We start from the raw sequence: 54,029 nt of genomic DNA, 5'->3' as shown, positions 1-54,029 counted from the left end.
GAGGCACGAGCACGCTGTTCGTCGGCGCGCCGGGCACGGGGAAATCGACGGTGGCGGTGCAGTTCGCGCTGGCTGCTGCGCAGCGCGGCGAATGCGCGGCCCTCTTCATCTTCGACGAGAGCATCCACACGCTGCGCACGCGCTGCGAAAGCATGGGCATGGACCTGGGGCCATACATCGAATCCGGCCGCATCAAGGTGCGGCAGGTCGACCCCGCCGAGTTGTCGCCGGGCGAGTTCGTGCACCTGATCCGGTTGGCGGTGGTGGAGGGCGGTGCGGCGGTGGTGGTGATCGACAGCCTCAACGGCTACCTCAACGCCATGCCCGACGAGCGCTTCCTGATCGTGCAGCTGCACGAGCTGCTTTCCTATCTGGGGCAAGCCGGCGTCGCCACGCTGCTGGTGGGCGCGCAGCATGGCCTCATCGGCATGCAGATGAAGACGCCCGTGGATGCGAGCTACCTGGCGGATGCGGTGGTGCTGCTTCGCTACTTCGAGCTCGCGGGCGAAGTGCGCCAGGCGATCTCGGTGCTGAAGAAGCGCGGCGGCGCGCACGAGCGCAGCATCCGCGATTTCTCGATGACCGCCACAGGCCTCAAGGTCGGTGAGCCGCTGCGTCATTTCAGGGGCATCCTGACGGGCGTCCCCATTCCCACCGACGGCGTGCAGCACGCATCGTGAGCCCACCCGTCGCATCCGTCGAGCAGCGCATCCTGTTGCGGACCGCAACCTCCAGAGACGCCCTCATGGCGAGCGCCGTACTGGCCCGCGCACAGATTGCGGCCCGCACCTGCGACAGCCTGTGCGAGCTCGTGCGGGGGCTCGAGGAAGGTGCCGGCGCCATCGTGCTGGCGGAAGAAGTGCTGGCCGATCCGGCCGCAGGCACGCTGGCCGAAGCGCTGGGCTCGCAGCCTCCGTGGTCCGATCTGCCGGTGCTCGTTCTTGCCCGCCAGGGCGCGGACTCGCCCGTCATCGCCAAGGCCATGGACCGGTTCGCGAACGTCACGGTGATCGAGCGGCCGATGCGCGTGGCCTCGCTGATCAGCACGGTCCGCGCGGCCCTCAGGGCGCGCAACCGGCAGTACCAGCTGCGCGAGCTGCTCGACGGTCTGCGCGAATCGGACCAGCGCAAGACCGAGTTCCTTGCAACGCTGGCGCACGAGCTGCGCAACCCGCTCGCGCCGATGAGCACCGCGCTCACGCTCCTGATGCGAAAGCCGCACGAGCCCGCGGAGGCCCGGCGCTACTACGAGCTCATGGGGCGGCAGATCGACCACATGGTGCGGCTCGTGAACGACCTGATGGAGGTCTCGCGCATCACGCGCGGCAAGATCGAGCTGCGCATGGAGGCGATGGCACTCGAAGCGGTGATCGAGGACGCCATCGAACTGAGCCGGCCGCTGCTCGAAGGCGCCGGGCACGCGCTGAGCACACAGCTGTGCAGCGAGCCGGTCGTTGTGCGGGGCGACGGCGTTCGCCTGACCCAGGTGTTCTCCAACCTGCTCAACAACGCCGCGAAGTACACCGCGCCCGGCGGGAAGATCCGCATCGTGCTGCGCCAGGAAGGGCGCGACGCCGTGGTCGAGGTCTGGGACAACGGCACCGGCATTGCGCCGGACATGCTGAAGTCGATCTTCGAGATGTTCGTGCAGGTGAGCGGTACCTCCAAGGCGGCGCAGGGCGGCCTGGGCATCGGCCTCACGCTGGTGAAGAGCCTGGTCGAGCTCCATGGCGGCAGCGTCGAGGCGGCCAGTGCGGGCCTCGGCCAGGGCGCGATGTTCTGCGTGCGCCTGCCGCTCGCCCGCGTCGAGACCGGCGTGCCCGCGTCGCCGGCACCGGCCGTTCGCGGCTGGCCGGCCTCGTTGCCGGGCACGGTGCTGATCGTCGACGACAACAGGGATGCGGCCGATGCGCTGGGCGAGCTGCTGCGCTCGATGGGCGCCGTGACGCGCGTGGCCTACAGCGCAGATGCCGCGCTGCGCATGGTGGCCGAGGGTCCGCCGCCCGGGCTCGCGATCCTCGACATCGGCATGCCGGGCATGGACGGCTGCGAGCTCGCAACGAGGCTGCGCGCCGATCCCGCGCTGGCCGGATTGATCCTGGTCGCACTGACCGGCTGGGGCCAGCACGGCGACAAGGAGCGCATTGCGATGGCCGGGTTCGACCACCATCTGCTCAAGCCGCTCGACCTGCCGGCGCTGATTTCCACCCTGGTGCCGCCATGAACCACGACGCGACCACGCTTTCGGCGGCGGACCCGCCGGCCGGCAGGCCGTCGCTCTGGCGCCGCTGCCGCCGATGGCTGCTGCCGCTGCTGGGGCTTGCGGTGCTGGGCCTGTTGCTGTCGCATGCGCACAAGGTCGACTGGGCGGGTGCATGGGAGGCGCTGCAGCGCTATCCGGCGATGCTGCTGCTGGGGGTCTGGGCCATCGCAACCGCGAGCCATGCGCTCTACGGATGCTTCGACCTCGTCGGCCGGCGGCACACGCGCCACCGGGTGCCGCGCTGGCGCACCTGGGCCATTGCGGTGACGAGCTACGCCTTCAATCTCAACCTGGGTTCGCTGGTCGGCGGGATTGCGATGCGTGCCCGGCTCTATGCGCGCGCCGGCCTCGACGAAGCCGTGGTGGCGCAGATCGTCGGCGTGAGCCTGGCCACCAACTGGCTCGGCTACGGGCTGCTGGCCGGCGGCCTGTTCGCGGCTGGCGTCATCACGCCGCCGCGCCAGGCGAGCATCGGGGCGGACGCGTTGCGCGCGCTGGGCGTGCTGATGATTCTTCTCGCGGCGGCGTACGTGTTGGCCTGTGCCTTTTCGCGCGGGCGGCAGTGGCAGGTGAGGGGGCGGCGGGTGAGGCTCCCCTCGGCGCAGCTTGCGGTCGTCCAGCTCACGCTCTCCACTGCCAACTGGGCATTGATGGGCTGCGCGATGTACCTGCTGCTGGGCGGCCAGGTGCCGTATGCCACCACGCTGAGCGTGCTGCTGGCCGCCTCCATCGTCGGCGTGATCACGCCGATTCCGGCCGGGCTCGGCGTGCTCGAGGCCGTCTACCTGGCGCTGCTCTCGGGCACCGTGCGCCAGGGCGCGCTGATGGGGGCCGTGCTGGCCTATCGCGCGCTCTACTACCTGCTGCCGCTGATCGGCGGCCTGGTGCTTTACCTGCTGCTCGAACGCTACGCGGCAAGCCATCCGCTGGACCCGGAGCCCGACACACCATGGCGCGCGCAAACCCCCTGAAGCGCTACAAGGAAAAGCGCAACTTCGGCGTCACGCCCGAGCCCGAGGAAGGCGGCGCATCGGCGCCCGGCGTGCTGCAGTTCGTGGTGCAGAAGCACTGGGCCACGCGGCTGCACTACGACTTCCGCATCGAACTCGACGGCGCGATGAAGAGCTGGGCGGTGCCCAAGGGCCCGAGCTACGACACGCACGACAAGCGCATGGCCGTGCATGTGGAGGACCACCCGATCTCCTACAACCAGTTCGAGGGCGAGATACCGCCCCGGCAGTACGGCGCGGGCAAGGTGATCATCTGGGACAAGGGCAGCTGGACGCCCATCGGCGATCCGCTCAAGGGCTACAGGGCGGGGCGCCTGAAGTTCGAGCTGCATGGCTACAAGCTGCGCGGAAAGTGGACCCTGGTGCGCATGCACGGCAAGGCCGATGACAAGCAGGACGCGTGGCTGCTGATCAAGGAGCATGACGGGTACGCCCGCCCGGCCGCGGAATTCAGCGTGGTCGACCAGTTCCCGGACAGCGTGGCGCAGATGCCGATGCCCGCCGCGGCGGTTTCGGCGCCCGCCGGGGTGCCGGCCGCGCCGGCAAGAAAGCGCGGCAAGGCATCGGCCAGCGGCATGCCCGCCGATGCGGTGAAAGCCGCCACGCCCGCCAAGCTCTCGCCGCTGCTCGCCACGCTGGTCGACGGCCCGCCGCCGGATCCCGAAAACTGGCTGTACGAGATCAAGTTCGACGGCTACCGCCTGCTCGCGCGCATCGATGCGAAAGGCGGCGTGCAGCTCTTCACGCGCAACGGCCATGACTGGAGCGGCCGCATGCCGCACCTGGTGCGCGCGATCGAGCGCATGAAGCTCGCGCCCGGCTGGCTCGATGGCGAGATCGTGGTGCTCAACGAGTCCGGCGGCACGGACTTCCAGGCCTTGCAGAACGCCTTCGACAGCGACAACACGCGCGACATCGTCTACTTCCTGTTCGACCTGCCGTACTACGGCGGCTTCGATCTCACCGGCGTGCCGCTGATGGAGCGCCGCGGCCTGCTGCAGGCGCTGCTTGCCAAGGCGCCGCCCGGAATCCGCTTCAGCGAGATCTTCGATGCGCCGCCGGAGGACATCGTGGCCTCGGCCTGCAAGATCGGGCTCGAAGGCGTGATCGGAAAGCGCAAGAACAGCACCTATGCCTCGCGCCGCTCGCCCGACTGGATCAAGCTCAAGTGCTCGCAGCGGCAGGAGTTCGTCATCGGCGGCTATACCGATCCCAAGGGCTCGCGGGTGGGCATCGGCGCGCTGCTGATCGGCGTGCACGACGACAAGGGCGACCTGGTGTACGCCGGCGCGGTGGGCGCGGGCTTCAATGGCCGGACGCTCGCCCACATGCTCGAGAGGCTGAAGCCGCTCGGCATCGACAGGCGGCCGTTCAAGAACCCGACCGAAAACGACCGCCGCGCGCACTGGGTCAAGCCGGTGCTGCTGGCCGAAGTCACGTTTTCCGAATGGACCAAGGACGGCCATGTGCGGCATCCGGTGTTCCACAGCGTGCGCTCAGACAAGCCCGCCCGGGCCATCCTCCGCGAGAAGCCGGTGCACCAGGCGGGCGCCGGCCGCACGCCTGAGCCCGAACCCGCCGCCACCATGCCCGCCAACTTCAAGGTTTCGCATGCCGACCGCGTGGTCGATCCGTCCACGGGCATCACCAAGGTGGAGGTGGTGCGCTTCTACGGCCTGGTCGCGCCGCTGATGATGCCGCACCTCAAGGGCCGGCCCGTGTCGTTCGTGCGCGCGCCGCAGGGCATCAAGGGGCAGCTCTTCTTCCAGAAGCATCTCGAGCTGGGGCAGATGGCCGGCGTGCGGCAGCTCGATGCGGCGCTGTGGCCGGAGCACCCCGAGCTGATCGAGGTGGCGGGCCCGCTCGGGCTGCTGAGCGCGGCGCAGATGAACGTCATCGAGTTCCATGCCTGGAACGGCGTGAAGACGCTCATCGGCAAGCCCGACCGCATGACCTTCGACCTCGACCCGGGCGAAGGCGTCGGCTGGCCCGTGGTGCTGCAGGCAGCGGAGCTGATGCGCGTGGTGCTCGACGAACTGGGCCTGGCGCCGTTCTGCAAGACCAGCGGCGGCAAGGGGCTGCACGTGGTGGTGCCGCTCAGGCGGCAGTACGACTGGGACACCATCAAGGATTTCTCGCAGGCCATCGTGCGGCACATGGCGCGCATCCTGCCGCAGATGTTCGTCGCCAAGAGCGGGCCGGGCAACCGCGTCGGCCGCATCTTCATTGACTACCTGCGCAACGGCTTCGGCGCGACCACCATCTGCGCTTGGTCGGTGCGGGCGCGCCCCGGAATGGGCGTGTCGGTGCCGGTGGAATGGCAGGAGGTTCCCACGCTCACGAGCGGCGCGCAGTGGACCCTGCGGAACATCCATGCGCGGCTCGACCGCGGCAACGATCCGTGGGCCGCATACGCAAAGGCTGCAAAGAGTCCGGGGGCCGCAATGAAGCTGCTGGGCTTCGAGGCCGGCGTGCGAAAGCGCTAGCCGCACCCCGCGCGGAACGCGGGGCTCGGGGGCGCTGCGACGGAATTCAGAGTTCGATGAAGGCCGAGGTGGCCTTGTTCAGCGCCAGCTTGCCCTTGGCGGTGATCGATTCCACCTGGGCGAGATGATGTATCGCCCGATCGTCCGGCGCGTGGCTGGACGGCGGAATGAAAGCGGTCACCAGCTCGGCCGCACGCAGCACGCGCAGCCTGTCGATGTCGGCTGGCGTGTGGACGACGTATGGCAATTTCTGCTCGGCGATGACTCGAAGAAACTCCATGGACATGGGCCGTCTCCTTGTCTGGGATGGTGGAGCAAACATTCTGCGGAAAAAATCACAGTCTTGCCTAATCCCTGCGATGCGCACGACTTTCCTGTGTGTACCTAAGTGTTCTTTTGTCGCCGGCGCTGGAAACGAAGGTGCCGATAGTGTTTCGGTGGCGGGCGCTCACCTTGCCAACTGGCTCGGTGCCGGGGCCTGTTCGGGGGAAAGAATTTGCCAGAGGCCGGGCGCCACGCCTTCGAAGGCGGCCGCATAGCGCTCGGCGCGGCTGTCCTCGCCGGTCACGTCGCGTATCGCGATGCTGTCGATGCGGCCGGGATGGGCGCGCGCGGCCTGCCCGTAGATCTCGGGATCGCTCTCGCCCGAATCGCCCACCAGCATGAACCGGCGATGTGGAAAGTCGGCCAGCAGGCGCTCGATCACGCCGAGCTTGTGCGTGCGCGAATCCTGCTCGCCGGGAATGAGCGTGCGCCAGGTCGTGCTTTCGCGCAGGTGCACGCTGCCCAAGGGAAAGTCTGCATCGCGAAGGAAATCGGCGAGCGCGGGGTACAGCTGCATCGGGCTGGCCGAAAGATAGTGGAAGCGCGCGTCCGGCGCCTTGGCCAGCGCGCGGTAGTACGCCGCCATGCCGGGTGCCGCCTCGAAGCGCCGCGCAAACGTGTTCAGCAGCATCTCGCGCCGGTCGCGCACCTGCGTGCGCTTGATGGTGTCGTCGATGTCCGAAATGATCGACAGGCCCTGGGCGGGGACGATCAGCGCCTCGCCCCTGAAGCGATGCAGCAGTTCGCCGGGCCCGGTCACGGCATGGAACTTCAGCCACTCGCTCGAAGACGGCATGCGGGGCGGCTCGATGGCGATGCGCATGTTCATGCGGCCGTCCGCGCCCGAAGGCGGCGTGGCCACGCGCGCGGCGCTGCCGTCGAAGTCGAGTTCGAACACCTTGCCTTCTTCCGACTCGGCGTGGAACAGCGCGGTGCGCTGGTTGAAGCGCAGCCGCGCCGCCGGCGAGAGCTTCTTCAGGTTCAGGCCCAGGTAGCGCGCGAACGCGGCATTCAGGCCCCAGCGGCGCTCGGGTTCGTAGACCCAGGCGTGGATGTCGACTTCGAGCCGGCCATCGGCGGTGGGGCGCGCGGTGCCGGGAATGAAGAGCGCTTCCTCGTCGGGATCGAGCCGCTCGGCCGCCCGCAGCGCGTGCATGGGCGCCAGGCCGCAAAGCAGCGCGGCGCCAGCCACCAGGAAGCGGCGCCGCAGCGGCGGGGCAATGGCGCGCGGCTCGTCTGCGTTCATGCCTTCGATGGCGCGATGCGTTCGTAGGTCACGAAGCTGTAGTTGAGGCCCTCCTTCGCCGAGACATGCGATTCGCGCTTGGTTTCGCGCCAGGCGGAGGGGGAGAGTTCCGGCGCATGCGCATCGCCTTCGTAGTCGTGCGCGAGTTCGGTCACGACCACCTGCTGCGCGAGCGGCTCGGCTTCGGCATAGATCTGCGCGCCGCCGATGACCCACACGTCGGGCACCTGCGATTCCTCGCACAGCGACAGCGCCTCCTGCAGGCTGCCCACGCGCCATGCGCCTTCGGCCTTCCAGTCGTCCTGCCGCGTCACGACGATGTTCCGCCGGCCCGGCAGCGGGCGGAAACGCGGTGGCAGCGAATCCCAGGTCTTGCGGCCCATGACGACGGGGGCACCGGCCGTCTGCTGCTTGAAGTGCACCATGTCTTCGGGCAGGTGCCAGGGAATGGTGCCCTTGGCGCCGATCACGCCGTTGGCGGCGCGCGCGAAGATCAGGTGGATGCGCGGTTTCGTGGCGAGCTCGGACATGGGCCTACACCGCCACGGGTGCCTTGATGGGATCGTGGTGCCGGTAGTCGAGCACCTCGAAGTCTTCGTACTGGTAGTCGAAGATCGAGGCCGGCTTGCGCTTGATGTGGAGCGTGGGGTATGGGTAGGGCGTGCGGCTGAGCTGCAGCGCCACCTGCTCGGCGTGGTTGCTGTAGATGTGGCAGTCGCCGCCGGTCCAGATGAAGTCGCCCACGTCGAGCTCGCACTGCTGCGCCACCATGTGCGTGAGCAGTGCGTAGCTCGCGATGTTGAAGGGCACGCCCAGGAAGATGTCGGCGCTGCGCTGGTAGAGCTGGCAGCTCAGCCTGCCGCGCTCGCCCGGTGTCTGCGGCGGCGCCACGTAGAACTGGAAGAAGGCGTGGCAGGGCATGAGCGCCATCTTCGAGAGCTCGGCCACGTTCCATGCGCTCACGATGATGCGGCGCGAATCGGGGTTGGTCTTCAGGGTCTTGATGACTTCGGAGATCTGGTCGATGTGGCCGCCGTCCGGCGTGGGCCAGCTGCGCCACTGCACGCCGTAGACCGGGCCCAGGTCGCCGTCTTCGCGCGCCCACTCGTCCCAGATGGTGACGCCGCGCTCCTTGAGCCAGTTGTTGTTGCTGGAGCCGGTCAGGAACCACAGCAGTTCCTGGATGATGGACTTGAGGTGCACCTTCTTGGTGGTCACCAGCGGAAAGCCTTCGTTCAGGTCGAAGCGCATCTGGTGGCCGAACACGCTCTTGGTGCCCGTGCCGGTGCGGTCGCTCTTGTGGACGCCATGGGTGTCCACATGGCGCATGAAATCTTCGTACTGGGAGCGGACGGGGCGGGCGGGCGAGGTCATGTTGGGAATTTTACGGGGCGGCGCTAGCATTGGCCGATGACCGGCCATGACCACTCCCACGAACACAGCGAACTCGGCGAGATGGACCTGCGCGTGCGGGCGCTCGAGAGCGTGCTCACCCAGAAGGGCTACATCGATCCGGCCGCACTCGACGTGCTGATCGACACCTACCAGACCCGCATCGGCCCGCGCAACGGCGCGCGCGTGGTGGCCCGGGCCTGGGTCGACCGGGCGTTCCGCGACTGGCTGCTGAAGGATGCCACGGCCGCCATCGCCTCGCTGGGCTACACCGGCCGCCAAGGCGAGCACATGGTGGCGGTGGAGAACACGGCCGAGCAGCACCACATGGTCGTCTGCACCCTGTGCAGCTGCTACCCCTGGCCGGTGCTCGGCCTGCCGCCCACCTGGTACAAGAGCGCGCCGTACCGCTCGCGGGCCGTGAAAGACCCGCGCGGCGTGCTGGCCGATTTCGGCACGGTGCTGCCCGAGTCGACGCGCATCCGCGTCTGGGATTCGACTGCCGAGGTGCGCTACCTCGTCATACCGCAGCGCCCGGAAGGCACCGAAGGCATGAGCGAAGAAGAGCTTGCCGCGCTGGTCACGCGCGATTCGATGATCGGCACGCGGCGGGTGGAAGCACCGGCAACGCCAGGGAGTGCCGCATGAGCCGCCGGGCCGCTCCCAAGGCGAATACCGCAGTGCAAAGCACGGAGGTCACGCTATGAGCTATGTCACCCATGCCGACCTTGGCGGCCAGCCCGGTTTCGGCCCGGTCACGCCCGAGCCCGAGGGCGAGCTGTTCCATGCCGCGTGGGAGCCGCGCGCGCTGGCGCTCACGCTTGCCATGGGCGCAACCGGCTCCTGGAACATCGATGCGAGCCGCGCCGTGCGCGAGACGCTGCCCGGCTACGGAAACCTGAGCTACTACCAGATCTGGCTTGGCGCACTGGAGCAGCTGATGCTGCAGCGCGGCCAGGTCTTTGCGGACGAGCTCGCATCCGGCGAGATGCGCCATCCCGCGGCACCGGTCGCCCGTGTGCTGCAGGCGGCCAATGTTTCCGCCGTGCTGGCCAAGGGCTCGCCCGTCCAGCGCGCCGAGCCAGGCCCGGCGCGCTTTGCCGTCGGCCAGCCGGTGCGCATGCGCACCGGCAACGTCGACCACCACACGCGGCTGCCGGGCTACGTGCAGGGCAAGCACGGCGTGATCGAGCATGTGCATGGCGCGCATGTGTTCGCCGATGCCCATGCGCAGGGCCTGGGCGAGCAGCCGCAGTGGCTCTACACCGTGGTCTTCGACGAGGCCGAGCTCTGGGGCGAAGGCGCGCCGCGCCAGAACCTCGCGGTGTCGGTCGACGCCTGGGAAAGCTACCTGGAGCCCGCCGCATGAAGAGCGGCATGGCACCGCCACTCGCGCTCGCCCCCGGCATGCCGCGCGATGCCGGCGGGCCGGTGTTCAATGCACCCTGGGAGGCGCAGGCCTTTGCGATGACGCTGGCGCTGCACGAGCGCGGCCTGTTCACCTGGGTTGAATGGGCCGAAGTGCTTGCGGCACAGATCGCGGCCGCACAGGCCGCCGGCGACCCCGACACCGGCGGCACCTACTACCGCCACTGGCTCGCCGCGCTCGAAAGCCTGGTCGCGCGCAAGGGCGCCAGCTCCGAAGACGAACTCGCGCGCTACCGCCGCGCCTGGGACCGCGCCGCGGACCGCACGCCGCACGGCCAGCCGATCGAGCTGCGCGGCGAGGACTTTCCCGGTTAGAGGCTAGACCCGGATCACGCGGCCCGGGTTGAGGATGTTCTTCGGATCGAGCCCGCGCTTGATCGCCCGCATCATCTCCAGCGCCACCGGCGACTTGTGCTTCTCGAGCTTGTCGACCTTGAGCGAACCCACGCCATGCTCGGCCGAGAACGAGCCGCCGAACTTCTCGACCGCGTCGTACACCAGCGTGTTGATGCGCTCTTCCTCGTCCTTCAGGAAGGCCTTGGTGTCGATGTTCTCGGGCGCCTGCACGTTGTAGTGCAGGTTGCCGTCGCCCAGGTGGCCGAAGTTCACCAGCCGCACGCCGGCAATCTCGCGCGCCAGCAGCGCGTCGGTGTCCGCCACGAAGGCCGGAATGCGCGACACCGGAATCGAGATGTCGTGCTTGATGTTCAGGCCCTCTTCGGCCTGCGCGAGCGGAATGCTTTCGCGGATGTGCCAGAGCTGGTGCGCCTGCGCGAGGTTCTCGGCCACCACCGCATCGGTCACGCAGCCGTCTTCGAAAGCCGTTTCGAGCAGCGCCTCGAAGCGTGCGCGCGCATGGTCTTCGGATTCGCTGTCGGAGTTCTCGAGCAGCACACAGTACGGCACGGCTTCGTCGCCGATGAAGGGCACGCGCAGCTGCGGCATGTGCTTGTCGACCAGGCTCAATGCAAACCGGCCCATCACCTCGAAGCCCGTGAGGCCCGAGCCCAGCTGCCTGTGCGCAAGGCCCAGCAGCGTGACCGCGTGGTCGAGCGAGGGCACCGCGGCCCAGGCCGTGAGCTGCGCGGCGGGCAGCGGGTAGAGCTTCATGGTGGCCGCGGTGATGATGCCGAGCGTGCCTTCGCTGCCGATCATCAGGTCGCGCAGGTCGTAGCCGGTGTTGTCCTTGCGCAGGCCGCTGGTGCCTTCCCAGATCTCGCCCTGCGGCGTGACCACTTCGAGGCCCAGGCACAGTTCGCGCGTGTTGCCGTAGCGGACCACCTGGGTGCCGCCGGCATTGGTCGCAAGGTTGCCGCCGATGGTGCAGCTGCCCTCGGCCGCAAGGCTCAGCGGGAACAGGAAGCCCTGCTTCTGCGCCGCCTCCTGCAGCGTCTGCAGGATGCAGCCGGCCTCCACCGTCATGGTGAGGTTGGCGGCGTCGATGGTGCGGATGGCGTTCAGCCGCTGCAGGCTCAGCACCACCTGCGTGCCGCTGTCGTCGGGAATGGAGCCCACGGCCAGGCCGGTGTTGCCGCCCTGCGGCACGATGGCCGTGCCGGCCGCGGCGCAGGCCTTGACCACGTCGGCCACCTGCTGCGCATTGGCGGGCCGCACCACGGCCAGCGACTTGCCGCGTGCGCGCTTGCGCCAGTCCTGTTCGTAGGCCGTGAGGTCGCCCTCGTTCAGCACGTGCTGCGCGCCGACGATGGCACGCAGTTGATCGATCAGGGGAGCGGAAGAAGAAGTCGTCATTGGCGTCATTGGGTGGAAGCCTCCAGTTGGCGGGCCGCCTTGGCGTTGCGCAGCCGCAGCCGCACATGCCAGGCGCAGGCCGCGAAGAGCATGAGGCACAGCAGCACCTCGATGAGCGCGAGCACCTGGCCCACGCCGTTGGTGTCGCTCCAGGCGCGCACCACGCCCTCGGTGAAATAGAGCCAGACCATCAGGCTGACCCAGCGGTAGGTGTACATGCGGTTCTTGTAGAGCCCCGCGAGCGGAATGACCAGCGGCAGCACCTTGAGCGCCAGCAGCGAGCCGCCCGGCCGCAGCGGCGCGAGCCACAGTTCCCAGGCCAGGCCCAGCACGATCAGGCCGACGAGGCTGCCCACGGCAAGCCAGCGTGTGGCGCGAACGGAAGAGGAAGCTGGCGGTGTGATGGTTTTCATGGGCGGAACACCGCGGAACCTGCGACACGAAGTGCGCGAAGACTGGGAAAGGGTTCGGGTTCTTATGATACCGGCCATGAATCGTCGTCAGCTCTGGAGGGATCTTTCGCGCTTTCCGTGGGGCAACACCGCGGCGGTGCTGGGCGAGCGTTTCCGCGAAGACCGGCTCGGCCTGACGGCCAGCAGCCTCACCTTCACCACCACCATTGCGATGGTGCCGTTCTTCACGGTGGCGCTGGCGCTCTTCACCGTGTTCCCGATGTTCGCCAAGCTGCAGGGGCGGCTGCAGCGCTGGCTCATCGAGAGCCTGATTCCCGACGATATCGCGCGCCAGGTGCTGGGCTACCTGAACCAGTTCTCGAGCAAGGCCGGCGGCCTCGGCATCGCGGGCCTGGTGGTGCTGCTGATCACCGCCATCGCGCTGATCCTCACCATCGACAAGACGCTCAACAACATCTGGCGCGTACGCTCGCCCCGGCCCTTTGCGCAGCGCGTGCTGATCTACTGGGCCGCGATCACGCTCGGGCCGCTGATCCTGGCGGTGAGCCTCTCGACCACCTCGTACGTGTTTGCCGCGTCGCGCGACGTGGTGGGCGGAAGCATCCTCAAGCTGTTCTTCGACACCTTCGAATTCGTGCTGCTCGCAGCGGGCATGGCGTCGCTCTACCACTACGTGCCCAACACCAACGTGCGCTGGTCGCATGCCTGGGCCGGCGGCGTCTTCGTGGCGGCCGCCATCGAGATCGCCAAGCGCGTGCTGGGCTACTACCTGAGCCTGGTGCCGACCTATTCGGTGCTCTACGGCGCCTTTGCCACCGTGCCGATCCTGCTGGTGTGGATCTACGTGGCCTGGGTGATCGTGCTGTTGGGCGCGGTCATCGCGGCCTACCTGCCAAGCCTGCTGACCGGTGTAGCGCGCCGGGGCGGGCGGGCCGGGTGGCCGCTGCAGTTGGCCATGGAGGTGCTGCAGCACCTGGCGCGGGCGCGCGCCACGCCGGCCAAGGGCATGGGCGCCACCGAACTCGTCACGCGCATGCGGGTCGATGCGCTGCAGGTGGTGCCGGTGCTCGAAACGCTGGTGGCGCTGGACTGGATTGCGCCGCTCGCCGAGGAGACCGCGAACGAAGATCCGCGCTACGTGCTGCTGGCCGATCCATCCACGCCGATCGAGCCGCTGCTCAGGGAGTTGTTGATGCCGCGCGCGGAGCCGCTCGAGGACCTGTGGCGCAAAGGCCCGCTGCACTCGCTGCGTCTGGGCGACGTGCTCCTGATTTGATAGTCGTCAAATCTTGACCTTGCCCAGCCAGATGTCGCGGTACATCGCCCAGTCGCCCATGAAGCTGTAGAGCGGGCGCTTGAACGAAGCCGGCTTGTTCTTCTCGAAGCCGAAATGCCCGACCCAGGCAAAGCCGTAGCCCGCGACCAGCCCGGCCAGCAGCCAGAGCGGGTTGAGCGTGACGACCAGCGCCACCAGGCACAGCAGCGAAATCGTCGAGCCCGCGAAGTGCAGGCGCCGGCAGGTGCGGTTGGCGTGCTCGCTCAGGTAGAAGGGGTAGAACTCCGCGAAACTCTTGAAACGTCGCGGATCGACAGCAGATTCCGGGGCAGTCGTGGTGTTCATCGTGCGGGTCTCCTGAACGCCGGAGGCGCTTTGTCCATAATAGCCACGACCTTCCGGCCGCACCACCCCGGCTTCGTATTCACACCTGCACCGCATCAACCTTGAGCGCTCTTCCTGCCGCCCCCGTTTCCGCCGAGCCGGCCAGCGATGCGCCGTGGGTCGTATGCCTGTGCGCCGAATGGTGCGGCACCTGCCGCGACTACCGGCCGCTGCTCGAACAGGTGGCGCGGGCGCATCCGCAGTTCCGCTTCGCCTGGGTCGACATCGAGGACCACGCCGAGATTGCCGACGCCTTCGACGTCGAGACCTTTCCCACGCTGCTGATCGCCGGTGCCGACGGCACCCGTTTCCTGGGCCCGCTGCTGCCGCATGCCGAGACGCTCTCGCGCATGCTCGGCGCGCTGCAGGCGCCGCAGCCTTCCAGCCTCGATGTCGACCTGCTGCTGGCGGTGCTCGAAAAGCGTCCCGGCGAGTTCGCGGTCTGACCGGGCCCCTCGCCATGAACATCCTGATCTTCGGCGCCACCGGCATGGTGGGGCAGGGCGTGCTGCGCGAATGCCTGCTTGCGCCCGACGTGGCGCGCGTGGTCGCGGTCGGCCGCAATGCCACCGGGGTTCAGCACCCGAAGCTGCAGGACGTGGTCATCAAGAACATGACCGACTACAGCGGCTTCGAGCCGCAATTGCAGGCCTTCGATGCCTGCTTCTTCTGCCTCGGCGTGTCGTCGGTGGGCATGCAAGAGGCCGACTACAGGCGCATCACCTACGACCTCACGATGGCCGCCGCCATCGTGCTCGCGCGGCTCAACCCGGGTATGACCTTCACCTACGTGACGGGTGCGGGCACCGACAGCAGCGAGCGCGGCAGCCGCATGTGGGCGCGCGTGAAGGGTGCGACCGAAAACGCGTTGCTCAGGCTGCCGTTCAAGGCCGCCTACATGTTCCGCCCCGGCATGATCCAACCGCTGCATGGCGTGCGTTCGAAGACGCCGCTCTACCAGGCCGCGATCATGGTGCTCAAGCCCGTGCTCGGGCTGGCCCACCGGCTCTGGCCCGACAAGGTGACGACCACCGAGAAAGTGGGCCGCGCCATGCTGGCCGTGGCGCGGCACGGCGCGCCGAAGGTGCTGCTCGATCCGGCCGACATCAACGCGCTGGGCCGCTGAGGCTCAGGCGCTCGAACGCGCACGGCCCAGCTTGCGCCGCCCTGCGCTGGCAATGGCATGCACCAGGTGTTGCACGAACGCCTGCGCCAGCGGCGTGAGCGTGCGGCCTTCGAGCGCCAGCACCTGAAGCTGCCGCTGCTGCAGCGGCGCCTCGGCGAACGGGCGCGCCACCACCGTGCCTGCATCGATGAGATGCGTGACCGTGAGGTGTCCCGACAGCATCACGTCCGGCGTGCGCAACAGCGGCAGCAGCACCGACGAAAAATTGCTGACGAAGATCGCGCGGTACTGCAGCCCCTGCAGGCTGCACGCCTGGTCGAACAGCTGCCGCGCGGTCACGCCCTTGTCGCCCACGGCCAGCGGATAGCGCACCGCGTCCGCCACGGAAACCACGCGCTGCCGCGCCAGCGGATGGTCGGGGCGCAGCACCGCGAACACCGGCGCATTGGCCGAGTGCTCGATCTTCAGGCCGGGCTCCGGCGCCACCACGTACTTGAGCGCGATGTCGGCTTCGCCGCGCGCGAGCAGCGCGCTCACGCCATCGGGCGAGCCCACGTGGAGCTCGAGCTGCGTGCCCGGATGCGCCGACTCGAAGCTGCGCATGACCTGCGGCATGAAGTGCGCCGCGAACCCCTCGGTGCAAGCCATGCGGATGCGGTGCGCGCTGCGGCCGCCGAGGTCGCGCACCTGCTCGATGACCTGCTCGATGTCGAGCTGCGCATTGCGCAGGTGCGCCGCGAGCCGCTCGCCCGCCGCGGTGAGCGCCATGCCCCTGGCGTGGCGCTCGAACAGCGGCGTGCCCAGGCTGTCCTCGAGCTTGGCGATCTGGCGGCTGACCGCCGACGAGGCCACGAACAGCCGCGCCGCGGCCTGGCTGACCGAGCCGCTGCGCGCCACTTCGAGGAAATGGCGCATCGGAATGCTGAGGAGCGGTGGTGCCATGGCGATTGAAGCGTTGCCTTCAAGGCAATGGTAGCTTGCGAAATCGGTGCTGGAAGCATTGCCCTGCAGGCCTTGTACTTGCTGCATCCCACGCAAACAGGAAATCCCCTCATGCAACGTACCGACAGCCTCGCCGCGGCCGCCGCCTATTTCGACGACGGCGGCTTCTTTGCCGACCTGCAGCGGCGCGTCGCCTTTCGCACCGAGAGCGACACCGGCGCCGCCACGCCCGCGCTCGGGGCCTACCTGCGCGACGAGCTGGTGCCGCCACTGGCCGCGCTCGGTTTCGAATGCGAGATCGTCGAGAACCCCGTGGCCGGCGGCGGGCCCTTCCTGATCGCGCGGCGCATCGAAGCCCCTGCATTGCCCACCGTGCTGAGCTATGGCCACGGCGACGTGGTGAGCGGGCAGGAGGCGCACTGGGATGAAGGCCTTGGCCCCTGGGCGCTCACCGTGCGCGGCGACCGCTGGTACGGGCGCGGCACGGCCGACAACAAGGGCCAGCACAGCATTGCGCTCGGCGGGCTGGCCGCCGCGCTGCGCGCGCGCAGCGGGCGCCTGGGCTACAACATCACCTGGCTCATCGAGACCGGCGAAGAGGCCGCGTCGCCGGGCCTGCACGCGGTGTGCGAGCAGCAGCGCGACCGGCTGCGCGCGGACCTGTTCATCGCCAGCGACGGGCCGCGCGTGAGCGCCGCGCGGCCCACGCTTTTCCTGGGTTCGCGCGGCGCCGTCAACTTCAGCCTGCGGCTGCGCGCCAGGGCGCGGGGCTACCACTCGGGCAACTGGGGCGGCGTGCTCGCCAATCCGGGCACCGTGCTGAGCCATGCGGTGGCCTCGCTGGTGGATGCGCGCGGGCGCATCCTGGTCGAGGCCTTGCGGCCGCCTGGAATTCCGCAGGGCGTGCGCGAGGCGCTGGCCGGCATCGCGATCGGCGGTGGCGCCGACGATCCCGCGCTCGACGAAGGCTGGGGCGAGCCCGGCCTGAGTCCGGCCGAGCGGCTGGTGGCCTGGAACACCATCGAGGTGCTCGCGCTCGGCGCCGGTTCGCCGCAGCGGCCCGTCAATGCGATTCCGTCCGAGGCGGTGGCGCATTGCCAGCTGCGCTTCGTGGTCGGAACGCCGTGGCGCGAACTGGCGGGCATCGTGCGCGCCCACCTCGACGCGCACGGTTTCGGCGACGTGGAAGTGAAGGTCACGCTGGAAGGCGCGGCGACGCGGCTCGACGTGGAGAACCCCTGGGTCGACTGGGCCCGGCGCTCCGTCGAAGAGAGCAGCGGCCAGCGCGTCGACCTGCTGCCGAACCTCGCGGGCTCGCTGCCCAACGACGTGTTCGCCGATCTGCTGGGCCTGCCCACGCTGTGGGTGCCGCATTCGTACCCGGCCTGTGCGCAGCACGCGCCCAACGAGCACCTGCTCGCGCCGCTGGCACGCGAGGGCCTGCAGATCATGGCCGGCCTCTACTGGGACCTCGGCGAGCCGGGGCTCGCGCCGTGGGCCACCGGTAAAGCAACGCACGCCGCTGCTGCCTGATTTCTCTTCCTGGACGAACCCATGAAAACTGCTCTCTTCCATCGGCTCCGTGGCCTGCTGGTCTGCGCTTCGGCGCTTGTCGCCTTCCACGCGCCCGCACTCGCGCAGGAAAAATGGCCCGGCAGGCCCGTGAAGCTGGTCGTGCCCTTTCCGCCGGGCGGCGGCACCGACATCGTCGCGCGCGCGATGGGCCAGGGTCTGTCGGAGCGGCTCGGCCAGCCCGTGGTCATCGACAACAAGCCCGGCGCCGCCACCATCATCGGCACGGAGGCCGTCGCCAAGGCCGCGCCCGACGGCTACACGCTGCTGCTCTCGGGCTCCACCAGCTACAGCGTGAACCCCGCGTTGCGCGCCAGGCTGCCCTACGACCCGGTGCGCGACCTCGCGCCCATTGCCATCGTCGCGCGCACGCCGCTGGTGCTGGTGGTGGGCGCCGGCACGCCATGGCGCTCGCTGCCCGAGCTCATTGCTGCCGCCAAGGCCAAGCCGAAGAGCATCCGCTACGCCACCTTCGGTTCCGGCTCGGGGCCGCACCTGGCGGGCGCGCTGCTCGCGCTGGCCGCGGGCATCCAGCTGCAGGACATTCCGTACAAGGGCAGCAGCCAGGGTTCGATGGCGGTGATCGGCGGCGAGATCGAAGTCGGCATCGACACCGTGGCGGCCGTGGCGCCGCATGTGCGCTCGGGCAAGCTGCGCGCCCTGGGCATCGTGGGCGCGGCGCGCTCGAGCATGCTGCCCGAGGTGCGCACCCTGGCCGAACAGGGGCTGCCCGATGCCACCTTCGACGCCTGGTACGGCTTTGCCGCGCCGGCGCGCACGCCGGCACCGGTGGTCGACAAGCTGGCGCGCGCCGTCGCGGCCACCATGGGCAGCGCGGCCCTGCAGGCGCAGTTGCGCGCGCAGGGCATGGAGCCCGTCGTCATCGGCGCGGCGGCGTTCCGCAGCCAGATGGAGGGCGAGATTTCCCGCTACCGCGCACTGGCCCACCGCGCCGGCATCGCGGCGGAATAAAGGCGGCTCTTCAGGCGGGCGCGCCGACGAAGTCGCGCAGCGCGAACAGCACTTCGTCGGGCGCCTCGCTCATCAGCGAATGGCCCGCATGCACGGTCACCACCTTGCCCTGCCTGGCCTTGCCGACCAGCGCCCTGGTGGCGCGCGGCGGCGTCATCTGGTCGGCATCGCCGAGCAGGAACAGCACGGGGCATTGCACCGCTTCGATGGCCTTTTCGCCGTTCGCGTAGTCGTTGCAGGCCTTGAAGCCGATGTGGAACACATTGGCGTCGCGGTTGCTCGCGAGCACGCGCCGCATCAGCGCGCGCGAGCTGCCGTAGAGCCAGGTGCCGGGGCCGAGCGAGGAGGGCGGCGGCGCGAGCAGCGAATGCGAGAAGGTGTTGACCATGGCGATGGCGCGCTGCGGCTCGTTGAGCGCGCCGTCGAGCAGCGCGGGCGACACGGTCATCGGGTAGGCGGTGCCCACCAACGCCAGATGAGTGACCCGTTCGGGCACGCGCGAGGCGGCTTCGAGCGCGATCAGCGAACCGAAGCTGTGGCCCACGAGCGCGGCCTTCTGCACGCCGGCCGCGTCGAGCAGCGCGATGACGAACTGCGCCGCGTCTTCCACGCTGGCGGGCGGCGGGCCTTCGCTCCTGCAGTGGCCGGGCAGGTCGAGGGCCAGCACGTTCCAGCCGTGGTTGGCGAACCAGCGGCTTTGCAGGATCCACACGCTGTGGTCGTTGAGCACGCCGTGGATGAACACCACGGTCGGCTTGTTCGCATCGAAAGCCTTGCCGCCGGTGTAGCAGTAGGTGGCGTGGCCGTTGACGGTGTAGTTCATGTCAGTTGCTCCACCGGATGGTTTGTTTTAGGTGCTGTTGTTCGGGGCGTGTGCACAGGCCACCGGGTACTCCCCTCCGCGAATGTCCCCCGTCGGCGGGAGCGCGCCCTGAATGACGGACAGCACGACGCAAGGAAAAGCAGGCTTCCATCCTAGGCCCCCGCCTTTTCCGCAGCCTTGAGCGCACGCTTCAGGTCGTCGATCAAATCGGCCGGGTCCTCGAGTCCGATCGAGAGACGGATCGTCCCTTGGGAAATTCCGGCCCCCGCCAGCGCCTCGTCGGTCATGCGGAAGTGCGTGGTGCTGGCCGGATGGATCACCAGGCTGCGGCAGTCGCCCACGTTCGCCAGGTGGCTGAAGAGCTTGAGCGCCTCGATGAAAGCCTTGCCCTGCGCGCGGCTGCCCTTGATGTCGAAGCTGAACACCGCGCCGGCGCCGCGTGCGCCGTGGCGCAACAGCTTCTGCGCCAGCGCGTGGCTCGGATGCGATTCGATCAGCGGATGGCCCACGCGCGACACGAAGGGGTGGCTCGCGAGGAACTCGACCACCTTCTGCGTGTTGTCGATGTGGCGCTCCATGCGCAGCGGCAGCGTCTCGATGCCCTGCAGGATCAGCCAGGCCGTGTGCGGGCTCATCGAGGCGCCGAAATCGCGCAGCCCTTCGCGCCGGGCGCGCAGCAGGAACGCACCGACCGTGCTTTCCTCGCTGAAGACCATGTTGTGAAAGCCGTCATAGGCCTGGGTCAGTTCGGCGAATTTGCCCGATTTCTCCCAGTCGAAGCTGCCGCCGTCGACCACCACCCCGCCAATCACCGTGCCATGGCCCGACAGGAACTTGGTGGCCGAGTGGTAGACCAGGTCGGCACCCCAGTCGAAGGGCTTGATCAGGTAGGGCGAGGTGAGAGTGGAGTCGACCAGCAGCGGCACGCCGGCTTCGTGGGCGATGTCGCTCACGGCCGGGATATCGAGCACGTCCAGGCCCGGGTTGCCCACGGTTTCGCCGAACAGGAGCTTGGTTTCGGGCCGGATCGCGGCGCGCCAGCCGTCCAGGTCGCCGGGCTTCACGAAGGTGGTCTCGATGCCGAAGCGCCGCATCGTGTAGTGCAGCAGGTTCTGCGAGCCGCCGTAGAGCGCGGTGCTCGCCACGATGTGGGAGCCTGCGCCCATGAGCGTGGCGATCGACAGGTGCAGCGCGGCCTGGCCGCTGGCCGTGGCAATGGCGCCGATGCCGCCTTCGAGCGCCGAGACGCGCTGTTCGAGCACCGCGTTGGTCGGATTGCTGATGCGCGAGTAGACATGGCCCGCGCGCTCCAGGTTGAAGAGCGCTGCCGCATGGTCGCTCGACTCGAAGACGAAGGAGGTGGTGAGGTGGATCGGCACCGCCCGCGCGCCGGTGGCGGGGTCGGGCGCGGCGCCGGCATGCAGCGCCAGGGTGTCGAAGCCGGGGTCGGAATAGCCGGGCATGGGAGCCTTTCTGGGTTCGTTCGCAATGCCCCGTTACGTCTGCTAATCATGCGCGCGCAACATGGGCGTGGGAGTCGGCGCCGATTGTGGGCTATATTCAAATCGGCATCGCCGCCGAGAACGATTTCCGAGAGGAGCACACGATGAAAGTCAGCGACATCCTTCGCGTCAAGGGCAACACGCTCTTCACCATCACGCCTGACGACCTGCTGGCCGAAGCCGTCAAGACCATGGCGGAAAAGGACATTGGCTCTCTGGTCGTCATGGAACACGGCGACCTGGTCGGCATGCTCACCTTCAGGGAAGTGATCCTGGCCATCGTCGACAACGGCGGCCAGGTGGGCGGCACGCTGGTGCGCAAGGCCATGGACGATGCGCCCGTGACCTGCACGCTCGAAACCGACCTCGACGAAATCCGCCGCATCATGCTGGAGCGCCATGCGCGCTACATGCCCGTGATGGACAAGCGCATGCTGATGGGCGTGATCAGCTTCTACGACGTGGCCAAGGCGGTGGTGGACAGCCAGAACTTCGAGAACAAGATGCTGAAAGCCTACATCCGCGACTGGCCTGAAGAGCAGTAGCCGGCCGCGCCCAGCTCTGGCCGGGTTTATTCCTTGATGTTGGCCGACTGCACGATCTTCTGATTGCGGCCGTATTCGGCCTGGACGAACTGGCCGAACTGCTCGGGCGTGCCGTTGCCGGGCAGGGCGCCCTGCTCGTTGAGCTTGGCTCGCACCTGCTCCTCGGCGAGCACGGCGTTCAGTTCCTGGTTGAGGCGGGCCACGACGGCCGGCGGGGTCCGGGCGGGGGCGAAGATGCCGGTCCAGCTCACCATGTCGTAGCCCTTCAGGCCCGGCATCTCGTTGAAGGTGGGCACATTGGGCAGCGCGGCAAGGCGCTGGCTGCCGGTGATGCCGAGGGCCTTCAGGCGGTTGCCGTTCACGTGCGGAATGGCGCTGGTGCTGACCAGCATCGCCAGGTCGACCTGGTTGCCGATCACGTCGGTGGCAATTTGCGCGCCGCCGCGGTAGGGCACGTGGGTCACGAAGATGCCGCTGCGCTGCTTGAGCAGTTCCATCGCCAGCTGCAGCACCGTGCCCACGCCCGAGGTGGCGTAGTTGTAGGCGCCGGGCTTGGCCTTGGCGAGCTTCACGAAGTCGGCATAGGTCTGCGCCTCCAGGCCGGGCCGCGCCACCAGCACCATCGGCGCGGTGTTGAGCATGCCGACCGGCGCCAGGTCCTTGAGCGGATCGAACTTGAAGGCCGATGGGTTGACCAGCCGCCCGATGGCGATCGCGCTGTCGGGCCCGACCACCAGCGTGTAGCCGTCGGGCGCCGCGTTCACGGCCTTGGCCACGCCGATGGCGCCGCCCGCGCCGCTCACGTTCTCGATGACGACCGACTGCTTCAGCCGCTCGCCCAGCCGCGTGGCGACGAGGCGGGCGTTGACGTCCACGCTGCCGCCCGCGGTGTAGGGAACGATCAGCGTGATCGGCCTGGCGGCGGGCCAGGCGCCCTGCGCGAGTGCCGCAATCGGCAGCATCGAGCAGAGGGCGGCGGCAAGAAGAAGGCGGCGAGGGTTGTTCATGGCGTGGGTCATTGCGGGTGGGCGGGATGCTGCTCTTGCGCAAGGCCGGCGCGCAGCGCGTCGAACTCGCGGTTCCATTGCGTGCGCCAGGCGCGGCGCTGGGTGTCGTCGATCCACGCGCCGTCGAGCCCGTTGTGCATGAAGCCGCGCAGGTCGTCCAGCCCGAAACCGAAGTCGCGCGCCATCATCAGCCAGGCCTGGGTGGGCGTGACCTTGTGCAGCGTCGGGTCGTCGGTGTTGGGATGGATGCGCAGGCCCAGGCCGGGCATGCGGCGAATGGGATGGTCGAGCGCCCAGCGCTCCGGAGGCAGCGTGCGCAGGTAGTAGGAGTTGGTGGGCACCACGGTGAAGATCACGCCGCGTTCGGCGCACTGGCGCGCGAAACCGGGCTGGTCGACCACCGTGTAGCCGTGGTCGATGCGGTCCACCTGCAGCATGTCGAGCGCGGTGCGCACGTTGGTCCACGGCATGCCGAACTCGCCCGCATGCGCGGTGGCCTTGAGTCCCGCGCGCCGCGCCTCGGCGTAGGCGCGCGCGAACAGCTCGGGCGGCCGGTCGACCTCGCGGTAGTCGATGCCGATGCCGATCACCTCGTCGCAGCGGTGCGCCTTGACCCACTCCACCATCTCCACGGCGGCCTCGGGGCTGGCCTCGCGGTCGATCGCGGCGATGAGCCGGCCGGCGATGCCGAACTCCTGCTGCGCGTCATGGATCGCGCGGACGATCGCGCCCTGCGCCATCGGATAGGCGATGCCGGAGCCGTGCACCGTGCCGGTGGGGTTCCAGAAGAATTCGGCGTAGCGCACGTTGTGGGCCGCCGCGTCCTCGAGGTATTCGCGCGTCAGCTGATAAAGATCGCCGGGGCTGCGCACCAGCTGCGCGTCGAGCGCGCGCAGCACACGCAGCACGCCCACCGGTTTTTCTCCGCGCGTATAGAAGCCTTCGATCTCCTCGGCCGCGAGCGGCGACCCGGCGCGATGGTTGAGCTGCTTGAAGGTTTCGTGGCGCACCGTGCCGAACAGGTGGCAGTGCAGCTCCACCTTGGGAATCGCATGCAGCATGGATTCCAGAGTGAGGGGTGGCGTGGCGGGGCTGGTCATGCCGGCCAGTCTAGGCAAGGGCGCCCCATAAGAAAAATTTTGAATTTCTATAATTTGATTCATTGAATCGATAACCAGGATGCCATGGCCTCCTTGCCGCTCCGGGCGCTTACCCTGCGCCAGCTTCAGTTCTTCTCGGTGCTGGTGGAAGAAGGGCACTTCGGCCGTGCCGCGCGCCGGCTGGCCATTACCCAGCCGGCGCTGAGCAACGCGATCAAGCAGATGGAGAAACTGCTCGGCGCCGAACTGCTGACCCGTTCGACCCACCGCCTCGAACTCACGCCGGTGGGCGCCGAGGTGCTGGCGCGCACCGATTTCCTGGTCAACACCTTCGAGGTGGCGCTGCGCGACATCGAAAGCACCGTGCAGCGCGGGCGGGCCTTCGTGCGCGTGGGCGTGATCCCGTCGGCCAGCGCGCGCGTGACGGCCGCGGCCAGCGAGTTTCTGCAAGCCGGGCAGCGCGAGGTCGAGATCGCCTGGCGCGATGCGCCTTCGACCGACCTGCTGGCCGAACTGCGCAGCGGCCAGCTCGACATGGCGGTGGCCGCCATCACCGAGCCGCCGGGCGGGCTGGCCTGCGTCGCGCTGTTCCGCGACCCGCTGGTGCTGGTGGTGCGCCGCGGCCACGCGCTGGCGGCGGCCGGAGACGCGAGCTGGGAAGCCATCGGCAAGGAGCGGCTGGTGCTGTTCGAGAGCGGCAGCATGCCGGCGCTCGGCAACCCGGCGCGCGCGCAGTTCGAGCAAGGCCCCGAGCCCTACCGCGTGAGCTATTCCGAAACGCTCTATGCGCTGGTGCGCAGCGGCCAGGCGCTGGGATTGATGCCGCGGCTCTACACCGCGCTGCTGCGCGACCCCGAACTGGTGGTGCTGCCGCTGCTCAAGCCGCGCGTCGAGCGGCGCGTGGTGCTGGCCTACCTGCCGGGCCCGATGCGCAACGTGGCGGCGCAGGAACTGATTGCGTTCCTGCGCGAGCGGCTGCCGCAGGCCGGCGAAGCGACGGTGCGGCGCGTGGCCTCGAAGGAGCGGCGCAGCCGGCGCTGAAGCCGGGCGTCCGACCGGAGGCTCAGTACAGCTCGGCCGCGGCGTGGATGGTCTCGCGCACGCGCGGGTAGATCTGCGCGTTCCACTTGCTGCCACTGAAGACGCCGTAGTGGCCCACGCCGGCCTGCAGGTGATGCGCCTTGAGGTAGGGCCGGATGCCGGTGCAGAGGTCTTGCGCCGCCACCGTCTGGCCGACCGAGCAGATGTCGTCGCGCTCGCCTTCCACCGTGAGCAGCGCGGTGCGGCGGATGGCGGCGGGGTTCACCGTGCGGTCGCCCACGGTGAGCGCGCCGCGCGGCAGGTCGTAGGTCTGGAACACGCGCTCCACGGTCTCCAGGTAGAACTCGGCCGGCAGGTCGTTTACCGCCAGGTACTCGTCGTAGAAGGTGCCGATGGTGCGGGCCTTCTCGACGTCGCCCTCGACCAGATGGCGGACCATGTCCTGGAACTGCTTCTTGTGGCGCTCGGGGTTCATGCTCAGGAAGGCCGAGAGCTGCAGGAAGCCCGGGTACACGCGCCGCATCATGCCGGCATGCGGCCACGGCACATGGCTGATGAGGTTGCGGCGGAACCACTCGATCGGCTTGCTGTTGGCGAGCTCGTTCACCCCCGTGGGGTTGATGCGGCAATCGACCGGGCCGGCCATCAGCGTAAGGCTGCGCGGCGTGGCGGGGTTGTCGTCCTCGGCCATCAGCGCCGTGGCCGCCAGCGCGGACACGCAGGGCTGGCAGACCGCGACCATGTGCACGCCGGGACCGACGGCTTCGAGAAACCGGATGAGCTGCAGCGTGTAGTCGTCCAGGCTGAAGCCGCCATGCCACAGCGGCACGTCGCGCGCGTTGTGCCAGTCGGTCAGGTACACGTCGTGGTCGCGCAGCAGGGTGCGCACGGTTTCGCGCAGCAGCGTCGCGAAATGGCCCGACAGTGGTGCGACCAGCAGCACGGGCGGGTGCACGGACTGCGTCTCCTTGCGGAAATGCAGCAGCGTGCCGAAGGGCGAGACCAGCGTTTTCTCTTCGTGCACCGCGGTTTCCACGCCATCGACCGGCACGCTGGCAATGCCGTAGTCGGGGCGCGAATGGGTCAGCCGCATGCGCGAGAACACTTCGAACTGCGCGGCCATGCGCCGCAATATGGTGCGTTCGGTGCCTTCCTTCCAGAGGGCCCGGCCGAGGTACTGGGCCGCGAGCCGGGAGGGCGAAAGCAGGTCGGCTTGGTTCTGGTAGGCCCGGTACAGCATGAAAGTAGTACAGGCAAGTTGCGGGCCAAGCGGTGGCACAGGCCTTGCACGGCCATGGGAGCCAACCGGCAGAGGCAGCCCGTCAAGGAGATCCACGATGGCCAAACCCGTTCTCACGATCAGCAGCAAGAACTACGGCGCCTGGGCGCTGCGGGGCTGGCTGATGTGCAGGCTGGCCGGGCTCGACTTCAGCGAGAAGATCATTCCGCCCGACGACCCGGCCATGAAGGCCGAGATGCTGCTGCTCTCCTCGTCGATGCTGGTGCCCTCGCTGCAGCACGGCAACGTCAAGGTGTGGGACACGCTGGCCATCGGCGAGTACCTGAACGAGATCAAGCCCAAGGGCGGGCTGCTGCCCGCCGACATCCAGGCCCGCGCGCACTGCCGCGCCATCTGCGGCGAGATGCATTCGGGCTTCGCTTCCATGCGCGGCGCATTGCCGATGAACATCAAGGCCCGGTTCCGCGGCTTCAAGATCTGGTCGCGCGCACAGGCCGACATCGACCGCATCGTCGCCATCTGGCGCGAATGCCTCAAGGCCTATGGCGGCCCCTTCCTGTTCGGCAAGCAGCCGGGCATGGCCGATGCGATGTATGCGCCGGTGGTCACGCGCTTCCTGAGCTACGACGTGCCGCTCGACAGCGTCTGCGCCGCCTACTGCAAGCGCGTGATGGACCTGCCCGCCATGCAGGAGTGGGTGGCCGCCGCGAAGGAAGAGCCCGAGGAAATCGACGAGCTCGACGCGGAGTTCTAGGCAGATTTTCCGAGCTGGTTCTTCAAGCCGGCGCCGGCCCGAAGCCCACCTGCCGCAGCTTGCGCTCGATGTTCTGCGCCGCCTGCTGCAGATCGGCGAGGTGCGCCGAGACGATCTCGCGCTCGGTTTTCACGGCCGGCAGCCAGGCGCAACTCAGGCAGCCCACCACGAGCGTGTCCAGGCGCACCGGCACCGAGAGCGCACCGAAGCGGTCGGGTGAGTCCATGCTCGTGGACGTGGGGTCGCGCACCACGTAGCCCTGGTCGCGGGCATGGGTCACCATGCGCCGGATATTCTCGGGGCGGCGCGCGCTGCGGTCGGTGTCGCTCGGCGAGCGGGCCAGCGCCGCGAGAATCTCGCGCCGCTCGTTTTCGGGGCAGAACGACAGGTAGCAGCGCCCGAGTGACGACAGCAGCATGGGCGGCCTGAAACCCAGGGCCCGGTAGTTCACCGCCAGGCCGTTGCGTGGCCGGTCCGTGTCCAGGATCAGCATGGCCGTGCCGTCGCGCACGCCCAGGTCGATGGGCCACGGCACCAGGCGCTGCAGCGTGGCGCGGGACTGCGCCGCCAGCGCCGACAGGCTTGCGCGCCATTGCACCACGGGGCCCGATTCACCGGCGGCCGAGGCCGGCACGTAGCGCTTGTCGAGTTCGCTGCGCTCGGCCCATCCGGCCTGCTGCAGTGTCTTCAGGATGCGCAGCAGCGTGGCCTTCGAGAAGCCGGTCTGGCGATGCAGCTCCGACAGCGTGGCGGCCGACGAGCGCTGGATGGCCAGCATCACATCGAGTCCGCGGCGCAACGCATCGATCGATTTCACGCTCCGGGCGCCGGTGGTGTCTGACATGCGGAACTCCATAAAAAGGTTCACCTGGTGAAACTATATCTTCTGGCTTCGGCAGCGTGTTCCTACAGTGCATCGACCCCACCCGTCGTTCCACTGAAAAGGAAACAGAGCATGAAGTTCACCCGTCGCGAAGCGGCCCATGCCGCCGCCGCCATCGCCGCATCGAGCCTCGCCCTGCTGGCCGCCGGCGGCGCCATGGCGCAGGTCTGGCCGGCCAGGCCGATCACCATCGTCGTTTCCTATCCCGCGGGCGGCGACACCGATGCGGTCGCGCGCATCTATGCCGAGAAACTCTCGCTGCGCGTGGGGCAGCCGGTGCTCGTCGACAACCGGCCCGGTGCCAGCGGCATGATCGGCAACGCCTGGGTCGCCAAGGCCGCGCCGGACGGCTACACATTGCTGTTCACCCCCAGCACCTTTCCGATCGCGCAGCATGTGCTGAAGGCCGGGCCCGGCGTGGCGCACGACGTGGTCAAGGACTTCACGCCGATCGTGAAGACCGGGAACATCCCGCTGCTGCTGGTGACCGCGCCGTCCACCGGCATCAAGAACGTGGCACAGCTGGTGGCCGACGCCAGGGCCGGCAAGGCGCTGAGCTACGGCACGCCGGGTGCGGGCTCGCCGATGCACATCGCGGGCGAGCTCTTCAACAAGGACGCCGGGACGCAGATTGCCCACGCGCCCTATCGCGGCGTGGCGCCGGTGGTGAACGATGCGCTCGGCGGACACGTCGGCGTCGGCTGGATCACGCCCGGCGCAGTGGCGGGCCACATTGCCAGCGGCAAGCTCGTTGCGCTGGCGGTGGCAGAGCGCCAGCGCACGAAGCTGATGCCCGGCGTGCCCACGCTGATCGAGCTTGGCTACAAGGACGTGGATGTCAGCGCCTGGATGGGCCTGCTGGGCCCCAAGGGCATGCCGGCGGAACTGGTGCAGGCCCTGAACCGCCACTTCAACGAAGTGCTGAAGATGCCCGACGTGCAGGCCCGCATGGCTGCGCTCGGCATCGAGCTGATCGGCGGCGCGCCCTCGGTGCTGGCGCAGCAGATCGCGGACGACGACCAGCGCTTCGGCAAGCTGGTGAAGGAATTCGGCATTCGCGCCGAATGAGCTGGAACAAGGAGACAAGCACATGCTGAGCGAAGAGAAAAACCGCCTGCTGACCGAGGTCGGGCCGGGCAAGCCGATGGGCGACTACCTGCGCCGCTACTGGCATCCGATTGCCGGAGCCAGCGAGTTCGACGAGGAGGCCGTCAAGCCGCTGCGCATCCTGGGCGAGGACCTGGTGCTCTACAAGGACCTGGGCGGCAACTACGGGCTCGTGGACCGCCGCTGCCCGCATCGCAATGCCGACATGTCCTACGGCTTTGTCGAGCAATGCGGGTTGCGCTGCAGCTATCACGGCTGGCAGTACGACCAGAGCGGCCAATGCGTGCACCAGCCCTTCGAGGAGACGCTGGACCCAGGTGCGCGCATGCGCAGGAACACGAAGATCAAGGCCTACCCCGTTCAGGAAAAGGCCGGACTGCTCTGGGCCTACATGGGGCCGCAGCCCGCACCGCTGCTGCCCGATTGGGAGCTGTTCAACTTCAAGAACGGTTTCGCGCAGGCCGTGTTCGCGGAGATACCGTGCAACTGGTTCCAGTGCCAGGAAAACTCCATCGACCCGGTGCATTTCGAATGGACGCACAACAACTGGACCACGCGCCTGCAGGGCGGCGAGGGCCCCTATGTGCCAACCCACCTGAAGCTCGCGTTCGAGGAGTTCGAGCACGGCTTCGTCTACAGGCGGTTGCGCGGCGGCGAGAGCGAGGACAACGTGATGTGGACCACGGGCCGCGTCACGCTGTGGCCCAACGGCTTCTTCCTCGGCCACCACTTCGAGTGGCGCGTGCCCATCGACGACCACAACACCCTGAGCGTGCTGTGGGTGCTGAGCCGCGTGCCGACCGAGCAGGAGCCCTACGTGCAGGAGCGCATCCCGTCCTGGTACGGCCCGATCAAGGACCCGGCCACCGGCCGCTGGATCACGAGCCACGTGGCCAACCAGGACTTCGTGGTCTGGGTGGGGCAGGGCACGGTCACCGACCGCACCCGCGAAAAGCTCGGCCAGAGCGACAAGGGCATCGTGATGATGCGCCGCCGCTTCTTCGAGGAAATGGAAGCGATGCAGGCCGATCCGGCGCACGAGCCCAAGGGCCTGATCCGCGACGCCGCGACGAACTGCAACGTGCCGCTGCCTTCGGCCTGCCGCGACGAGATGCTCCATGGCTTGCCGCGCGCGGCGCTTGCCGCCCATCCGCTGCTGGGGCCCTACCTGAGGGACTTCTTCGGGCAGGCCGGGCAGCCCGAGCATGTGCGCGTGGCCTACGAACGCGCGATCGGCCAGAAGGTGGAGGGCGCGAAATTCTTCAAGGTGCACGGCAGCGCGGCGGAGCACCACGCACCGCAACCCACGAGCGAAGAAGAACAGGCGGGCTAGCGCCGGAACATCCGCAGGTCGAGCGGGTTCTCCTCGCCGAGCCACATGGCGTGCGCCGTGTGGTCGGCGAAGTCGTCGCCCGTGACGCCGTGCACAAAGATGTCGAGGCCGTTGCGGTGGGCGTCGAGCCATTCGATCACCTGGTCGAACTCGGCCGCATCGAACGCAAGCTGGCAGCTCCAGCGCGTGTGGGGGCCCACGAGACGTTCGTGCACCCGGCCGACCACCACCATCAGTTCGCGGCCGGCCTCTTCGCACAGCTGCCTGGCCTGCGCCACGGTGGCGGGGCCGAAGTAGACATGGGCGTGGTATTGCGGATAGAGGTTTTCGGGGCGGCGCGGCATGATCCGGTCATTGTGGACCCAACCGGAAGCGCCCGCTGTAGCGGAACACGTCGCCGAACCAGCGGTGGCGCAGCACCATCTTCATGGTGAAGCGGTCGGCGTCATGCGGATCGGGCCGCTCCTCGACATAGGCGGTGCCCAGCAGCAGGCCGAGCGGCAGCGGCACGCGCAGCCTGCCAAGGCGCCAGATGTAGCCCAGGTCGCGGAACACCAGCGCGCCTTCTTCCGCGCTCACGGCCAGGCGCATGCCGATGCCGAAGCGCACGTACTCGATCACCTCGCCGCCGCCGGCGGCCGAATGCGCCATGTGCGAGCGGAAGTGAAACGGCGCGCGGCCCTCGAAGCTGAAGATGCGGTCCCAGTACAGGAGCGCGTTGCCGGGCCGGCAGCGGTAGTGCACTTCGATCGGCACGCCGGTGCCGGTATAGGGAACGAGTGCGCCGAACAGGCGGCCGAAGGGCATCAGCAGGCGCGCCCAGGGGGCGTGATGCACTTCGTCCATCGCGCCGCGCACGCACACGTGGGCGGTCGAGAACGGCGCCATGGCGTAGTGCCGGCGGATCACGTCGCCGAGCTGGTCCCAGCCAGGGCCGAGCACCTGCTGGAAGACGGGGCGTGTGTCCTTCATGCGGCCGGCGCGGCGGTTTCGCTGCGCACCTTGTAGAAGCGCAGGATGTGCTCGGAGAAGTCGCCCAGGAGGAACTGCGCCACGCGGTCGGCATACCAGTTGAAGCGCGTGCTCACGCGCCAGGAAACATCGATGCGAAGCTCCGTGCCACCCTCGCGCGGCGTGAGCGTGTAGCCCGAGTCGCGCAGGTCGAAATAGTGGCCGCCGATCACCACGTGGTCGTCCAGGGCGCCGGCGGGAAAGGAGTCGGGCGAGAAGCGGTAGCGCCACTTCACGTGCTGCAGCGGCTGCCACTCGGTGATGATTTCGTCGAAGTGCACGTCCTTTTGCCATTGCACCTTGCGCACGCGGCCCTCGGGGGTGTCTTCGGTCACGCCCGCCACCGGCATCGGCACGCCGATGCGGTAGGCCCAGGCATCGCCGACTTCGCTCGGGCGAATGCCCTGCGCATTGTTGAGTTCATGCCACACGCGTTCGGCGGGCGCGGCAATGAAGAGCGTGCGCGAGGTGCTCGAGATCTGCTCGGGGTTGGACCACTGTGGTTCGATGGCGCCGAAGACCAGCGGCAAAAAGGCGAAGCTGTAGAGCGCCGGCCTGGGCCAGTTCGTGATGCGGCAGACGATGCCCATCGCGAGGCCGCCGAGGCTGCCCATCAACGCGAACAGCGGAATGATCACGACCGCGCAGATGATGCCTTCGATGAAGATGGCCAATGTGCCGGCCACGAACAGGGCGGTGGAGATCCAGGGCATCCAGAGGTAGTAGACCCAGCTGCGCCGTTCGATGCGCTCGGCCATGTAGACCGTGACCGCGCCGCACACGGCAGGCGCGAGGTAGATGAACGAGCCGAGCATCGCCGAGAAGCGATGGCCCGGTCCGCCGCTGAATGCGATGCGCAGCAGCAATGCCGCCAGGGCGCCAGCCAGCGTTGGCCAGAACCATGCGAAGGGCATGCCGCGAATGGAGACGTCGGTCGCGGTGGCGGGGGCCGGCGCGGTCGGGTCAGGCCGCCGGGTGTCATCGGGTTCGGTGCTCATCTCAACCTCTTCTCCTCGTCATGTCTTTGGTTTTTCAGTCGCTGCGCCTGGCGGTCACCATGCAGTAGTCGAAATCGCGCCAGAAAAGGCCCAGCACCAGCGCGCAGTAGCTGGCCACGATGTGCTTGCGGCGCCAGGGGCTGAGCCGCCCGCGTGCCTTCCAGAGTTCGGCCAGCGCGAAGCGCGTGGCAAGCACCGGGATGTGCAGCGCGCTGGGCGCCACGCGCCAGCGCAGCGACCGCACCTCGATGTCTTCGAAGCCGTTGTCGCGCAGCGCAGCGACGAAATCGTCCCGCACGGCCAGCGTGGGCACGGCCCAGCTGTCGGCCCACAGGCGGTGCAGCCAGCCGGCGCTGCGGCCGGGCTTCTCGCGCAGCAGGAAGCCGTCGATCACCGCGAGCCGCGCGCCCGGCTTCAGCAGGCGGGCCGCCTCGCGCACGAAATCGGCCTTGGCCGTGCCGCTCGCGTAGCAGGCGCTTTCCACGGCCCAGGCACCGTCGGCCTGTGCGGTGGGCAGGCCGGTGCGCGTGTAGTCGGCTTCGATGTGCGCCACGCGGTCGGCCACGCCGGCGCCGGCATCGAGCCGCACGGCGATGCGGTTCTGCACCGCCACGTTGGTGACCGTGACGGCAAACAGCGACGGGTGGTCGCCCACCAGCGTGCGCGCGGTGGCGCCGGCGCCGCAGCCAAGGTCGACGACGCAGCGGCGCTGCGTGCTTTCGTGTGCCGGCCGGGGCTGGTCGAGCCTCAGCGCGCGGCCGACGGCGCGGTTCATTTCCACCAGCATGCCTTCGCGCCGCAGCGGGTTCAGCCCGAGCCGCCAGAAGCCGAAGTGCATGTTGTAGCTGGGGCTCCATGCGCGGTAGTCGTCGGCCACCTCGGTGAAATAGTCTTGGGTGTCGGCCTTGGTGACGGAGGCTTCGGGCGCCGTGGATGCTGGAGGCGCAGTGCGGGCGCCGGAGGGACGGAAATCGGGCTGGAAGACGTTGGTCACGAGAGCTCCTTTTTTTCAGATCCGGCAATTGCCGCCGGCGCAGGTGCGGGATGAGCGCGCGGCCTTGCCCGCGAGCAGGGCCACCAGCCAGCGCGGCAGCCGGTAGCGGTTGCGCGCGAGCACCGCATAGGCGCGGTCGGCCAGCGGCGCGACCAGCGCCAGGTCGAGCAGCAAGCTGCCGCTCGGCAGTCCGACGGCATCGCGGCAGGCGCGGATGGCGGGAACGCCCACGAACAGCTGCCCCGCGGCGTCGACGGCGTGGATTGCGGTCATCAGCGCCTCGCGCGGGGCCGGGCCGGCGTCGAAGCCGGCAGGCGAGCAGTCGACGAGGTCCAGGCGGGCTGCGGCATCGCGCGCCTTCATTGCGTTCATTTCTGCCGTGCACAAGGCGCAGGTGGCATCGAAGTAGACGGTCAGCGGGTAGGCGGCGATGGCGGGCATGGGGTTTGTTTTCGTTGTTTCTGTCAAAACAGAAATAATGAGGCAAAAAAAGAGCAGCTCAAATCATCGGCAAGCTCGCGTGGTGGGCATCGGGGTCGTCGTCCTTCCTGGGAGGCGTGGGAGTTGCCGCCGGCGCTGCATCGCCGCGAACGAACTTCTGCACGCTGGCGCCCAGCGTCAGCACCTTGTCGAGCGTGCCGGGCGAGAGCCGCAGCATTTCGTCGGCCCAGGTGGCGAGCTTGCTCATCAGGTCCATGGTGGAGCGGATGCGGTCCTGCGCATCGGCGGGCTCCTTCTGGAAGTCGGGGCTGGAGACGATCTCGCGCAGCACGCGGATGGTCGGGTCGAACTCGCGCTCCTTGCGCTCGCGCACCACGGTGCGGAACAGTTCCCAGACGTCGACGCTGGTTTCGAAATAGTCGCGCCGGTCGCCCAGGATGTGCGTCACGCGCACGAGGTTCCAAGCCTGCAGCTCCTTCAGGCTGTTGCTCACGTTGGAGCGGGCCACGCCCAGCGTGTCGGAGAGCTCTTCCGCATGCATGGGCTTGCCGTGCGCAAACAGCAGCGCATGGATTTGCGAGACGGTGCGGTTGACGCCCCACATGGAGCCCATTTCTCCCCAGTGGAGAACGAACTTGCGTTGGATGTCGGTGAGTTCCATGCCTTGGAGTCTAGGATTTTAGAAATTTCTGTCAAGAGAGAAATAAAAAATCGGCTTGCCTGCGGAAAAGCTTTGGAATACTGTGTAAACATACAGTATTCGAGAGAAAGGACCTGCCATGCCGGCCGCCCGGATCCCCATCCATGCCATCAAGGGCCGTGGCGCGGCCACGCACCTCGCGCACCGCTTTTCGCGCGATGAGCGCAATGCCTTCGACGACGGCTGGGGCACGCTCGAAGAAGGCGCGGCCGAAGCCGAGGAACTGCCGCCGCTCGCCACCGAAGTGCGCTTCGAGGACGTGAGGTCGGTGCTCAACGAAAACGACTCGCCCGATATTTCCTTCGACCGTTCACTCAACCCGTACCGCGGCTGCGAGCACGGCTGCATCTACTGCTTTGCGCGGCCTACGCACAGCTACCTCAACCTCTCGCCGGGGCTCGACTTCGAGACCAGGCTCATCGCCAAGCGCAACATCGTCGAGGTGCTGCGTGCCGAGCTCGGCCGCAGGAGCTACCGGCCCAGCCACATCGCCATCGGCACCGCCACCGACTGCTACCAGCCGATCGAGCGCGAGCTGCGGCTCACCCGTTCGGTGATCGAACTGCTGCAAGAAACGCGGCATCCGTTCGCGCTGGTCACGAAATCGAGCGCGGTGGAGCGCGACCTCGACCTGATCGCGCCCATGGCCGCCGAGCACCTGGCCGCGGTGTACATCACCGTGACCACGCTGGACGGCGAGCTGGCCCGCAAGCTGGAGCCGCGCGCCGCCGCGCCGCACCGGCGGCTGCGCACCATACGCACGCTGGCCGAGGCGGGCGTGCCGGTGGGTGTGAGCGTGGCGCCGCAGATTCCCTTCGTTAACGAAGACATGGAACAGGTGCTCGAAGCCGCTTGGGCCGCCGGTGCGCGCAGTGCCTTCTACACGGTGATCCGGCTGCCCTGGGAGGTGGCGCCGCTCTTCAGGCAATGGCTCGAGCTGCACTACCCGCAGCGCGCGGACCGCATCATGGCGCGCATCCACGAGATGCGCGGCGGCAAGGACTACGACGCCGACTTCGCCACGCGCATGAAGGGCTCCGGGTTGTGGGCCGACCTGATCCGCCAGCGCTTCGAGAAGGCGGCGAACCGCATCGGCTTCAACCGCGAGCGCATTGCGCTCGACCTCGGCGCGTTCCGGCCGCCTGGCGCAGCGGGGCAGGGCCGCCTGTTCTAGGATTGGCCGCGGCGGTGGTGCCTGTCCCAACGGAAGTGGATTCAAGTTCCGCGGATGGACGGAGAATATCTCCGCGGTTTCATCAAGAAGGGTATGTATGAACGGGCCATGGCTGGTCGTGATGGGTGTTTCGGGCTGCGGCAAATCGAGCCTCGGGGCCGCGCTGGCGGTGGGGTTCGGGCTGCCGCTGATCGAGGGCGACGACTACCACCCGCCGGCCAATGTCGAGAAGATGAGCCGCGGCATCGCGCTGACCGACGCGGACCGCGCCGGCTGGCTCGCGACGCTGGGACAGAAGCTGGCCGCTGCGCCGCAGGGGGCGGTGCTGACCTGTTCCGCGCTCAAGCGCAGCTACCGGGAACAGTTGCGGGCGGCCGTGCCGGGCCTGCGCTTCGTGTTCATGGCGATCGAACGCGCCGAATCCGAACGCCGCGTGGCCGCGCGGGCCGGCGCGGGCGAGCACACCTTCCCCGCGAGCCTGGTGGCCAACCAGTTCGCGACGCTGGAGTCACCGGTCGGCGAGCCCGGCGTGCTCGCGGTCGACGCAACCGAGCCGCTGGGGGTGCTGGTCGGGCAGGTGAAGGCCTGGTTGCCTGCGGGCTGATTTGCAGGGGTCAGCCGATGACTTCCGGCCAGTTGGTGTGGAAGAACTCGCCGGCCGGCTTGTCCACGCGCTCGTAGGTGTGGGCCCCGAAGAAGTCCCGCTGCGCCTGCAGCAGGTTTGCGGGCAGCCGCTCGGTGCGGTAGCTGTCGTAGTAGGCGAGCGAGGCGCTGAACGCCGGTACCGGAATGCCGTTGCTCACCGCCAGCGCCACCACCTCGCGCCAGTTCTGCTGCGTGCGGTTGAGCAGGTCCTTGAAGAAGGGGTCGAGCATCAGGTTGCCCAGTGACGGGTCGCTGCGGTAGGCGTCGGTGATGCGGTTCAGGAAGCGCGCGCGGATGATGCAGCCGCCGCGCCAGATGGCCGCGATGCGGCCGAGGTCGAGCTTCCACGCTTTCTTCTCGCCCATGGTCTGGATCAGGTCGAAGCCCTGCGTGTAGCTGACCACCTTCGAGGCATAGAGTGCGTCGTGCACCTTGGCCACCAGCGCCTTCTTGTCGAGCGAGAGTTCGACCTTCGGCCCCTGCAGCAGCTTGCTGGCCGCCATGCGCGCCTTCTTCTGCGACGACAGCACGCGCGCCTCCACGGCGGCGTTGATGGTGCTGATGACCACCGCATTCTCGGCCGCGTTGACCAGCGTCCACTGGCCCGTGCCTTTCTGGCCGGCCTTGTCGAGAATGAGCTCGACGATCGGCTGGCCGGTCTCCGGGTCCTTCTGCTCGAGGGCCTTGGCGGTGATCTGGATCAGGTAGCTCTGCAGCTCGCCCTCGTTCCATTCGTTGAAGACTGCCGCCATCTCGTCGGTGCTGAAGCCGGCGGCCTTGAACAGGCTGTAGGCCTCACAGATCAGCTGCATGTCGCCGTACTCGATGCCGTTGTGCACCATCTTCACGTAGTGGCCCGCGCCGCCGGGGCCGATGTGGATCACGCAGGGCTCGCCGTCCACCTTGGCCGCGATGCTCTCGAAGATCGGCTTCATCACTTCCCAGGTGGAGAGCGGTCCGCCCGGCATGATCGACGGGCCCTTGCGCGCGCCTTCCTCGCCGCCCGACACGCCCGCGCCGATGAAGCGCAGGCCCTTGGTCTGGAGGTAGGCGTCGCGGCGCTCGGTGTCGGTGTAGAGGCTGTTGCCGCCGTCGATCACGATGTCGTCCTTGTCGAGCAGCGGGATCAGCTGCTCGATGACCTGGTCGACCGGTGCGCCGGCCTTCACCATGATCTGGATCTTGCGCGGCCGGGCCAGGCTCTGCACGAACTCCTCCAGCGTCTTCGCGCCGACCAGCTTCTTGCCGGGGTTGGCGGCCACGAAGGCTTCGGTGGTGGCTTCGGTGCGGTTGTAGACGCTGACCTGGAAGCCGCGGCTTTCCACGTTCAGCACCAGGTTCTGGCCCATCACGGCCAGGCCGATCAACCCGAAATCGCTTTTGTTGTTGCTCATGGCCCTTCTTTCGTCTGCGGTGAATGTGACGGGCATTGTGCCGGGGGCACCGGGGCGCTGCCATGGGAGGGCGTCTATACCCGCTTGGCAAGCGCGCGCGGCTTGGTTATGTTGGCGCGATGAACGCAAATGCCTCGCCCGCGGTCCACACCTGGTCCACCGACGCCGTGCCGCCGGCGCGGCGGCTGGACTACTGGATCGGCGCGGTGTGCGAAGGCTTTCTCGAAATGGACGTGACCAGTTCCCTGGCCGGCAGCTTCGGCGCCACGCTCGAATCCGCACCGCTGGGTGCCATTGGCGTGAACCGGGTCCGCGGCAGTGCGCAGGACGTGTATCGCACGCGCCGGGCCATTGCCCACAGCAGCAGCAACTACTACTACCTGCTGTGCAAGACCGATTCGCCCTGGGTCGCCGTGCAGGACGGCCGCTCGGCGCGCATGCTGCCGGGCGACCTGGTGCTGGTCGATTCGCGGCGCTGCTATGAACTTCACCTGCTCCAGTCTGCCGATACGCTGTCGCTCGAACTGCCGACCGCGTGGGTCGAGTCGTGGCTTCCCGATGCCGGCGGCCAGGTGGCGCGGCGCATCGACGGGCAGTCCGGCTGGGGCCGCGTGCTGAGCGGCTTTGCCCAGCAGCTTTCTCCGCAGGGCGCATTGAAGCCGCCGCTGCCCGCGGCCTTGCTGACCGATCACCTTGGCGGGCTGCTCGCACTTGCCACCGGCACGGCGTGCGAAGCGGGCGGGCCGGCCGCGCCCGGCGAAAGCGCCCGTGCCGCGCTGCGCCGCCGTGTGCTCGACGCCACGCGCGAACGCCACGCCGAACCGGGCCTGACGGCTGCCAGCGTGGCGCGCGGACTGGGCATCTCGGAGCGCAGCCTGCACCGCTGCCTGAGCGAAGGGGCGACCACCTTCGCCGCCGCGCTGGCCGGCTTTCGCATGCAGGTGGCGCGGCGCATGCTTGGCGATGCGCGCTTCGATCGCCTGAGCATTGCGGAAATCGGCTTGCGCGTCGGGCTTGCCGATGCGTCCCACTTCGTTCGCCAATTCAGCCGGCACCTCGGCACGACGCCGGGTGCCTTGCGGCGCCAGCGCTGAGGCAAAGCGAGGATAGGCAGGCGCAAATCGGCCATGGACCTGGCAGCGAGCGGCCATTCGCGCCGCCTCGTGTTTCCTAAAGTCGTCCCTGTTCAACGACGACGACGACGCAGAAGGAGACACCCATGTCCGACACCTATGTTCTGATCCACGGCGCCTGGCACACCGGGGCCGAGATGGAGGCGGTGGCCGCCGGCCTGCGCGAGGCCGGCCACCACGTGCATTGCCCCACGCTCGCGGGCAACCGCGCCGGCGACGACCGTTCGCGCACCGGCCTGGCCGATGCGATCGACTCGGCCGTTCGCTTCATCGAGGAGCAGGACCTGGTGGACGTTCGCCTGGTGGGCCACAGCTACGGCGGCATGGTGATCTCGGGCGTGGCGGACCGCATGGCGCAGCGGCTGCGGCGCCTGGTCTACGTCAATGCCTTCGTGCCGCTCGATGGCGAATCGCTCAACGACATGGTGCCCCCGCACTACGTCGCGATGTTCGACGCCCTGGCCGCAGCCAATGGCAACGCGGTGAGCCTGCCGTTCGAGATCTGGCGCGAAGCCTTCATCAACGATGCAGACCTGCCGCTCGCGCAGGCAAGCTACGAGCGGCTGAATCCGCATCCCTACCGCACCTTCACGGACAAGATCCGGCTGCGCGAGCCGCTGGCGGCGCTGCGGATCGGCAAGTCGTACCTCAACTGCCTGCAGGACACGGCCATGCCGCACGGCTTGCCGTGGCATCCACGCCTGTCGGAGCGGCTCGGCTTGTTCAGGCTGGTGGAGTGCCCCGGCAGCCACGAGATGTTCTTCTCGAACCCGAAGCGGCTGGCGCAGGCGATCCTGGAGGCGGGGCGGGACTAGGGCTTGGCGAACAGCGCATCGAACACGCGGATCGACGCATAGGCGTCGTTGGCCGCGTAGCGCATCTGCGCTTCGGTCAGCTGCCTGTTGGCCCAGTTCGAGGTGGTCGCCTTGCGCGACTTCATGAAGCGCCGGTTGAACACCAGCGCCACGGCCGCCTTCACGCCCACCGACTTGCGGTAGCCGCGGCGGCGGAACTCGCTGTCGATGTCGAACACCGCCTTCGGCTCGATGGCGAGGCGGCTGCGTATCAGCGTGAGATCGGTCGAAAGGCCGAAGCCGACCTTGCGCAGTTCGGTGGAAGCAATCAGCGTTGCAACCACCGGGTTGCATTCGGTGCGGTGCAACTGGAACAGCCAGGCGGTCTCTCGCGTTGCGAACTGCACCACGTGCGGGCCGCCCGAGACCTCGTTCTTCGCGAAGGTGGGCTTGGATTCGGTGTCGAAGCCGGCAACGCCGGCGGCCAGCAATTCGGCGGCGGCATGTTCGGCGTCCTGCAGCGTGGAAACGACCACGATGTCTTTCAGGCCCAGGCCTTCGAAGGGTTCGAGCAGCGCGATCTGCTCGCGCTCGGGAAGGGGCGGCAATGCGGGAGGGTTGTCGCTCACGAGGAGGCTGCTTTCTTTTTCTTCACTGGGGCTTTCCTGGCGGGAGCTTTCCTGGCGGCAGCCGCGGTCTTTTTCTGCTTTGGCGGCTGGCCTGAACGCAGGGCTGCCTCGTAGGCGCGGCGGCCCCAGAGCGCGGCTTCCTCGCGGTCTTCGAAAAGATCGGCCGGGGCCAACCGGTACGACATCGGCATCGCCTTGCCTTCGCGCACATAGGTGAAGGGCGGCAGGTTCAGCTTGTCGAAATGCTCGGCACTGCCGGCATCGGACTTGAGGTAGAGCGTGTCCTTGGCAACGAGCGCGATCATGCGGCCCTCGTGCCACACGCCGTGGCCGCCGAACATGCGGCGCGTCTCGATGCGGCCGAGGCGCTCGAAAACTTCGTGCAGGCTCTGTACGAATGCGCTCATCGGGCAGGCTTTGTGCGGCTCATGCGGTGATCTCGATGCGGTTGCCGTCGGGGTCGAGCACCACGCTCTCGTAGTAGCCGTCGCCGGTGCGGCGCGGGCCGTCGAGGAGCGGGTGGCCGTCCGACTTGAGCCGTTGCGTCAGTTCGTCGACCGCAGCCTCCGAACCCACGCTGATGGCCAGGTGCGTCCAGCCCATGCGCTGGGCGCCGGGTTCGGCGGGCACCGGCGAGAGCGTGCGGGTGGTCATGGCCTCGATGCGCGCGCCGTCGCCCAGGCTCAGGAAGCAGGAGGCAAAGCCCTTGGCCGGATTGACATAGCCGGCCCCGGCCGTGGCACCGAAGTAGTCGACGTAGAAGCGCTTGCAGCGGTCGAGATCGGTGGTCCAGAGGGCAATGTGATCGATGCGCATGGAGAAAGGGCAGGGGAAGAAGGCGCTCAGCCGGTGCGCCGCGGCTGCCGCGGCGGGCTCGCCGGATACCAATGGTAGGCGACCCGTTCGCGCCCGCTGGCCGGGTGCCGGTCGACCGCGCCGCGCACCAGGCCGTAGCGTTCGTAGAAGCGCTGCGCCGCGGTGTTGCTGGTGGCCACGTGAAGCTTCCAGCCGAGCGGCATGCGCACGCTGGCTTCGTCGAGCAGCGCCTGCCCGAGGCCCTGGTTGCGAAGATGCGGTTCGACGAACAACTGCGCCACGTATTCGCGCCGCACCAGCAGCACCATGAAGGCGAGCACCTGGCCTTCGCGCTCGGCCAGCACCACGTCGGCGGGCGGTACGAATTCGGTTTGCACGCGCCGCAGCCAATGCGTGATCGGCTCGATGACGGCGGCATTCCGGTTGGCCGCAATCCAGGCGCGGCGCCAGATGCCGGCCAGCGCCAGGCTCTCTTCGGCGGCGCCGTCGCGGGACCGCAACTGGAAGGCGGGAATCTGTGCTGCGGACATGCGCCCCATGATAAGCCGCCCGCGGTTCGCGGTCGATCAGCCGCGCAGCGTCTGCGCGTGGTGCGCGATGTGGTCCGCCATGAAGGTCTGGATGAAGTAGTAGCCGTGGTCGTAGCCCGCATGGCGGCGCAGCGTGAGCGGCTGGCCGGCGGCAAAGCAGGCGGCCTCGAAGGCTTCGGGGCATAGCTGCTCGGCCAGGAATTTGTCGGCCAGCCCCTGGTCGATCAATATGCCTTGCGGATAGGGCGCGGCAGTCTGCGATTTCATGAGCGCGCTGGCGTCGTGCGCGAGCCATTGCGCACGGTCGCCGCCGGGCTCACCCAGGTAGCCGCCGAACGCCTTCTGGCCCCACGGGCATTGCGTGGGCGCGCAGATGGGCGCGAACGCCGACAAGGACTTGAAGCGCCCAGGATGCCGCAGCGCCAGCGTGAGCGCACCGTGGCCGCCCATCGAATGGCCGAAGATGCCCAGGTGCTGGTCGTCGATGGCGAAGTGCCGCCCTACCAGCGGCAGCAGCTCGTGCACGATCCAGCTTTCCATGCGCCAGTGGGTGGACCAGGGCGCCTCGGTGGCGTCGAGGTAGAAGCCCGCGCCAACACCGAAGTCCCAGTGGGCGGTGGCGCCCGGCAGGTTTTCGGCAATGCTGCCGCGCGGGCTGGTGTCGGGCGCGATCAGCGCCAGGCCCAGGCTGGCGGCCATGCGCTGCGCACCGGCCTTCACTGCAAAGGTTTCTTCGTTGCAGGTCAGCCCCGCAAGGTAGAGCAGGGCCGGCACGCGCTCGTGCGCGGCCTGCGGCGGCAGGTAGACCGAAAAGCGCATCGGCAGGCCGATCTCGTGCGAGGCGTGCTCGTGGAAGCTCTGCACGCCGCCGAAGGCATGGTGCTCGGAAAGGGTCTTGAGGGAGTCGGTCATCGGAGGGTGTTGTTGTGCCGCAGTGCGGGCACGAGTTCGAGCACGGCGTCGGCAAAGATGCGCGGCGCCTCCTGCGGCAGGTTGTGGCCCGCACCGGGCACCAGGCGGTGCGAGCGCGGGCCGCTGAAGCGCTGCGCATGGGCCGAGGCGTCGGCGGGCGGCCGCACGCCATCGTCGATGCCGTCGAAGGTGATGGCGGGCACGGTGATGGCGGGCTGCGCGGCCAGCCGGCGCTCGATGTCCGCGTAGGCCGGGTCGCCCGCAACCAGGCCGAAACGGTGCCGGTACGAGTGGATCACCACCTCGACGAAATCAAGGTGATCGAAGGCCGCGGCGCTGCGCTCGAAGGTGGCCTCGTCGAACGTCCAGGTCGGCGACCAGAGCCGCCACAGCAGCCGCGTGAGCGCCCTGCGGTCCTTGGCCAGGCCGGCGCGGCCGCGCTCGCTGTGGAAGTAGTACTGGTACCAGAGGCTGTGCTCGTTTTCGGGCGTGTCGGGCTCCATCGCCTTGGCGATGTTCTGGATGTTGTAGCTGTTGAGCGAGACCAGCCCCGCGCAGCGCTCGGGCCACAGCGCCGCCACCACGCAGGCGGCGCGGCCGCCCCAGTCGTAGCCGGCGAGCACCGCGCGTTCGATCTTCAGCGCGTCGAGCAGCGCGAGCAGGTCGGCGCCGAAGGCCGCCTGTTCGCCCGAGCGCGGCGTGGCATCGCTCAGGAAGCGGGTGGCGCCGTAGCCGCGCATGTACGGGACGATCACGCGGCAGCCTTGCCCGGCAAGCATCGGCGCGACTTCCGCGTAGGTGTGGATGTCGTACGGAAAGCCGTGCATCAGCAGCACGGGCGGGCCGCCCGAGGGACCCGTTTCGTAGTAGGCGACCTCGAGGACGCCCGCTTCGATCCTGCGCAAGGGCTCCATGCGGTTCATGGCGGGCGTTCTCCTCGAGGTCAGTAAAGCACGACGCCGCGGATCGACTCGCCGCGCTTCATCAGGTCGAAGCCCTTGTTGATGTCTTCCAGCGGCATGGTGTGCGTGATCAGGTCGTCGATGTTGATCTTGCCCTCCATGTACCAGTCGACGATCTTGGGCACGTCGGTGCGCCCGCGCGCGCCGCCGAAGGCCGAGCCTTCCCACTTGCGGCCCGTGACCAGCTGGAACGGCCGCGTGCTGATCTCCGCGCCCGCTTCGGCCACGCCGATGATGATGCTGCGGCCCCAGCCCTTGTGCGTGCATTCGAGCGCCTGGCGCATCACCTTGGTGTTGCCGATGCACTCGAAGCTGTAGTCGGCGCCGCCGTCGGTCAGCTGCACGATCGCATCGACGATGTTCTCGTGCTCCTTCGGGTTGAGGAAGTGCGTCATGCCGAACTTGCGCGCCATCGCCTCGCGCTCGGGGTTCAGGTCGACGCCGATGATCTTGTCGGCGCCCACCATCTTCGCGCCCTGGATCACGTTCAGGCCGATGCCGCCGAGGCCGAACACCACCACGTTGGCGCCGGCTTCCACCTTGGCCGTGAAGATCACCGCGCCGATGCCGGTGGTGACGCCGCAGCCGATGTAGCAGACCTTGTCGAAAGGTGCGTCCTCGCGGATCTTGGCCAGCGAGATCTCGGGCGCGACCGTGTAGTTGCTGAAGGTGCTCGTGCCCATGTAGTGGAAGATGGGCTTGCCGTCCAGGCTGAAGCGGCTGGTGGCGTCGGGCATCAGGCCCTTGCCCTGCGTGCCGCGGATCAGCTGGCACAGGTTGGTCTTGCGCGACAGGCAGAACTTGCACTGGCGGCATTCGGGCGTGTACAGCGGAATGACGTGGTCGCCCTTTTTCAGCGTGGTGACGCCGGGGCCCACATCGACCACGATGCCCGCGCCCTCATGGCCGAGGATGGCCGGGAAGATGCCTTCGGGGTCGGCGCCCGAGAGCGTGTAGTAGTCGGTGTGGCAGATGCCGGTGGCCTTGATCTCGACCAGCACCTCGCCGAATTTCGGCCCTTCGAGGTCCACGGTTTCGATGGTGAGCGGGGCTCCGGATTTCCAGGCGACGGCAGCTTTGGTTTTCATGGCGCTTCAGGGCAAAGGGACAAGGATAGCGAGGCCGGCGTTCAGGCCGCCCCGGCGGCAAAGATACCCGACATTCCGATGAAGCCGGGCAGGTGGCGGAAGTTCCAGATCCAGTGTCGCAGGGCGGGGTATTCGTCCAGCGAAATACCGCCTTCGCCGGCGAGGGCGGCATAGGGAAAGCAGGCCAGGTCGGCCACGGTCGCACGCGAGCCGGCCAGCCATTGCCGGCCCTCGCTGGCGCGCTCGGCCAGGTGGTCGTCCAGCAGGCGAAGGGCCGCATGCGCGCCGCGCCGGCAGGCCTCGATGTCGAGATTCTCGTAGCCGAAGGCGTCGTGCAGCCGCGCCGCCGAGGCGGTGCGAGTGAGCTCGTCGGCAGTGGCGAACCACATCGTGACCTGGCCGCGCAACTGCGGATCGGCGGGGTACCAGCGGCCCTCGGCGTCATGCTTGCTCGCGAGATAGACGAGGATGGCCTGCGCGTCGCGCAGCACGAAGCCGTCGTCGTCGATCACCGGAAGCTGGCCCAGCGGGTTGACCTCTGCCAGGAACGCGGCCGACCGGTGCTCGCGGCCGGGATGGAAGTCGACCGGCACTCGCTGGTAGTCGATGCCGAGCCAGGCGAGCATCTGCCGCACCTTGAAGCAGTTGCCCGACAGGGCGTAGTCGTAGAGCCGGATCATGCCGCCTGCCTCACGCCAAAGCGCATGCCGCGCTCGCGCAGCCAGCGCCGGTAGGTGACGGAGGAGGTATCGCCCCGCGTCGGCGTTTCGGCGCGGCCTTCGAGCGGCATGCGCTTGAAGGCGTGGTTCTCCAGGATCGGCTTGTCCTGCCCGAAGATCGTCTGCTGGAAGGCGATGAGCTCGGCATCGGTGGAGGTGTCGTCGTAGCAGGCCAGCAGCGTGTGGGCGATCACGTGCTCGTCGTCCAGCGGCTGCAGGAACAGGCCGATGGCATCGAGCTCGCCGGCGCGCGAGCTCGACTTGTAGAGCATGGCCGAGAGCGGCTGCATCACCCGGTATTTGTAGAGCACTTCGCTGCCGCTGTCGTGGGCGGCCGAGGCGCGGGGCTGCCAGAAGCGGCAGTCGGTGGCCCAGATCTCGCGCGTGGCAGGATCGACCTGCACCTGGTACTTGGCCACCTCGGTGTGAGGCACCTGGCCCAGGAAGCCGGCGTGCACGAAGGGGAAATGCGCCATGTCGAGAAAGTTCTCGATCACGCGCAGCCCCGACACCGCCACGCCGACGCCGCCGCAATCGACGATGCGGCGCCCGGGTTCGCCGTATTCGGGAAAGTCGAACAGCGGCCGCGCCGGCCGGCCGCTGGGGCAGACCCAGAGATAGCCGTGGCGCGCCTGGATAGCCAGCGCCTGCGCGCCGAGCCGGCATTGCGGCATGCCGGCGGCATCGGTCCACAACTGCAGCGTTTCACCGAGCAGGCGAGCTGCGCGGGGCCGGGCTTCGGAGGTGCCGGCGAGTGCGGCCGTGGGGCCGGCGACCAGCCAGTCGTCGAGCATGTTGGGGTCATCGGTGGCGAAGGGCATGGTGTTCTTCCGGTCAGGCCGCCAACTGTGCTTCGATTTCGCCGCGCAGGGCGCGCGCGGCGGCGTGCAGCTTCTTCATGGCGTCGCTGCCGGGTGCGGCAGGCGTCCAGAGGTGAATGAAGGCCAGCTGTGGCCGGGCATCGAGCACCAGCGCTGCGGCATCGACCTCGCCGAGCGTGCCGCGCAGGGCAGGCGGCGGCGCATCCGCCCTGAACCCGCGCGCCGCAAGCGCATCGCGCACCCTGGCCGCGCCGGCGCGCACGCTGAGCGTGCGACAGAACGACCAGTCGGCCGGCACGGCATCATGCGCCGGCGGAGAAGGCGGCGCCTCGGCCGCGAGGCTCACCCACAGCATGCCGGCCGCCTCGGTGGCATGGAACACCTTTGCGCATACGTTGCGCGGCGCCGGCATGCCGGGATGGGCGGGAATGCTCGCGCACTGGCCGCTTCCGGCGTCGTACTGCCAGCCGTGGTATGCGCAGGAAAGCCGGTCCTGCATCACCTGCCCCAGCGTGAAGCGCACGCTGCGGTGCGGGCAGCGGTTTTCCCAGGCCTGCGCGGCGCCGCTGGCCGAGCGCCAGAGGGCCAGCTCCTGGCCTTCGGCAAAGCCTGCGACGATGTTGGCGCCGGGGCGCAGCTCGGCCGAGGGAGCCACGGGGTGCCAGGTTGAAATGCTGTCTGTGCTCATGATGCGCGCCACCTTAGCGCAACCATAATGGCGGCATCGCACGTTGCCCATTCACCATGAAGAAAATACTCGTCATCAACGGCCCCAATCTCAACCTGCTCGGCACCCGCGAGCCCGAGCAATACGGACGCGACACGCTGGCCGACGTCGAGCGCCTGTGCCAGGAAGCTGGCGCGAAGCACGGCGTGGAGATCGAATGCCGCCAGTCGAACCACGAGGGCGTGCTGATCGACTGGATCCACGAGGCCGGCCGCGAGGTGGCTGCCGGCCACATGCTGGGCGTGGTGATGAATCCGGGCGCCTACACCCACACCTCGATCGCGCTGCACGACGCCATCAAGGGCGCGAGCGTGCCGCTGATCGAGCTGCACATCTCGAACGTGCACGCGCGCGAGGAGTTTCGCCACCGCTCGTACATTTCGCCCGCGGCGCGCGGCATCATCGTGGGGCTTGGCGTGAAAGGCTACGTGCTGGCCATTGCGGCCCTGGTGCCCTGACGAGCCTGCCGGCGCTGCCGGTCAGTCGGTTTGCCGCGGCGCGACGGCCTTCCAGCTGCGGCTGATGTGGCCTTGGGCATCGACGCTTTCCAGGTGCACGTCGAAGCCCCAGAGCCGCGCGACGTGCTTCAGCACTTCTTCGGCATCGTCGTGCAGCGGCAGGTTGTTGCGCTGCGTGTGGCGCAGCGTCAGCGCGCGGTCGCCGCGCATGTTGACGTTCCACACCTGGATGTCGGGCTCCCTGCTGCTGATGTCGTACTGGCGTGACAGCGATTCGCGCAGCGCGTGATAGCCGCTGTCGTCGTGGATGGCGGACACTTCCAGTTCGGGTTCGCTCTGGTGGTCGCGGATCGCGAACAGCCTGAAATCGCGCATGGTCTTGGGGCTCAGGAACTGGCCGACAAAGCTCTCGTCCTTGAAGTTGCGCATCGCGTAGTCGAGCGTCTTGACCCAGTCGGTGCCTGCAAAATCAGGGAACCAGCGGCGGTCTTCCTCGGTGGGCTTCTCGCAGATGCGCCGCAGCTCGGTGAACATCGAGAAGCCCAGCGCGTAGGGGTTGATGCCGCTGTAGGCGCGATGCCCGACGGGCGGCTGGAAGATCACGCCGGTGTGCGAGCTGAGCCATTCCATCATGAAGCCGTCGGCGAGCTGGCCGCGGTCGTACATGGTGTTCAGCAGGGTGTAGTGCCAGAACGTGGCCCAGCCCTCGTTCATGACCTGCGTCTGGCGCTGCGGATAGAAATACTGGGCGATCTTGCGCACGATTCGCACCACCTCGCGCTGCCAGGGCTCGAGCAGCGCGGCGTTCTTCTCGATGAAATAGAGCAGGTTCTCCTGCGGCTCCGAGGGGAAACGGCGGGATGAGTCGGACTCGGTGGCGTGTTCGCTCTTGCGCGGCAGGGTGCGCCAGAGGTCGTTGACCTGCTGCTGCATGTGGCGCTCGCGTTCGGCACGTTGCGTACTCTCCTGCGCCAGCGAGCGCTTCTGCGGACGGCGATAGCGGTCGACGCCGTAGTTCATCAGCGCGTGGCAGGAGTCGAGCAGCTGCTCCACCGCGTCCAGGCCGTGTCGTTCCTCGCACTCGGCGATGTAGTGCCGCGCATAGACGAGGTAGTCGATGATCGAGGACGCATCGGTCCACATCCGGAACAGGTAGTTGCCCTTGAAGAAGCTGTTGTGGCCATAGGCCGCATGCGCGATCACCAAAGCCTGCATGGCCATGGTGTTCTCTTCCATCAGGTAGGCAATGCAGGGGTCGGAGTTGATGACGATCTCGTAGGCCAGCCCCATGTGGCCGCGGCGGTAGTTCTTCTCGGTGGCGATGAACTGCTTGCCGTACGACCAGTGGCGGTAGATCATGGGCATGCCGACGCTGGCATAGGCATCCATCATCTGCTCGGCGGTGATCACCTCGAGCTGGTTGGGATACACGTCCAGGCCGAAGCTCCTGGCGGTTTTCGCGATCTCGGTGTGATAGGTCTCGATGAGATCGAAGGTCCAGTCCGACGGACTGGGCAGGCGCTCCAGGCGCTCGGTGCCGCGCTCCAGGGGAGGGTGGTCGGAGGTCATGCGGGCACTCCCTCCTTCTTGAAGAGGTCGCGGAAGACGGGGTAGATGTCCCGTGCGTCCGAAACCTTGCGCATCGCAAAATTGGGCTCGATGCCTTCGAGCTGCGCGTATTCCTGCCACAGGTTCTGCTCGGTTTCGGCCACCTGCACATAGGCGTAGTAGCGCACCACCGGCAGGATGTGGTCGACCAGCAGCTCGCGGCAGCGCCCGCTGTCCTGGTGCCAGTTGTCGCCGTCGCTCGCCTGCGCACCGTAGACGTTCCATTCGCCGCTCGGGTAGCGCGCCTTGATGATCTCGTCCATCAGCACCAGTGCGCTCGACACCACGGTGCCGCCGGTTTCGGTGGCATGGAAGAACTCTTCCTCGGTGACTTCCTGCGCCTGCGTGTGGTGGCGCAGGAACACGAGGTCGATGGTCTCGTAGTGGCGCGTGAGGAACATGTAGAGCAGCATGAAGAAGCGCTTGGCCATGTCCTTGCGCGCCTCGTCCATCGATCCCGACACGTCCATGAGGCAGAACATCACGGCCTTGGCGCTGGGCACGGGCGTCTTCACGCGGTTGCGGTAGCGCAGGTCGATCGGATCGATGTAGGGCACGTGGCGCATGGTGCGGCGCAGCTCTGCGATCTGCTCCTCGGTTTCGCGGATTTCGTTCTTGATCAGGGCCTGCTCGGCCTGCGGGTGCGCCTTCAGGTGCAGCAGGTGGGCTTCGAGGCGTTTCAGATCCTTGCGCGGCTCGCCGCCAAGCGCAATGCGCCGCGCCAGGGCGCCGCGCATCGAACGCACCACGTGCAGGTTGTTGGGCGAGCCGTCGCTCGTGAAGCCGGCCCGGTGGCTCTTCCATTCGGGCACCTCGGCGATCTGGGTGCGAATGAGGTGCGGCAGCGCCAGGTCGTCGAAGAACACGCGCATGAACTCCTCGCGCGTGAGGCGGAACACGAAGTCGTCCTCGCCCTCGCCGCTGTCTCCGGCCTCGCCGCTTCCCGAGCCGCCGCCGGCCTGCCCCTCCGGACGCGCAATGCGGTCGCCCTTCAGGTATTCCTGGTTGCCCGGGTGCACGTATTCGCGGTCGCCGCCGCGCGCATGGCCGAAGACGGGTTCGGACACGTCGTGGCGCGGCAGGGTGACATCTTCGCCTTGCTCCAGCTCGCGGATGTTGCGCCCGCTGACCGCGCGCCGCACGGCCTCCTGGATCTGCCCTCGGTAGCGCCTGAGGAAGCGCTCGCGGTTGCCAATGGACTTGTTCTTGCCCGAAAGCCGGCGGTCGATGATCTGCTGCAGGATGGCCACGATGTTGTCAAAGCTCCTTGCAAAAAGGGGGCAAAGCCTTTGGGGCCCCGCCGCTGTGAACTGTCGCTATGAACTCTTGCGCACGCGCAGGTACCACTCGCAGAGCAGGCGAACCTGCTTGGCCGTATAGCCTTTCTCGACCATGCGGGTCACGAAGTCCTCGTGCTTCTTCTGCTCGTCGGCGCTGCTCTTGGTGTTGAAGCTGATCACCGGCAGGAGTTCCTCGGTGTTGGAGAACATCTTCTTCTCGATCACCGCGCGCAGCTTCTCGTAGCTGGTCCATGCCGGATTGCGGCCAGCGTTGCCAGCGCGCGCGCGCAGCACGAAGTTGACGATCTCGTTGCGGAAGTCCTTCGGATTGCCGATGCCCGCGGGCCGCTCGATCTTCTCGAGTTCGGCGTTGAGCGAGGCGCGGTCGAACACTTCGCCGGTGTCCACGTCGCGGAACTCCTGGTCCTGGATCCAGTAGTCGGCATAGGTGACGTAGCGGTCGAAGATGTTCTGGCCGTACTCGCTGTAGCTCTCCAGATAGGCGGTCTGGATTTCCTTGCCGATGAACTCGGCATAGCGCGGCGCCAGCAGCTCCTTGATGTAGCTGATGTACTTCTGCTCGGTTTCCGGCGGAAACTGCTCGCGCTCGATCTGCTGCTCGAGCACGTACATCAGGTGCACCGGGTTGGCGGCCACCTCGGAGCTGTCGAAGTTGAACACCTTCGAGATGATCTTGAACGCGAAGCGGGTCGAGACGCCGCTCATGCCTTCGTCGACGCCGGCGTAGTCGCGGTATTCCTGGATCGACTTGGCCTTGGGGTCTGTGTCCTTGAGGTTCTCGCCGTCGTAGACCTGCATCTTGCTGTAGATGCTGGAGTTCTCGGGCTCCTTCAGCCGCGTGAGCACCGAGAGCTGGGCCATCATGCGCAGCGTGCCCGGGGCGCAGGGCGCCTTGGCGAGCGACGAGTTGCGCACCAGCTTCTCGTAGATCTTGATTTCTTCGGAGGCGCGCAGGCAGTAAGGCACCTTGACGATGTAGATGCGGTCAAGGAAAGCCTCGTTGTTCTTGTTGTTGCGGAAGGCCTTCCATTCGCTCTCGTTGCTGTGCGCCAGCACGATGCCGTCGAACGGAATGGCACCGAAGCCTTCGGTACCCTTGAAGTTGCTTTCCTGCGTGGCCGTGAGCAGCGGGTGCAGCACCTTGATGGGCGCCTTGAACATTTCCACGAACTCCAGCAGGCCCTGGTTGGCCAGGCACAGGCCGCCCGAATAGGCGTAGGCGTCGGGGTCGTCCTGGGCGTAGGTCTCGAGCTTGCGGATGTCGATCTTGCCGACCAGCGAGGAGATGTCCTGGTTGTTCTCGTCGCCCGGCTCGGTCTTGGCCACGGCGATCTGGCGCAGCACCGACGGGTAGCGCTTGACCACCTTGAACTGGCGGATGTCGCCGCCGTACTCTTCGAGCCGCTTCACGGCCCAGGGCGAGAGGATGCGGTTCAGGTAGCGCCGCGGGATGCCGTATTCCTTTTCGAGGATCTCACCGTCTTCGGCGGCATCGAACAGGCCCAGCGGCGTCTCGTTGACCGGCGAACCCTGGATGGCATAGAAGGGCACGTGCTCCATGAGCTGCTTCAGCCGCTCGGCGATCGAGCTCTTGCCGCCGCCGACGGGGCCGAGCAGATAGAGGATCTGCTTCTTTTCCTCCAGGCCCTGGGCGGCATGCCTGAAGTACGACACCACCTGCTCGATGGCGTCCTCCATGCCGTAGAACTCCTTGAACGCCGGGTAGATCTTGATGACCTTGTTCGCGAAGATCCGCGAAAGCCGGGAATCGTTGCGCGTGTCGACCAGCTCGGGTTCGCCGATGGCCTTGAGCATCCGCTCGGACGCGGTGGCATACGCGGTGGGGTCGCGTTTGCAGATATCCAGGAAGTCCTGCAGCGAGAGGACTTCCTCGCGGGTGCGCTCGTAACGGGCGGCAAAGTTGCTGATCACATCCATGGTCACGCCTCCATCAGGTCTGCGGGTTTATTGACCCGAAGCCAGCAGCCGCAACGCGAAGCAACTTTTTAAAGGTGTGCCGCCCATGGCTGCAAGCCATCGAAACTCCCTTAATCTCCATCTGCACAACCAGCATAAAGCAAAGAGTGCACCCGGAAAATTCTTTGTTAAATCAGAACCACAGTGCCGAGTAAAGTTCCTGAGAAAAACCCGCAGCATTTGGCAATTCCAGCTAAATTTCAGGGTTCGGGCTATCGAACCCAGCGCCGCCCTGCCGCCCAGTGAAAATACCTATGGCGATCGGCATATGCAGTCATTGCATCTTTTCCGGCGAAAGCACCTCCTAATGAGCCCCCGGCGGCTCAAAACGGTTACACCATCAATAACGCGCCGGGTCGTGTTTAGGTTTATTGCTCAGTCGAAAAATATATAAAAGCAATCTGCGCGCCATCCTTTGATGGGCATGTTGCGCATGTGGGCGTGGGAAAGCGCGCCAAGGCGCGGTCGGCGCAGTTTCCGAGTCGGGGTCGTCATGGTGCGTGGCACCGAACGAGGTCGGCAGGCACCGTTCGTGTGCGCGAAGCAGGGCCGCATCGAAGCGGGTGCATGCCGCGCGTTCTAACTGCTTGAAAAGACAGGGGAATCGGCAGCGCCGGGCCTCTGGATGGCGCCGGCTGGAGGGTGAAGCAGGGCGCAGCGAAGCGCGCCTTGCTGCATGCAGGCGCCTCTTCTTCAGCTGAAGAATTCCTTGGCCTTGTCGAACCAGCCCTTGTCGGTCGGGCTGTGCTTGTCGCCGCCCTTCTTGAGCGATTCGTCGAGCTCCTTGAGCAGCTTGCGCTGGTGCTCGGTGAGCTTGACCGGGGTTTCGACGCGTACGTGGCAGTACAGGTCGCCCGGATAGCTGGAGCGCACGCCCTTGATGCCCTTGCCGCGCAGGCGGAACTGCTTGCCGCTCTGGGTGCCGTCGGGAATGTCGATGGCAGCGGCGCCCTTGAGCGTGGGCACGCTGATCTCGCCACCCAGTGCCGCGGTGGTCACGCTGACGGGCACCACGCAGTGCAGGTCGTCGCCGTCGCGCTCGAACAGCTCGTGTTTCTTGAGACGGATCTCGATGTACAGGTCGCCGGGTGGCCCGCCGTTGGTGCCCGGTTCGCCGTTGCCGGTGCTGCGGATGCGCATGCCGTCGTCGATGCCGGCCGGGATCTTGACCTCGAGCGTCTTGTTGTTCTTGATCTTGCCCTGGCCATGGCACACGGTGCAGGGCTCGGGAATGATCTTGCCGCTGCCGTGGCAGGTGGGGCAGGTCTGCTGCACGCTGAAGAAGCCCTGGCGCATCTGCACGGCGCCGGCGCCGTGGCAGGTGGTACAGGTGATGGGCTTGGTGCCGGGCTTGGCGCCGGTGCCCTTGCAGGTGCCGCAGTCGTCCCAGCTCGGAATGCGGATCTGCGCTTCCTTGCCGTCGGCCGCTTCCTCCAGCGTGACTTCCATCGCGTAGCTCAAGTCGCTGCCGCGGAACACCTGGCGCCCGCCGCTGGTGCGCCCGCGGGCGCCGCCGAACACGTCACCGAAGATGTCGCCAAAGGCCTCCGCAAAGCCACCGAAGCCTTCGGCACCCGGGCCGCCGCGCATGTTGGGGTCGACGCCGGCGTGGCCGTACTGGTCGTAGGCCGCGCGCTTCTGCCCGTCGGACAGCATTTCGTAGGCTTCCTTGACCTCCTTGAACTTGGTCTCGGCGTCCTTGCTGGTGTCGCCGTGGTTGCGGTCCGGGTGGTGCTTCATCGCAAGCTTGCGATAAGCCTTCTTGATTTCCTCCTCGCTCGCGTTCTTGGGAACGCCGAGGGTTTCGTAGTAGTCGCGTTTTGTGGCCATGGCTGGTTCGGTCGGGGCGGGCGGGAAGCCGTAACTTGAAGCGAGAAAGGCTGGAGCACCCTGTCAGGTGATCCAGCCTTGTTCGAAGGACTGAGGATCAGTCCTTCTTGACTTCCTTGACTTCGGCGTCGACCACGTTGTCGTCGGCCGGTGCGCTTGCAGCTTCCGGGCCAGCAGCAGCACCCGGGCCGCCGGCGGCGCCTGCCGCGGCCTGCGCGTCGGCATACATCTTCTCGCCGAGCTTCTGGCTGGCCGTCATCAGCGTGTTGGTCTTTTCCTCGATCAAGGCCTTGTCCTCACCCTTGAGGGTTTCTTCCAGGTCCTTGATCGCGGCTTCGATCTTTTCCTTCTCGCCGGCGTCCAGGCTCGCGCCGTGCTCGCCGAGCGACTTCTTCACGCTGTGCACCATGGCTTCGCCCTGGTTGCGGGCCTGCACGAGCTCGACC

58 protein-coding genes (1 of these 58 running past the window's edge) are annotated in these 54,029 nt (G+C 67.7%); 22 read left to right on the top strand and 36 right to left on the bottom strand.

From position 1 onward, the window contains the following. The 4 genes from EJO66_RS00290 to ligD form a co-directional block, all read left to right on the top strand. Positions 1-680 carry the final stretch of an ATPase domain-containing protein gene (locus EJO66_RS00290; RefSeq protein ID WP_124961522.1) on the top strand. The gene continues 826 nt to the left of window position 1, outside the view, so 680 of the gene's 1,506 nt are visible here — the last part of the coding sequence; its start codon lies off the left edge, out of view; it ends in the stop codon at positions 678-680. Positions 681-745: 65 nt separating this feature from the next. Further along, positions 746-2,224, top strand: coding sequence for a hybrid sensor histidine kinase/response regulator (locus tag EJO66_RS00285; protein ID WP_240648495.1), 1,479 nt, complete (start codon positions 746-748; stop codon positions 2,222-2,224). Beyond that, entirely contained in the window at positions 2,221-3,234 is a 1,014-nt protein-coding gene (locus tag EJO66_RS00280) for a lysylphosphatidylglycerol synthase domain-containing protein (protein ID WP_125964436.1), read from the top strand. Before EJO66_RS00285 ends, EJO66_RS00280 begins: the two co-directional genes overlap by 4 nt. Beyond that, positions 3,213-5,759, top strand: coding sequence for a DNA ligase D (gene ligD, locus EJO66_RS00275; RefSeq protein WP_125964435.1), 2,547 nt, complete (start codon positions 3,213-3,215; stop codon positions 5,757-5,759). The genes EJO66_RS00280 and ligD overlap by 22 nt, the downstream gene beginning before the upstream one ends. A gap of 46 nt (positions 5,760-5,805) precedes the next feature. On the opposite strand, the gene EJO66_RS00270 is transcribed toward ligD, so the two are convergent. From EJO66_RS00270 to EJO66_RS00255, 4 genes are all read right to left on the bottom strand, one after another. Further along, positions 5,806-6,045: a hypothetical protein gene (locus EJO66_RS00270; RefSeq protein ID WP_124961518.1), complete on the bottom strand. Its 240-nt coding sequence runs from the start codon at positions 6,043-6,045 to the stop codon at positions 5,806-5,808. Positions 6,046-6,207: 162 nt separating this feature from the next. Beyond that, positions 6,208-7,329: a phosphatidate phosphatase App1 family protein gene (locus tag EJO66_RS00265; protein ID WP_125964434.1), complete on the bottom strand. Its 1,122-nt coding sequence runs from the start codon at positions 7,327-7,329 to the stop codon at positions 6,208-6,210. Next, positions 7,326-7,859, bottom strand: a complete 534-nt coding sequence (locus EJO66_RS00260; RefSeq protein WP_125964433.1) for a dihydrofolate reductase — start codon at positions 7,857-7,859, stop codon at positions 7,326-7,328. Before EJO66_RS00260 ends, EJO66_RS00265 begins: the two co-directional genes overlap by 4 nt. Positions 7,860-7,863: 4 nt before the next feature. Beyond that, positions 7,864-8,703, bottom strand: coding sequence for a thymidylate synthase (locus EJO66_RS00255; RefSeq protein WP_125964432.1), 840 nt, complete (start codon positions 8,701-8,703; stop codon positions 7,864-7,866). A gap of 36 nt (positions 8,704-8,739) precedes the next feature. Between EJO66_RS00255 and nthA the strand changes: the two genes are divergently transcribed. The 3 genes from nthA to EJO66_RS00240 are packed head-to-tail and all read left to right on the top strand — an operon-like array spanning position 8,740 to position 10,464. After that, positions 8,740-9,369 (top strand): nitrile hydratase subunit alpha, encoded by a 630-nt coding sequence (gene nthA / locus EJO66_RS00250; RefSeq protein ID WP_125964431.1) that lies wholly within the window; start codon positions 8,740-8,742, stop codon positions 9,367-9,369. A 55-nt stretch (positions 9,370-9,424) separates the two neighbouring features. Further along, positions 9,425-10,090 (top strand): nitrile hydratase subunit beta, encoded by a 666-nt coding sequence (gene nthB / locus EJO66_RS00245; protein WP_125964430.1) that lies wholly within the window; start codon positions 9,425-9,427, stop codon positions 10,088-10,090. Next, entirely contained in the window at positions 10,087-10,464 is a 378-nt protein-coding gene (locus EJO66_RS00240) for a nitrile hydratase accessory protein (protein WP_124961512.1), read from the top strand. The genes nthB and EJO66_RS00240 overlap by 4 nt, the downstream gene beginning before the upstream one ends. A 3-nt stretch (positions 10,465-10,467) precedes the next feature. Here the strand turns inward: EJO66_RS00240 and EJO66_RS00235 are convergent, their stop codons facing one another. After that, positions 10,468-11,901, bottom strand: coding sequence for an FAD-binding oxidoreductase (locus tag EJO66_RS00235; RefSeq protein ID WP_124961533.1), 1,434 nt, complete (start codon positions 11,899-11,901; stop codon positions 10,468-10,470). A 5-nt stretch (positions 11,902-11,906) separates the two neighbouring features. Beyond that, positions 11,907-12,314, bottom strand: a complete 408-nt coding sequence (locus EJO66_RS00230) for a DUF2069 domain-containing protein (protein ID WP_124961511.1) — start codon at positions 12,312-12,314, stop codon at positions 11,907-11,909. 64 nt (positions 12,315-12,378) lie between these two features. Between EJO66_RS00230 and EJO66_RS00225 the strand changes: the two genes are divergently transcribed. Then, on the top strand, positions 12,379-13,590 hold the full coding sequence (locus EJO66_RS00225; RefSeq protein ID WP_125964429.1) for a YihY family inner membrane protein: 1,212 nt from the start codon (positions 12,379-12,381) through the stop codon (positions 13,588-13,590). A gap of 6 nt (positions 13,591-13,596) precedes the next feature. Here EJO66_RS00225 and EJO66_RS00220 read toward each other — a convergent pair whose 3' ends face one another. After that, on the bottom strand, positions 13,597-13,935 hold the full coding sequence (locus EJO66_RS00220; protein WP_125964428.1) for an Mpo1-like protein: 339 nt from the start codon (positions 13,933-13,935) through the stop codon (positions 13,597-13,599). Positions 13,936-14,036: 101 nt separating this feature from the next. On the opposite strand from EJO66_RS00220, the gene EJO66_RS00215 reads away from it, so the two are divergent. Then, on the top strand, positions 14,037-14,420 hold the full coding sequence (locus tag EJO66_RS00215; protein ID WP_012746814.1) for a thioredoxin family protein: 384 nt from the start codon (positions 14,037-14,039) through the stop codon (positions 14,418-14,420). A 14-nt stretch (positions 14,421-14,434) separates the two neighbouring features. Continuing rightward, positions 14,435-15,100, top strand: coding sequence for a Rossmann-fold NAD(P)-binding domain-containing protein (locus EJO66_RS00210; RefSeq protein WP_125964427.1), 666 nt, complete (start codon positions 14,435-14,437; stop codon positions 15,098-15,100). Positions 15,101-15,103: 3 nt separating this feature from the next. Here the strand turns inward: EJO66_RS00210 and EJO66_RS00205 are convergent, their stop codons facing one another. Then, a complete protein-coding gene (locus tag EJO66_RS00205; protein WP_012746816.1) occupies positions 15,104-16,042 on the bottom strand; it encodes a LysR family transcriptional regulator in 939 nt (312 codons plus the stop codon). A 111-nt stretch (positions 16,043-16,153) separates the two neighbouring features. Between EJO66_RS00205 and EJO66_RS00200 the strand changes: the two genes are divergently transcribed. Beyond that, on the top strand, positions 16,154-17,575 hold the full coding sequence (locus EJO66_RS00200) for a M20 family metallopeptidase (RefSeq protein WP_125964426.1): 1,422 nt from the start codon (positions 16,154-16,156) through the stop codon (positions 17,573-17,575). Positions 17,576-17,596: 21 nt separating this feature from the next. Then, entirely contained in the window at positions 17,597-18,586 is a 990-nt protein-coding gene (locus EJO66_RS00195) for a Bug family tripartite tricarboxylate transporter substrate binding protein (protein ID WP_125964425.1), read from the top strand. Positions 18,587-18,596: 10 nt separating this feature from the next. Here EJO66_RS00195 and EJO66_RS00190 read toward each other — a convergent pair whose 3' ends face one another. Further along, positions 18,597-19,409, bottom strand: a complete 813-nt coding sequence (locus tag EJO66_RS00190; protein ID WP_125964424.1) for an alpha/beta fold hydrolase — start codon at positions 19,407-19,409, stop codon at positions 18,597-18,599. A gap of 152 nt (positions 19,410-19,561) precedes the next feature. Next, positions 19,562-20,872: an O-acetylhomoserine aminocarboxypropyltransferase gene (locus EJO66_RS00185; protein WP_125964423.1), complete on the bottom strand. Its 1,311-nt coding sequence runs from the start codon at positions 20,870-20,872 to the stop codon at positions 19,562-19,564. Positions 20,873-21,015: 143 nt separating this feature from the next. On the opposite strand from EJO66_RS00185, the gene EJO66_RS00180 reads away from it, so the two are divergent. After that, on the top strand, positions 21,016-21,456 hold the full coding sequence (locus EJO66_RS00180; RefSeq protein ID WP_012746821.1) for a CBS domain-containing protein: 441 nt from the start codon (positions 21,016-21,018) through the stop codon (positions 21,454-21,456). 26 nt (positions 21,457-21,482) lie between these two features. On the opposite strand, the gene EJO66_RS00175 is transcribed toward EJO66_RS00180, so the two are convergent. Beyond that, positions 21,483-22,463, bottom strand: a complete 981-nt coding sequence (locus tag EJO66_RS00175) for a Bug family tripartite tricarboxylate transporter substrate binding protein (protein WP_240648494.1) — start codon at positions 22,461-22,463, stop codon at positions 21,483-21,485. Between the two features lie 8 nt (positions 22,464-22,471). Then, on the bottom strand, positions 22,472-23,563 hold the full coding sequence (gene add / locus EJO66_RS00170; protein ID WP_206168820.1) for an adenosine deaminase: 1,092 nt from the start codon (positions 23,561-23,563) through the stop codon (positions 22,472-22,474). Positions 23,564-23,647: 84 nt separating this feature from the next. Here add and EJO66_RS00165 point away from each other — a divergent pair, with 84 nt between their 5' ends. Beyond that, complete coding sequence (locus tag EJO66_RS00165; protein ID WP_125964420.1) at positions 23,648-24,604, top strand: LysR family transcriptional regulator; 957 nt, start codon at positions 23,648-23,650, stop codon at positions 24,602-24,604. Between the two features lie 22 nt (positions 24,605-24,626). Here EJO66_RS00165 and EJO66_RS00160 read toward each other — a convergent pair whose 3' ends face one another. Beyond that, complete coding sequence (locus EJO66_RS00160) at positions 24,627-25,844, bottom strand: polyhydroxyalkanoate depolymerase (protein ID WP_125964419.1); 1,218 nt, start codon at positions 25,842-25,844, stop codon at positions 24,627-24,629. Positions 25,845-25,941: 97 nt separating this feature from the next. Here EJO66_RS00160 and EJO66_RS00155 point away from each other — a divergent pair, with 97 nt between their 5' ends. Next, the gene (locus tag EJO66_RS00155; RefSeq protein ID WP_125964418.1) at positions 25,942-26,598 is read left to right on the top strand and encodes a glutathione S-transferase; all 657 of its coding nucleotides are present in this window, start codon (positions 25,942-25,944) and stop codon (positions 26,596-26,598) included. 22 nt (positions 26,599-26,620) lie between these two features. Here the strand turns inward: EJO66_RS00155 and EJO66_RS00150 are convergent, their stop codons facing one another. Continuing rightward, a complete protein-coding gene (locus EJO66_RS00150) occupies positions 26,621-27,442 on the bottom strand; it encodes an IclR family transcriptional regulator domain-containing protein (protein WP_125964417.1) in 822 nt (273 codons plus the stop codon). 111 nt (positions 27,443-27,553) lie between these two features. Between EJO66_RS00150 and EJO66_RS00145 the strand changes: the two genes are divergently transcribed. Together EJO66_RS00145 and EJO66_RS00140 are read left to right on the top strand one after the other, a co-directional pair. Next, complete coding sequence (locus EJO66_RS00145; RefSeq protein ID WP_125964416.1) at positions 27,554-28,549, top strand: tripartite tricarboxylate transporter substrate binding protein; 996 nt, start codon at positions 27,554-27,556, stop codon at positions 28,547-28,549. 22 nt (positions 28,550-28,571) lie between these two features. Continuing rightward, the gene (locus EJO66_RS00140) at positions 28,572-29,921 is read left to right on the top strand and encodes an aromatic ring-hydroxylating oxygenase subunit alpha (protein ID WP_125964415.1); all 1,350 of its coding nucleotides are present in this window, start codon (positions 28,572-28,574) and stop codon (positions 29,919-29,921) included. On the opposite strand, the gene EJO66_RS00135 is transcribed toward EJO66_RS00140, so the two are convergent. Genes EJO66_RS00135 through EJO66_RS00110 form a run of 6 tightly spaced genes read right to left on the bottom strand, consistent with a single transcriptional unit; the run spans position 29,918 to position 34,026 of the window. Next, positions 29,918-30,265, bottom strand: coding sequence for a DOPA 4,5-dioxygenase family protein (locus tag EJO66_RS00135; protein WP_125964414.1), 348 nt, complete (start codon positions 30,263-30,265; stop codon positions 29,918-29,920). The genes EJO66_RS00140 and EJO66_RS00135 overlap by 4 nt on opposite strands. 7 nt (positions 30,266-30,272) lie before the next feature. Beyond that, the gene (locus EJO66_RS00130) at positions 30,273-30,893 is read right to left on the bottom strand and encodes a DUF4166 domain-containing protein (protein WP_125964413.1); all 621 of its coding nucleotides are present in this window, start codon (positions 30,891-30,893) and stop codon (positions 30,273-30,275) included. Further along, positions 30,890-31,930 (bottom strand): SRPBCC family protein, encoded by a 1,041-nt coding sequence (locus tag EJO66_RS00125; RefSeq protein WP_125964412.1) that lies wholly within the window; start codon positions 31,928-31,930, stop codon positions 30,890-30,892. The genes EJO66_RS00130 and EJO66_RS00125 overlap by 4 nt, the downstream gene beginning before the upstream one ends. A gap of 34 nt (positions 31,931-31,964) precedes the next feature. Further along, positions 31,965-32,924, bottom strand: a complete 960-nt coding sequence (locus EJO66_RS00120) for a class I SAM-dependent methyltransferase (protein WP_125964411.1) — start codon at positions 32,922-32,924, stop codon at positions 31,965-31,967. Between the two features lie 15 nt (positions 32,925-32,939). After that, positions 32,940-33,365 carry a thiol-disulfide oxidoreductase DCC family protein gene (locus EJO66_RS00115; RefSeq protein ID WP_125964410.1) on the bottom strand — a complete coding sequence of 142 codons (426 nt, stop codon included), beginning with the start codon at positions 33,363-33,365 and terminating at the stop codon, positions 32,940-32,942. Positions 33,366-33,423: 58 nt separating this feature from the next. Continuing rightward, positions 33,424-34,026: a GbsR/MarR family transcriptional regulator gene (locus EJO66_RS00110; protein ID WP_125964409.1), complete on the bottom strand. Its 603-nt coding sequence runs from the start codon at positions 34,024-34,026 to the stop codon at positions 33,424-33,426. A gap of 118 nt (positions 34,027-34,144) precedes the next feature. Here EJO66_RS00110 and EJO66_RS00105 point away from each other — a divergent pair, with 118 nt between their 5' ends. Then, the gene (locus EJO66_RS00105) at positions 34,145-35,239 is read left to right on the top strand and encodes a PA0069 family radical SAM protein (protein WP_125964408.1); all 1,095 of its coding nucleotides are present in this window, start codon (positions 34,145-34,147) and stop codon (positions 35,237-35,239) included. Positions 35,240-35,336: 97 nt separating this feature from the next. After that, the gene (locus tag EJO66_RS00100) at positions 35,337-35,843 is read left to right on the top strand and encodes a gluconokinase (protein ID WP_240648493.1); all 507 of its coding nucleotides are present in this window, start codon (positions 35,337-35,339) and stop codon (positions 35,841-35,843) included. Between the two features lie 10 nt (positions 35,844-35,853). Here EJO66_RS00100 and gnd read toward each other — a convergent pair whose 3' ends face one another. Then, positions 35,854-37,278 (bottom strand): decarboxylating NADP(+)-dependent phosphogluconate dehydrogenase, encoded by a 1,425-nt coding sequence (gene gnd, locus EJO66_RS00095; RefSeq protein WP_124961489.1) that lies wholly within the window; start codon positions 37,276-37,278, stop codon positions 35,854-35,856. A 119-nt stretch (positions 37,279-37,397) separates the two neighbouring features. Here gnd and EJO66_RS00090 point away from each other — a divergent pair, with 119 nt between their 5' ends. Together EJO66_RS00090 and EJO66_RS00085 are read left to right on the top strand one after the other, a co-directional pair. After that, positions 37,398-38,372 (top strand): AraC-like ligand-binding domain-containing protein, encoded by a 975-nt coding sequence (locus EJO66_RS00090; RefSeq protein WP_125964407.1) that lies wholly within the window; start codon positions 37,398-37,400, stop codon positions 38,370-38,372. Between the two features lie 125 nt (positions 38,373-38,497). Beyond that, a complete protein-coding gene (locus tag EJO66_RS00085; RefSeq protein WP_125964406.1) occupies positions 38,498-39,226 on the top strand; it encodes an alpha/beta fold hydrolase in 729 nt (242 codons plus the stop codon). Here the strand turns inward: EJO66_RS00085 and EJO66_RS00080 are convergent. From EJO66_RS00080 to EJO66_RS00035, 10 genes are read right to left on the bottom strand one after another with little or no spacing between them, the layout of a single operon-like run. Next, on the bottom strand, positions 39,223-39,834 hold the full coding sequence (locus EJO66_RS00080) for a 3'-5' exonuclease (RefSeq protein WP_125964405.1): 612 nt from the start codon (positions 39,832-39,834) through the stop codon (positions 39,223-39,225). The two genes, EJO66_RS00085 and EJO66_RS00080, sit on opposite strands and share 4 nt — an antisense overlap. Then, positions 39,831-40,241 (bottom strand): TfoX/Sxy family protein, encoded by a 411-nt coding sequence (locus EJO66_RS00075; RefSeq protein ID WP_125964404.1) that lies wholly within the window; start codon positions 40,239-40,241, stop codon positions 39,831-39,833. The genes EJO66_RS00080 and EJO66_RS00075 overlap by 4 nt, the downstream gene beginning before the upstream one ends. A gap of 19 nt (positions 40,242-40,260) precedes the next feature. Beyond that, the gene (locus EJO66_RS00070; protein ID WP_124961484.1) at positions 40,261-40,650 is read right to left on the bottom strand and encodes a VOC family protein; all 390 of its coding nucleotides are present in this window, start codon (positions 40,648-40,650) and stop codon (positions 40,261-40,263) included. 26 nt (positions 40,651-40,676) lie between these two features. Next, positions 40,677-41,180, bottom strand: coding sequence for a GNAT family N-acetyltransferase (locus EJO66_RS00065; RefSeq protein WP_223262442.1), 504 nt, complete (start codon positions 41,178-41,180; stop codon positions 40,677-40,679). Positions 41,181-41,216: 36 nt separating this feature from the next. Beyond that, positions 41,217-42,092 (bottom strand): S-formylglutathione hydrolase, encoded by an 876-nt coding sequence (fghA, locus tag EJO66_RS00060; RefSeq protein ID WP_125964403.1) that lies wholly within the window; start codon positions 42,090-42,092, stop codon positions 41,217-41,219. Beyond that, positions 42,089-43,015: an alpha/beta fold hydrolase gene (locus EJO66_RS00055; RefSeq protein WP_125964402.1), complete on the bottom strand. Its 927-nt coding sequence runs from the start codon at positions 43,013-43,015 to the stop codon at positions 42,089-42,091. Before EJO66_RS00055 ends, fghA begins: the two co-directional genes overlap by 4 nt. 20 nt (positions 43,016-43,035) lie before the next feature. Further along, entirely contained in the window at positions 43,036-44,142 is a 1,107-nt protein-coding gene (locus EJO66_RS00050) for an S-(hydroxymethyl)glutathione dehydrogenase/class III alcohol dehydrogenase (RefSeq protein ID WP_021006426.1), read from the bottom strand. A 41-nt stretch (positions 44,143-44,183) separates the two neighbouring features. Continuing rightward, the gene (locus EJO66_RS00045; RefSeq protein ID WP_125964401.1) at positions 44,184-44,822 is read right to left on the bottom strand and encodes a glutathione S-transferase family protein; all 639 of its coding nucleotides are present in this window, start codon (positions 44,820-44,822) and stop codon (positions 44,184-44,186) included. Further along, a complete protein-coding gene (locus EJO66_RS00040) occupies positions 44,819-45,682 on the bottom strand; it encodes an aromatic ring-hydroxylating oxygenase subunit alpha (protein ID WP_125964400.1) in 864 nt (287 codons plus the stop codon). The genes EJO66_RS00045 and EJO66_RS00040 overlap by 4 nt, the downstream gene beginning before the upstream one ends. Before the next feature lie 13 nt (positions 45,683-45,695). Beyond that, complete coding sequence (locus tag EJO66_RS00035; protein WP_125964399.1) at positions 45,696-46,370, bottom strand: Rieske 2Fe-2S domain-containing protein; 675 nt, start codon at positions 46,368-46,370, stop codon at positions 45,696-45,698. 56 nt (positions 46,371-46,426) lie between these two features. Between EJO66_RS00035 and aroQ the strand changes: the two genes are divergently transcribed. Continuing rightward, the gene (gene aroQ / locus EJO66_RS00030) at positions 46,427-46,867 is read left to right on the top strand and encodes a type II 3-dehydroquinate dehydratase (protein ID WP_125964398.1); all 441 of its coding nucleotides are present in this window, start codon (positions 46,427-46,429) and stop codon (positions 46,865-46,867) included. 21 nt (positions 46,868-46,888) lie between these two features. Here aroQ and EJO66_RS00025 read toward each other — a convergent pair whose 3' ends face one another. The 5 genes from EJO66_RS00025 to EJO66_RS00005 form a co-directional block, all read right to left on the bottom strand. Further along, on the bottom strand, positions 46,889-48,436 hold the full coding sequence (locus EJO66_RS00025) for a SpoVR family protein (protein ID WP_125964397.1): 1,548 nt from the start codon (positions 48,434-48,436) through the stop codon (positions 46,889-46,891). Next, positions 48,433-49,725: a YeaH/YhbH family protein gene (locus tag EJO66_RS00020; RefSeq protein WP_124961476.1), complete on the bottom strand. Its 1,293-nt coding sequence runs from the start codon at positions 49,723-49,725 to the stop codon at positions 48,433-48,435. The genes EJO66_RS00025 and EJO66_RS00020 overlap by 4 nt, the downstream gene beginning before the upstream one ends. A 66-nt stretch (positions 49,726-49,791) precedes the next feature. Further along, positions 49,792-51,714 (bottom strand): PrkA family serine protein kinase, encoded by a 1,923-nt coding sequence (locus EJO66_RS00015; protein ID WP_012746852.1) that lies wholly within the window; start codon positions 51,712-51,714, stop codon positions 49,792-49,794. 732 nt (positions 51,715-52,446) lie between these two features. Next, a complete protein-coding gene (gene dnaJ, locus EJO66_RS00010; RefSeq protein WP_125964396.1) occupies positions 52,447-53,583 on the bottom strand; it encodes a molecular chaperone DnaJ in 1,137 nt (378 codons plus the stop codon). A gap of 97 nt (positions 53,584-53,680) precedes the next feature. Then, the coding region (locus EJO66_RS00005) for an Hsp70 family protein (protein ID WP_164547754.1) at positions 53,681-54,029 on the bottom strand (349 nt) is incomplete at its 5' end.

Origin of the sequence: Variovorax beijingensis (assembly GCF_003951285.1) — a bacterium.
GTDB classification, from domain to species: domain Bacteria; phylum Pseudomonadota; class Gammaproteobacteria; order Burkholderiales; family Burkholderiaceae_C; genus Variovorax; species Variovorax beijingensis.
The sequence above is the reverse complement of the archived record's forward strand: the minus strand, read 5'-3'. Positions and strand labels throughout refer to the sequence as shown.

Coding starts and splice junctions, on each gene's coding strand:
- EJO66_RS00285 (WP_240648495.1), top strand. CDS start 746: ATGGCGAGCGCCGTACTGGCCCGCGCACAGATTGCGGCCCGCACCTGC.
- EJO66_RS00280 (WP_125964436.1), top strand. CDS start 2,221: ATGAACCACGACGCGACCACGCTTTCGGCGGCGGACCCGCCGGCCGGC.
- ligD (WP_125964435.1), top strand. CDS start 3,213: ATGGCGCGCGCAAACCCCCTGAAGCGCTACAAGGAAAAGCGCAACTTC.
- EJO66_RS00270 (WP_124961518.1), bottom strand. CDS start 6,045: ATGTCCATGGAGTTTCTTCGAGTCATCGCCGAGCAGAAATTGCCATAC.
- EJO66_RS00265 (WP_125964434.1), bottom strand. CDS start 7,329: ATGAACGCAGACGAGCCGCGCGCCATTGCCCCGCCGCTGCGGCGCCGC.
- EJO66_RS00260 (WP_125964433.1), bottom strand. CDS start 7,859: ATGTCCGAGCTCGCCACGAAACCGCGCATCCACCTGATCTTCGCGCGC.
- EJO66_RS00255 (WP_125964432.1), bottom strand. CDS start 8,703: ATGACCTCGCCCGCCCGCCCCGTCCGCTCCCAGTACGAAGATTTCATG.
- nthA (WP_125964431.1), top strand. CDS start 8,740: ATGACCGGCCATGACCACTCCCACGAACACAGCGAACTCGGCGAGATG.
- nthB (WP_125964430.1), top strand. CDS start 9,425: ATGAGCTATGTCACCCATGCCGACCTTGGCGGCCAGCCCGGTTTCGGC.
- EJO66_RS00240 (WP_124961512.1), top strand. CDS start 10,087: ATGAAGAGCGGCATGGCACCGCCACTCGCGCTCGCCCCCGGCATGCCG.
- EJO66_RS00235 (WP_124961533.1), bottom strand. CDS start 11,901: ATGACGACTTCTTCTTCCGCTCCCCTGATCGATCAACTGCGTGCCATC.
- EJO66_RS00230 (WP_124961511.1), bottom strand. CDS start 12,314: ATGAAAACCATCACACCGCCAGCTTCCTCTTCCGTTCGCGCCACACGC.
- EJO66_RS00225 (WP_125964429.1), top strand. CDS start 12,379: ATGATACCGGCCATGAATCGTCGTCAGCTCTGGAGGGATCTTTCGCGC.
- EJO66_RS00220 (WP_125964428.1), bottom strand. CDS start 13,935: ATGAACACCACGACTGCCCCGGAATCTGCTGTCGATCCGCGACGTTTC.
- EJO66_RS00210 (WP_125964427.1), top strand. CDS start 14,435: ATGAACATCCTGATCTTCGGCGCCACCGGCATGGTGGGGCAGGGCGTG.
- EJO66_RS00205 (WP_012746816.1), bottom strand. CDS start 16,042: ATGGCACCACCGCTCCTCAGCATTCCGATGCGCCATTTCCTCGAAGTG.
- EJO66_RS00200 (WP_125964426.1), top strand. CDS start 16,154: ATGCAACGTACCGACAGCCTCGCCGCGGCCGCCGCCTATTTCGACGAC.
- EJO66_RS00195 (WP_125964425.1), top strand. CDS start 17,597: ATGAAAACTGCTCTCTTCCATCGGCTCCGTGGCCTGCTGGTCTGCGCT.
- EJO66_RS00190 (WP_125964424.1), bottom strand. CDS start 19,409: ATGAACTACACCGTCAACGGCCACGCCACCTACTGCTACACCGGCGGC.
- EJO66_RS00185 (WP_125964423.1), bottom strand. CDS start 20,872: ATGCCCGGCTATTCCGACCCCGGCTTCGACACCCTGGCGCTGCATGCC.
- EJO66_RS00180 (WP_012746821.1), top strand. CDS start 21,016: ATGAAAGTCAGCGACATCCTTCGCGTCAAGGGCAACACGCTCTTCACC.
- EJO66_RS00175 (WP_240648494.1), bottom strand. CDS start 22,463: ATGAACAACCCTCGCCGCCTTCTTCTTGCCGCCGCCCTCTGCTCGATG.
- add (WP_206168820.1), bottom strand. CDS start 23,563: ATGACCAGCCCCGCCACGCCACCCCTCACTCTGGAATCCATGCTGCAT.
- EJO66_RS00165 (WP_125964420.1), top strand. CDS start 23,648: ATGGCCTCCTTGCCGCTCCGGGCGCTTACCCTGCGCCAGCTTCAGTTC.
- EJO66_RS00160 (WP_125964419.1), bottom strand. CDS start 25,844: ATGCTGTACCGGGCCTACCAGAACCAAGCCGACCTGCTTTCGCCCTCC.
- EJO66_RS00155 (WP_125964418.1), top strand. CDS start 25,942: ATGGCCAAACCCGTTCTCACGATCAGCAGCAAGAACTACGGCGCCTGG.
- EJO66_RS00150 (WP_125964417.1), bottom strand. CDS start 27,442: ATGTCAGACACCACCGGCGCCCGGAGCGTGAAATCGATCGATGCGTTG.
- EJO66_RS00145 (WP_125964416.1), top strand. CDS start 27,554: ATGAAGTTCACCCGTCGCGAAGCGGCCCATGCCGCCGCCGCCATCGCC.
- EJO66_RS00140 (WP_125964415.1), top strand. CDS start 28,572: ATGCTGAGCGAAGAGAAAAACCGCCTGCTGACCGAGGTCGGGCCGGGC.
- EJO66_RS00135 (WP_125964414.1), bottom strand. CDS start 30,265: ATGCCGCGCCGCCCCGAAAACCTCTATCCGCAATACCACGCCCATGTC.
- EJO66_RS00130 (WP_125964413.1), bottom strand. CDS start 30,893: ATGAAGGACACACGCCCCGTCTTCCAGCAGGTGCTCGGCCCTGGCTGG.
- EJO66_RS00125 (WP_125964412.1), bottom strand. CDS start 31,930: ATGAGCACCGAACCCGATGACACCCGGCGGCCTGACCCGACCGCGCCG.
- EJO66_RS00115 (WP_125964410.1), bottom strand. CDS start 33,365: ATGCCCGCCATCGCCGCCTACCCGCTGACCGTCTACTTCGATGCCACC.
- EJO66_RS00110 (WP_125964409.1), bottom strand. CDS start 34,026: ATGGAACTCACCGACATCCAACGCAAGTTCGTTCTCCACTGGGGAGAA.
- EJO66_RS00105 (WP_125964408.1), top strand. CDS start 34,145: ATGCCGGCCGCCCGGATCCCCATCCATGCCATCAAGGGCCGTGGCGCG.
- EJO66_RS00100 (WP_240648493.1), top strand. CDS start 35,337: ATGAACGGGCCATGGCTGGTCGTGATGGGTGTTTCGGGCTGCGGCAAA.
- gnd (WP_124961489.1), bottom strand. CDS start 37,278: ATGAGCAACAACAAAAGCGATTTCGGGTTGATCGGCCTGGCCGTGATG.
- EJO66_RS00090 (WP_125964407.1), top strand. CDS start 37,398: ATGAACGCAAATGCCTCGCCCGCGGTCCACACCTGGTCCACCGACGCC.
- EJO66_RS00085 (WP_125964406.1), top strand. CDS start 38,498: ATGTCCGACACCTATGTTCTGATCCACGGCGCCTGGCACACCGGGGCC.
- EJO66_RS00075 (WP_125964404.1), bottom strand. CDS start 40,241: ATGAGCGCATTCGTACAGAGCCTGCACGAAGTTTTCGAGCGCCTCGGC.
- EJO66_RS00070 (WP_124961484.1), bottom strand. CDS start 40,650: ATGCGCATCGATCACATTGCCCTCTGGACCACCGATCTCGACCGCTGC.
- EJO66_RS00065 (WP_223262442.1), bottom strand. CDS start 41,180: ATGTCCGCAGCACAGATTCCCGCCTTCCAGTTGCGGTCCCGCGACGGC.
- fghA (WP_125964403.1), bottom strand. CDS start 42,092: ATGACCGACTCCCTCAAGACCCTTTCCGAGCACCATGCCTTCGGCGGC.
- EJO66_RS00055 (WP_125964402.1), bottom strand. CDS start 43,015: ATGAACCGCATGGAGCCCTTGCGCAGGATCGAAGCGGGCGTCCTCGAG.
- EJO66_RS00050 (WP_021006426.1), bottom strand. CDS start 44,142: ATGAAAACCAAAGCTGCCGTCGCCTGGAAATCCGGAGCCCCGCTCACC.
- EJO66_RS00045 (WP_125964401.1), bottom strand. CDS start 44,822: ATGATCCGGCTCTACGACTACGCCCTGTCGGGCAACTGCTTCAAGGTG.
- EJO66_RS00040 (WP_125964400.1), bottom strand. CDS start 45,682: ATGCCCTTCGCCACCGATGACCCCAACATGCTCGACGACTGGCTGGTC.
- EJO66_RS00035 (WP_125964399.1), bottom strand. CDS start 46,370: ATGAGCACAGACAGCATTTCAACCTGGCACCCCGTGGCTCCCTCGGCC.
- aroQ (WP_125964398.1), top strand. CDS start 46,427: ATGAAGAAAATACTCGTCATCAACGGCCCCAATCTCAACCTGCTCGGC.
- EJO66_RS00025 (WP_125964397.1), bottom strand. CDS start 48,436: ATGACCTCCGACCACCCTCCCCTGGAGCGCGGCACCGAGCGCCTGGAG.
- EJO66_RS00015 (WP_012746852.1), bottom strand. CDS start 51,714: ATGGATGTGATCAGCAACTTTGCCGCCCGTTACGAGCGCACCCGCGAG.
- dnaJ (WP_125964396.1), bottom strand. CDS start 53,583: ATGGCCACAAAACGCGACTACTACGAAACCCTCGGCGTTCCCAAGAAC.